This is a genomic window from uncultured Winogradskyella sp. (assembly GCF_947498345.1).
In the GTDB taxonomy this organism is placed as follows: domain Bacteria; phylum Bacteroidota; class Bacteroidia; order Flavobacteriales; family Flavobacteriaceae; genus Winogradskyella.
The window spans coordinates 1-57,671 of record NZ_CANMJY010000005.1 but is presented as its reverse complement, the minus strand read 5'-3'; the positions used below and the strand labels follow the sequence as shown (position 1 = coordinate 57,671).

Here is a 57,671-nt window from a genome sequence, read left to right as displayed (position 1 = left end):
TTTTCATCCATATCTCCTCTGTTCTCTAAATCAGAAGGAATACCATCTCCATCATCATCCTCTACTGTTACAGTAACAAACACAGTACCAGAATCTGCCTCGTAATCTTCAATAATATTTAGATTTGCAGGCGTAATAGGGTCACATAGTTCACCGACCTCAACAGCTCTATTGTAGGTTCTATATATAAATCTTATTGATGAGCCATTTATGGTTAGTTCTGTGGGCGTTGCATCTGGTGTAGGTTCAGTATATGGAAAATCTTGATTATTTGCTCTAGGTATAATTAAAGACAAAGATTCATCAGGATCTTCTCTTAAATCATAGATTAAAAAGGATTCTGTATTATTAGTACATAGGTCTAGTACTTGATCAAATTCTAGATCAACAGTAATAATATCACCATCGTCACAAGTGGTTAAGCATATAAAGCAAAAACATATAAATAAACGACGTATCATAGATTCAATTTTGAACAAAAATAATGGATTTGTAAAATTATAACGTTGCATTATCCAAATAATTTTATTTACAATATTTTTGCATTACTTATAAAGCTAAATTGTATATGAAGCAGGTTTATTTAGATAACGCAGCTACCACAGCCTTAAGGCCAGAAGTAATAAAACGAATGACAAGCGTTCTGGAAGATAACTATGGTAATGCATCATCCACACATGGTTTTGGTCGTGCTTCTAAAGCACTTTTAGAGCAATGTAGAAAAAATATTGCGAGTTACTTTAATGTTAGTGCTTCAGAAATTGTGTTCACTTCTGGTGGTACTGAAGCTGATAATTTGGCATTGCGAAGTGCTGTCAGAGATTTGGGTGTTACAGAAATTATTACGTCAAAAATTGAGCATCACGCGGTCTTGCATACTGCAGAACAGTTAAAGGAAGAATATAATATAAAGCTAAGCTTTGTCAATTTAGACAGCTGTGGTTTGTTAGATTACAAGCACTTAGATACCTTATTACAAAATACAAATAAAGCTATAGTAAGTTTAATGCATGTTAATAATGAGGTGGGTAATATTTTAGATATTGCTAAAGTTGCTAAATTATGTAAAAATAATGAGGCGTTGTTTCATTCTGATATGGTGCAATCTGTAGGGCATTTTAAGATAGATTTGCAAGACATTACTGTTGATTTTATGGCAGCTAGCGCACATAAATTTCACGGCCCAAAAGGGGTAGGGTTTTGTTATGTAAGAAAAGAATCTGGTTTGAAACCTTTAATTTTTGGTGGTGAGCAGGAGAGAGGTTACAGAGCAGGTACTGAAGCTGTCCATAACATTGTTGGTATGGATGAAGCACTTAAAATGGCATATAATAATATAAAGACCGAAAAAGCGTATGTGTCTGGATTAAAGATGTATTTCATTGAGCAATTAAAAACCATACAAAATATAAGCTTCAATGGTGGGTGCCATGACGCTGTAAACAGTACATATACTTTAGTCAATGTCTGCTTGCCTATAGCGCCCGAAAAAGCACCAATGCTACAATTTCAATTAGATTTAAAAGGGATAGCTTGCTCTAAAGGGAGTGCCTGTCAAAGTGGTAGCAATCAACAATCTCATGTGCTTTCTGCCATTCTCGATAATGAAGATTTGAAAAAACCTTCTGTACGTTTCTCCTTTAGCATTTTTAATACTAAAGAAGAATTAGACTATGTTGTAAATGTTTTGAAGGAATTTGTTAGTTCTTAACAATAATCTTTCCAGATTTTACAATATTAGTATTTGAAGTGACCTTGACGATATAAACAGCATCACTTAAATTATGTGTAGATAGCTCATATCGGTTAGAAATACCATCGTATTGACCATTTAACATTCTTTTACCTGCAACATCAAAAACCTCAATAGATTTTATATCTAATCCATTAGGGTTTAAAACAAAAAGTTGATGAATACTGTTGTTTTGATTTATGGTTAGTTTATCAACTTTAAAGTCATCAATGTTTAGTGTCTCACTAGGTGTAAAAACAATTTCGAAACGTTCTGTATAATTACCTGGCTCAATATTTATATGATAATTTTGATGCCTTAAATTCTGATAAGTATTATACTCGGCATCATAAAGATATATACCTTGATTATCTTCAAAATTCTGAATGTCATAAATACCAAAACTTATAGGTTGTTGTTCTTCGGTATCTATTATTAGTGGTATTCTCAGTTGAACATCAAATGCATTAGCCTGGATTACAAAATCTTCATTGTTTTGTGTCCAATAGGCATCAGAAGCTAATTCACTAGGTCTTTTAGCTTCTAAACCGTAGTCAAAACCTTCGGTAGCTGAATGGTGAAAATTAGCAAGTAATTCGCGTGAGTAAAGTTCATTAAAACTAACAATTACTCTAAATCGTTTGTAATCGTCGGGCACTATAAAGTTGCCATTTTCATCATATTGAGATTCTGATGTATTAGTAGTACTTAGATTCGGTTGACTAGATCTAAAAAAATCACTACTACTTAGATTACTTTCTTTTATGTAATCTCTATGACTATTTTCTAAATAAACAAGGGAACCAAGTGGAATACCTGTTTGACCTTCTACCATAAAACCTTGCCCTATTTGAATATAGCGCCTTGCAGTTCTCGATCCTGTGCCTGCTGGCGGTGTACTGGCAGGTGATCCGTTTGATAGATAAAAGATATATGTCGCTGGTACATAAGACTCTACAATATTATCTAAGCCATCAGGTTGAGTGCAAGTGTAAGAGGCATAACCACCAACGTAGGTATTTAAGAAATGTGATGTAGAATTAGCTGGATCTTGTTCCCAATAGTAGATAGCACCAGTAGTACCTGCCGGAGGAGCATCAACTTCATCTAAGCGAGAATTTTGAGGATCCCAAAGAAAATCTGCAGCGTCAAGAGCTGAAGGATATGGGTTTCCTATAAGCGTAAATTGTCCTGCAGCTATTTCATTTGTAATTGTACCGTTATTAGGTTTTCCTCTAAAATCATAAATTTGATTTACTGTAGAGCCAAATGCTCCCATTCCTTTCATTGTAAAACCTAATCCTGCTGTAATATCACTTACTTCGTTTAAAGGGTTCCACCCACTGTATTGATTTTCGGTAACGTAAGTATACAGCCATCTACTAGATATAATTAGAGAAGCAACAGCAGATGTCATATTTGGAGTACCATTTAGGCCAGCAGTAAAAGATGATGCACCACTATCTACAGGATTAGCAGTTATAAATAACGGATCATCAATTTGATCAGCCCTAAATGCATTATTAGTATTATTATTGGTTAGAATACCACCTACAGGTGAACACCAATAATTATATGCAAATTGGTTTACATCACTGTTTTGATAAATACTTAATTCACCAATACCTGAGTTACCTGTGGTACCAATTCCTTGAATTAATTGTGATTCGTTTCTTAAATATAATTTTGTAGATGCTTCTTCAAGGTTTACATCATCTTCAACAAATAGAATTTCGTCATTAACATAGATGTAAGCATTGTTTCTTACACTAAGTTGTGCAGAAGCTATACTAAAACATAGCATTAGGCATGCGATGAGGGAATATTTCATGCTCGATAATTTTTTAACTATAGCTTAGTAGGGTAACCTAAAGTGAATTAGATAGTTACAAATTTAAAAATTTTATTGGATGTAATGTAGTCATACAACGAGGATTTTGGTTGTTTCGCTAAAAAACCAAGCAAATTTCATCTTATATCTATTATAAACCTAAAATTTTGCAGACAACCTTAAGTTGAAAACACGAGGTGTTAAGAAATTAGGAATTGCAAATTGACGTTTGGTATATACATCTCTTACCCATGTGTTGGTAATACTGTTTTGGTTATTAAACATATTGTAGATTTCAAAACCAAGAGAGAGTTCTTTAAATTTCTTTTTCCAACGTGCATTATAGGTTTTTGTTGGATTGACCAACTCTAAAGAAATTCCTAAATCTGCTCGTCTATAATCGCGTAAACGTATTTGAAAATCGTAAGGATCTGCATAACTCGGTGAACCACCAGGTACACCAGTATTATACACCAAGTTAAGATACATTTTTAAATTGGGCATGTTAGGTACATAGTCCTGAAACAAAGCCCCAAACTTTAAACGTTGGTCTGTAGGTCTGGAAATGTAGCCTCTATTATCGATATTTTCTTCAGTTTTTAAGTACCCAAAACTAAACCACGATTCCGTACCTGGGATAAACTCTCCATTCAGTCGCATATCTAGTCCATATGCATAGGCCTTGGCATTATTCTTAGCTCTGTAGCGTATTCTTACATTTTCTAAAGTGTATGGATTAACATCGGTTAACCCTTTGTAGTATGCCTCGGTCACTAACTTAAATGGTCTTTCCCACATTTTAAAGCTGTATTCGTTACCTAATACAATGTGAAATGATTTTTGGGCTTTAACATTGGGTTGTACCACACCAGAAGAATCTCTTAACTCCCGGTAAAAAGGCGGTTGGTAATATAAGCCACCAGCAATTCTAAAAACCATATCCTTGTTCCAATCGGGTTTTATTGCAAACTGAGCTCTTGGGCTAAAAACGGTTTGGGTATTACTTTCAATATTTTCTCCACTAACAGTCCAATTGTGTGCTCTAACACCAATATTGTAAAACACCTCGTTGTCTCCCCATGTTGTACGCTTACTATACTGAGCAAAAGCTTGCATACGATCAATCTTTACTCTATTTAGTGCTCTAATATTTTCAAAAGCGGTTAATGGACCTTCAAAAGACTCGTATGGTTGAAGGTTAGGAATACTAAAGTTTGGAGGTCTAACAGAAAACCCAGCAGAGTCAATGATTTCATATTCCACTAAGCGATCTCTAATGTCTTCGTGAGTATATTTTACTGACCACTCAACTGTAGATTCTTCATCAATTTTATAATCTCCACGATGTTCAACATTAACAATAAAAGCATCCAGATCATTACGAGCGTGAGTTAATTGCGAACCAATACCTTCACTAAATTCTACTTCTCCTAAATCCTCATCACCTATGTTAGTATTGACTTCACCTAAACGATATTGGGCAAAAATGTCGAAATATTCTTGCTCTAGAGTATGATATGCAGAACCAATAAGTTTTAAAGTCAAATTTTCATTAACAAAGTAATTAGCTTTAAAGGCACCAAAATATGTTTGATATTGATCCTCTTCGTTACCTTCATAAAACACTAATAATGCTACGGGTTCTTGTAAAGTGCCAAAATTTGTTTGTCTGTTTTCTGGCTGAAAATTGTATTGATTTAGAGAAATGTTTCCAAGAAAATTTAAATGAAACTTATCTGAAAACCGATAGGTTAAATAGGTCTGAGCGTCAGCAAAAACAGGTTCTACATTACCTTCAGTTTCAAGATTATTTAAGATTAAACTATTATCTCTGTAGCGTACACCAGCAATACCAGAAAATTTTCCATCTTTAGAGATAGCTTCTGCAGCAACACTACCACCTAAAAAACTCAAATCAGTTCTTATTCCAAAAGCTACAGGATTTCTGTACGTTATATCCAATACCGAAGATAATTTATCTCCGTATTTAGCCTGAAAACCTCCAGCTGAAAAATCTACATTTTGTACTAGATCTGTATTAACAAAGCTTAACCCCTCCTGATTACCAGAACGTATTAAAAAAGGTCTGTAGACTTCAATTTCATTGACATATACTAAGTTTTCGTCAAAATTCCCACCACGTACAGAATATTGTGTGCTTAATTCATTAGAGATGTTTACACCTGGTAGGGTTTTTAAAATATTTTCTACACCAGGTTGAGCACCTTTGATATTTCTTAGTGTTGCAGGATCTACTGAAACAAGACCATCAATCCGTGTTCTGGTGTTATGATTAATAACAATGTCTGGTAATTGCTCAACTTCTACCAACATTACAGGATTAAATTCTAATTCTTGTCCATTTTTTAAATTAAATTTTTGAACTATACGGCTGTGTCCAACATGTGTAAACTCTATTGTTATTTCTGTATCTGAAGGAACTTTTAACTCATAGAATCCATTTGCGTTTGTTGAGGTACCTTCTCCAGAAACAATTTTAATGTTTACATTTTCGATAGGATTATTGGCTTCATCTAGGATTACACCTCTAATAATTGCAGATTGTGAAAAGGAAAGCATACTAAAAAGCAAGCCCAGCAAAAGAATAAAATGTAAGCGTTTCAAATAGTTAGGTTTTATTTTCTAAAAAATGTTGCTTCAAATGTAGAACTATTTCCAACATTATCGGTAACAATTATCTTTAATTCGTTCTTAGTATCCTTAACGATGTTATCGTTAAAATCGTGTACAAGCATTTTGGTTTTATAATCATATTCCATTAAAATCCATTTTCCGTTTACCGTGGCTCTGTATTTACTTATTCCAGATAGCTCGTCATCAATCTTTACTTTAAGGTATCTGTATTTACTCAACCATTTTTTGTTTTGAAAATTTATGGGTGTAATTGTTGGAGCTATAGTATCCATTGCTAAAATATAAGTGCCAAAGCGTTTACTGCCAGCACTTAGAATATTGCCTTTGTGCTTAGTATGCACATAGCTGGGTTTTTTATAATAACCATATAATCTAGCAATAAAAATTTTGCTCTGGTGCTCAGATTTATAATTACTTATATCGTAGTTAATATAAAAGTTTTTTTGAAGAGGAACTTTATCTTCATGAAGATGAAGTGTATCGGAGTTTACTTTAAAATCGATTAAAGCGTCTTCATATACTGTATTTTTATAAAAATCTACAGTAATGTTACCAGATTGAAGCGTGGTAGGCTGTTCACTATATACTAAGTACATTTCAGAAATGTCATTATCTATACTGTTTTCGAGTTTTGTTTTCTTCCCTTTTACAGGGATATTTACCCATGTTTCGTTGCCGTTAAAATCCCTAATTCTTATTTTATATACAGAAGCGGTACTATCTTCAATATTAATATAACCATTGTCGTAAGCATCTTTATATAAACTTAGTGGGTTGTTTTTCTCAACAAATAGTTTTTGAATTCTGGAGCGTTTGGTTTTAAAATATTCGTAATCAATCAAACGTTTTATGTGCTTAGACTCAGCAAAACTAAAGCGTTTAAAATCTATTTCAAGACTTTTATTGCCGTTAAAAAATGTTTGAATGTTACTTACACCATTATTATTAGGTGCTAAATCTTGTTTGTCGTAAGAGGTAATTCCAAACCCAATGTTGCCGTGAGCAGTAATTTTTTCAACCTCATAATCTCCGTTTTTTAGAGGTATTAAACGCAACGGTACACGTTTGTTTTTACCATTAATGATAGCATTTTCATCTTTAGGGTAAGCGTAAACCGCAGAAACAAAAGGTTGTTTGGTATCTTTTACGTTTATGCCAAAAAGCATAGGGTTCATTGGGCGCTCTTGATTATCTCGTATTTCGAAATGTAAATGCGGCCCACCAGAGCCACCAGTGTTCCCGGAGTAAGCTATAACTTCATTCGAATTAATTATAAGTTCTTCTGAACTAGGAAATACTTCAACCTCAAAACTTTCCTTTTCGTATTGACATTCTTTAATATACTTCTCTAGACGCTCAGAAAATTTTTGAAGATGTCCATAAACGGTCGTATAGCCATTAGGATGAGTAATATAAATGGCTTTGCCATAGCCATAATGCGAAATTTTAATTCTGCTCACGTACCCTTTAGCTGCCGAATATACTTTTAAACCTTGTTTTTGCTTGGTTTTTATATCTAGACCAGAATGAAAATGTGAAGAACGCAATTCGCCAAACGTACCAGAAAGTACCAATGTAATATCTAGGGGATTTCTAAAATAATCCTGTGGATATTCTGACTGAGTATACCCAGAGGTAGTAATTAAAAAGAATAATAAAAACTTTTTCATGAGTTGTGTGCTACAGCTAAAATATCAATTTGATTAAGATTTACAAATGTTAAATCTGTATTATTTTTCTTAACGTTTTAATTACGTAGCTATTATGAAGATTAAAAATAATTGTAAAAGAATTGTGTTTTTACATTAGGTGTGTTAACTTTGTTTCAATAGTATTGAATTACTTTAATGAGTAAAATAGAAGACATTGTTGATGCTTTAGAGAATAAAATCAGTAAGGTTTTGCACAAGCAAGAGGTCTTAAAACAGACCAACGACAAACTCTCTGAACAAATAAAACAACAACAAGAAGAACTTCTACGCCAACAAGAAGAAATAGCATCTTGGGCAGAAAAGTATGAAACGCTTAAAATAGCTAATTCAATGCTTGGTAGTGACGAAAATAAACGAGAAACGAAGCTCAAAATAAATGCACTTATTAGAGATATTGACCATTGTATAGGTCAACTCTCAGAATAAAGTTGTAAATTAGTAAGACTAAATGTCAGATCAATTAAAAATTAAACTTTCAATTGCTAATAGGGTTTATCCATTAACAATTAACCCTAAGCAAGAAGAAGGTCTAAGAAAAGCCACAAAAAAAATTGAGGCAATGATTGGGCAATTTGAGCAAAATTACTCTGTAAGAGATAAGCAAGATGTATTAGCCATGTGTGCTTTACAGTTTGCAGCTCAAGTAGAGCAAAAATCAATAGATAAAGAGTATGTGAATGAAGAAGTTCAGGAAAAGTTAGAAGCTTTAAACGAACTTTTAAAACAACATATATAAGCTCGTACGTTCTTTAAAATAAAAGGTTACTGCCTACATTAGTTTCATTTTTTGATAAACTCAACGTTAATTCTTTAAAAAGGGTGAGTTGAAGTTGTAAAACCGTGCTGTTAATACGTATGTATTTAGACAGATTTTTGATCAGCTTGTTAGCCCTAAACTTGTTTTTAAGGAGTTTATACAAAACCGAAAACTGATGTAGGCTTTTTTTATATACTAAACTAAATAACTAACATGGACACTAACACAATTTTATATATTGTTGGAGGAGTAGTATTAGGACTAATACTAGGCTATATAATTGCAAAATCATTAGAAAAAGGAAAGGCATCTAAGTTAATTGCTCATGCTGAGAGCGAATCTAAATCAATCTTAAAGCAGGCCAAAACAGATGCAGAAGCATTAAAGAAAGATAAAATACTTCAGGCAAAGGAAAAATTCATTGAGCTTAAAGCTGAGCACGAAAAAGTAATTCTTACCCGCGATAAGAAAATGGCAGAAGCTGAAAAACGAATTAGAGATAAAGAATCTCAAGTTTCTAATGAGCTTTCTAGAGCTAAGAAATCTAATCAATCTTTAGATAGTAAGATAAAGGATTACGATTTTAGACTTGAGTTTTTAGAGAAGAAAAAAGACGAATTAGAAAAAGCTCATAAAAGCCAAATAAAACAATTAGAAGTTATCTCGTCTTTATCTGCTGAAGAAGCTAAAGCGCAATTAGTAGAGTCTCTAAAAGAAGAAGCTAAAACTGATGCTATGGCTTTTATACAAGATAAAGTAGAAGAAGCAAAACTTACAGCACAACAAGAAGCTAAAAAAATTATCATTAATACAATTCAGCGCATAGGTACAGAAGAAGCCGTTGATAATTGTGTCTCTGTATTTAATATAGAATCTGATGATGTTAAGGGTAGAATTATTGGTAGAGAAGGTAGAAATATCAGAGCAATTGAATCTGCCACTGGTGTTGAAATTATTGTAGATGATACTCCTGAAGCTATTATACTATCTTGTTTTGATTCAGTTAGACGCGAGATTGCACGTTTATCACTTCATAAACTAGTTACAGATGGTAGAATCCATCCTGCGAGAATCGAAGAGGTGGTAAGAAAAACACAAAAACAAATTGAACAAGAGATTATAGAAGTTGGTAAGCGCACAGTTATCGATCTGGGTATTCATGGATTGCACCCGGAATTAATAAAAATGGTAGGTCGAATGAAGTACCGTTCGTCTTATGGACAAAACTTACTACAGCATTCTCGTGAAGTAGCCAAGCTTTGTGGTGTCATGGCTGCTGAATTAGGATTAAACCCTAAATTAGCCAAACGAGCAGGTTTATTACACGATATAGGTAAAGTGCCATCATCTGAAACAGATGTTGAAACACCACATGCTATTTTAGGAATGCAATGGGCCGAAAAGCATGGTGAAAAACCAGAAGTGTGTAATGCAATTGGTGCACACCATGATGAGATAGAAATGACAACATTGTTATCTCCAATCATTCAGGTTTGTGATGCTATTTCTGGAGCAAGACCAGGAGCCAGAAGGCAAGTTTTAGATTCTTATATACAACGTCTTAAAGATTTAGAAGATGTTGCTTTTGGCTTTACTGGTGTTAAGAAAGCCTATGCCATACAGGCGGGTAGAGAACTGCGTGTTATTGTAGAAAGTGAAAAAGTATCTGATGATAAAGCAGCAAGTTTATCGTTCGAAATTTCACAGAAAATTCAAACGGATATGACGTATCCAGGGCAGGTTAAAGTCACTGTGATTAGAGAAACTAGAGCAGTAAATATTGCGAAATAGTAAATATTATGATTAAAAAAGAAAAGCACTCTAATTAGAGTGCTTTTCTTTTTTAAAGGTTAAAGTAAAAGTTGTACCTTCATTGAGTATGCTGTTAACTTTAATTGTACCACCTAGAGCCTCGACTTGAGTTCTGGTAATATAAAGTCCAATACCTCTGGAATCTTTTCTGTCAGTCCCATGAAAGGTTTGGTACATTTCAAATAATTGATCTTTGAATTTGCGAGTATCTATACCAATACCATTATCAGTGACAACGATTTTTATAGTTTCGTTAGTATGAATAGAACTAATAACAACTTTTGAAGTTTTAATATGATCTGCATATTTTATTCCATTAGATATAAGGTTGTATAGTATACTCTCTAAATAAGCTTTATTGGTAAATAATGCATCTTTAGGTTTTAAGGCATTATATAGCTTTACGTGTGTATTAGAGCTCTCTATTCTGAGACTTTCTATAATATTACTAGTACATTCAAATAGATTTACATGTTCATTTAGTTGAGTGGTATTTGATTTAGATTTTATACTAATAATATCATCAAGATCCACTATGGTTTTTGTTAGTGATCCCGAAATTGTTTTTAAATGGTTTATAAGTTCTATTCGCTCTTCATTGTTATCAGCGTCGTCATAAAACTCGAGAAGATTTTTAAGATTACCAATATGTGTCTTTAAGTTGTGAGAGACTATATGCGTAAAGTTATGTAACCTTTTATTTTGGTTAGTAATAAGTTGAAGATTTTTTTTTAGTTGATTTTCAGTTTTTTTTCTGTTGGTAATATCGGTATGTGTTCCAATAATTCGAGTAGGTTTACCAGTATGATCTCTATTAATAACCTTACCTTGATCTAATATCCACTTGTAACTACCATCCTTGCATAAAATTCTATATTCATTTTCATAAATATCCTGATGTCCTTTTATATGTTGTTCAAATACATTGTAATAGGATGCTTTATCGTTTGGATGGACACGATTATCCCATTCTTCGGGTTTGTTTTCAAACTGTTCACTATTGTAACCAAGCAATTGTATAGATTCTTTGGAGTAGTAAATTTTATTCAAAGTAGTATTCCAATCCCATAAACCTACATTAGAAATTTGAAGACCTATTTTAAAAATATTTTCTTTTAAATTTTCGCTTAACTCATTTTTAGATATGCCTCTAAAACGAAATCCTGATAACTTCATTTTTTTGATTTCTAATTTAGACACTACAGCGATAAATATGTCACAAAAATCGTACAATCATTTTCTAGGATGAAATTTATTTAAAACATCACTTAGATGAGATCGGTCCACATGCATATATACTTCAGTCGTAGTAATGCTCTCATGTCCCAGCATCATTTGTATGGCTCTAAGGTCTGCGCCATTTTCTAATAAATGTGTTGCAAAAGAGTGTCTAAAGGTATGGGGAGATACTGTTTTTTTTAATCCTGACTTTTCAACAAGATTTTTAATAATCGTAAATATCATGGCGCGTGTTAGTTTTTTACCTTTATAATTAAGAAATAAGATATCCTTAGAATTAGGTTGTACCTCAATATGGTTTCTTATAGATTTCCATATGCTAATATATTTTTGTGTGGTATCACCAATAGGAACAAAGCGTTGCTTATTACCTTTACCAGTAACTTTTATAAAACCTTCGTCAAAAAACAGATCCGAAATTTTTAGTTCTATGAGCTCACTAACACGCAGGCCACAACTATACAAAGTTTCTATTATCGCTCTGTTACGCTCACCTAGATTCACACCATTGTATCTATAACTGAGATCTATTGTGCTTATTAGTAAATCAATATCAGCTACTGATAAAGTATCTGGCAGCTTTCTACCAATCTTAGGAGTTTCGATAAGGTCTAATGGATTATCCTTTCTGTAGTTTTCAAAAACAAGGTAATCAAAGAAATTGCGTAGCCCCGAAATCAATCTTGCCTGAGATCTAGGGTTTATAGACTTAGAAATGGTATAAATAAATTGTTTTATGATATTATTATCAATTTTTATAGGAGTGGTTTTTATGCTATGATCTTCGAGGTAGGTCATAAGTTTTTTTATATCATAACTGTAATTTTCTATGGAGTTGCTAGACAACCCACGCTCTATTTGGAGATAATGTCTATAATCAAGGATTGCTTGTGACCATTTCATGCTTAAAAATAGAAAATAATTGCCTTAAATTTCATTAATAAACTACGTATTTCACTGTAATTTTGCATTTTTTTGTTAATAACATTAAATTTAAAATATTGATTTTCAGTTACTTATAATTTTATGTTTACAAAATTGTTAATAACTGTGCTAAGAAACTTTATTATTTAAAAAAAAAGGCTTTAGTTTGTACTAATCAATTTTAAAACTTTAAAGATTATGAAAAAATTATTTTTAGCTGCTTTTGCAGTTTTTGCTTTTGCGAGTGTTAATGCTCAAGATAGCGACAATGGTGGAGGACAAACGTCTGAAGGTAAGTGGTTAATTGAAGCTAACACAGGTAATGCTATGTTAGGTACAACTGGTATCTACTTTGCATCTATTGATGGTAACTCCTCTTACAACATTGGTTTAGATGGTGGTTACTTCATCATGGACGATTTAGCTATCAAAGCAGGTTTAGGTTATGGTGGTGTTAGTCCAGATGAAGGAGATAACGTTAGTTCGTTTTCTTACAGACTAGGTGCTAAATATTATGTTAAGAGCATGATTCCTGTAACTGTAGATTTAACTGGTGCTTCAGGAGATGGTGCAGAGAACGGTGCAGGTGAGACTCCTTTATGGTTAGGTATCGGTGCTGGTTATGCATGGTTTGTAGCTGATAACGTATCGATTGAACCAGGATTAAGATACAACCTTTCTTTAAATGAAGATTTTACAGATGAAGGTGTATTCCAGTTTAATGTTGGTTTTGCATTACATTTCTAAAAAGAAAATTACTTTTTATAAAAATACCGAAGCCAACAGCTTCGGTTTTTTTATGCACTTGTTTTATTCAAAAACTCTAAATATAGATTTTAAATAAAACAAGGATTAGGTCTGTAAATCACATAAAATATCGATGAAATACATTAAATATTAACATATTATTTGTTTTATATATGTCATCTAAAACCTACATTTGCCGACCAAATTAAATTTTAAAATAAACTTAAAGATTATGAAAAAATTATTTTTAGCTGCTTTTGCAGTATTTGCTTTTGCGAGTGTTAATGCTCAAGATAGCGACAATGGTGGAGGGCAAACGTCTGAAGGTAAGTGGTTAATTGAAGCTAACACAGGTAATGCTATGTTAGGTACAACTGGTATCTACTTTGCATCTATTGATGGTAACTCCTCTTACAACATTGGTTTAGATGGTGGTTACTTCATCATGGACGATTTAGCTATCAAAGCAGGTTTAGGTTATGGTGGTGTTAGTCCTGATGAAGGAGATAACGTTAGTTCGTTTTCTTACAGACTAGGTGCTAAATATTATGTTAAGAGCATGATTCCTGTAACTGTAGATTTAACTGGTGCTTCAGGCGATGGTGCAGAGAACGGTGCAGGTGAGACTCCTTTATGGTTAGGTATCGGTGCTGGTTATGCATGGTTTGTAGCTGATAACGTATCGATTGAACCAGGATTAAGATACAACCTTTCTTTAAATGAAGATTTTACAGATGAAGGTGTATTCCAGTTTAATGTTGGTTTTGCATTACATTTCTAAAAAGAAAATTACTTTTTATAAAAATACCGAAGCCAACAGCTTCGGTTTTTTTATGCGCTTATTTTAATATCTTTACTTTATGAAGCAACTTATTATAATAAATGGCCCAAACCTTAACTTATTGGGTAAGCGCGAACCAGAAATGTATGGTAATGAAACGTTTGAAGATTATTTGAAAACACTTCAATCTAAATTTAAGGATATCAATATTGATTATTATCAATCTAATATAGAAGGTGAGCTAATCGATAAATTACAAGACATTGGTTTTAGTTATGATGGTATTATATTAAATGCAGCTGCTTATACACATACTTCAGTAGGAATTGGAGATGCTGTAAAGGCTATTAACACTCCGGTTGTAGAAGTACATATCTCTAATACGTTTTCTAGAGAGGAGTTTAGGCATCAATCCTATATTTCCCCTCATACTAAAGGCGTGATTCTTGGTTTTGGCTTATTGAGTTATGATTTAGCTATAGAAAGCTTTATATTGTAGAATGAGAAAGGTTGTATTCATTGTAGGGTTTTTATTTAGTATTTCTATAGTATTCGCTCAAGATTTTGGAATTAAAGGGGGTTTAAATTTTACGTTTTTTAAAGTTACGCAAGGAGATTTTGGTACAACACCAGATACCGAAGTGGGATTTTATGGAGGTGTTTTTGCGGACTTCAAAATAGATAATGGATTTCATATTCAACCAGAAGTATTATACAAAGGTGTAGGCGACTTAGAGTTCATCAACGCACCAATTTATTTAAAGTATGATATCTATGAGAGTTTTCATATTCTGGTAGGACCCAGTTTAAATTATTTCTTCGATATTTTTAGTAACAAGTTTAAAGTTAGGGCAGACGTGAGTCTAGATTACGATTTTAGTTCAGCATTAAGTATGCATATGAAATACACTATAGGTTTTGAAGAGTTATCTCCCAATATTATATTTCTAGGTTTAGGGTATAGATTATAATTTTAGATAATAAAAAAGCGATTCAAAAGACAATGAATCGCTTTTTATTTATTGTATGTAGAAAATTCTTTTCCTGTTAGAATAAGATTTACTATAAATGTATGACTTCATCATATGCATCGGCTACAGCTTCCATAACAGCTTCACTCATCGTTGGGTGAGGATGTACAGCCTTTAAGACTTCGTGCCCAGTAGTCTCTAACTTTCTACCTAGAACAGCCTCTGCAATCATGTCGGTTACACCAGCACCAATCATATGACAACCTAACCATTCACCATATTTAGCATCAAAAATTACTTTTACAAAACCATCTTTATTTCCACCTGCACTTGCTTTACCAGATGCAGAGAATGGAAACTTACCAATTCTTACATCTAAGCCTTGTTCTTTAGCTTGAGCTTCGGTTAAACCAACTGATGCAATTTCTGGAGAACAATACGTACAACCAGGAATATTTCCATAGTCTAAGGCTTCAACATGTTGTCCTGCGATTTTTTCTACACAAAGGATACCTTCGGCAGATGCTACGTGAGCTAATGCCTGACCTGGCGTAACATCTCCAATAGCATAATAACCAGGAATATTAGTCTGGTAATAGTCATTTACTAAAATTTTGTCTCTATCTACAGCAATACCTACATCTTCTAGCCCTATATTCTCAATATTAGATTTAATACCAACAGCAGATAAGACAATATCAGCTTCTAAAACTTCTTCTCCTTTTTTGGTTTTTACAGTAGCTTTTACACCTTCGCCAGACGTATCTACAGAAGTCACTTCGGCAGAGGTCATAATTTTTATGCCAGATTTTTTAAAGCTACGTTCTAATTGTTTAGAGACTTCATCATCTTCAACAGGCACAATCTTTGGCATATATTCTACAATAGTGACTTCAGTTCCCATAGAATTATAGAAATAGGCAAACTCTACACCAATAGCGCCAGAACCAACAACAATCATCTTTTTAGGTTGCTTCTCCAGAGTCATAGCTTGTCTATAACCAATTACTTTTTTACCATCTTGGGGCAAACTAGGTAATTCACGAGAACGTGCACCAGTAGCTATAATAATATGGTCTGCAGCATATTCTTTTCCATCAACATCAATTATTTTTCCAGGCTTTACTTTACCATAACCTTCAATAACGTCGATTTTATTTTTTTTCATTAAAAACTTAACACCATTACTCATTCCGTCAGCAACACCGCGACTACGCTTTACAACGGCATCAAAATCGTGTTCAGCATCCTTAACCTTTAAACCATAATCTTCGGCATGTTTTAGATATTCAAATACCTGAGCAGATTTTAAAAGTGCTTTAGTAGGTATACATCCCCAATTTAAACAAACTCCACCAAGACTTTCCTTTTCAACAACAGCTGTTTTGAATCCTAATTGAGAAGCTCTAATTGCAGTTACATAACCACCTGGACCACTTCCCAACACTATAATATCGTATTTACTCATAAGTAATTTTTTAGTTGAATTTTGAAGCACAAAAGTAATAAATTCCAAAAAGATAAATCCTAAATCCTAAAACTTTCATTACTAAATGATAGTATGAAATTTTGAATTTGGGTTTTTAATCCTTTAAGTTTTACACCACTTATATGTCTTCAGTGAAATGTTTCTTAGTTTTACTTTTAGAGAACTTATCTTTGTTATAGTCTTTTGACTTTCCTTTTGGTATAGATAAAGATTGCCAGTTATTCCCTTTAATAAGCTTACCCAATAGTACAATTTGACCAATATGGTATGCGTAATGCATCATTTGCCTGTTTACGGCTTCAGTAACTGAGTGACCTTGGTTTCTAATATATATAACACTTTCCAGATCAGTTGGTGATAGAGGTTTTATGGCGTTAAAAAGACATTGCCATCCTTGGTTCCAGGCACCAATGAGTTCTTCTTTTGAAGTAAAAGTATCTATAAATTCTTCATCACGTTTTCTCCATTCTTTTTCTCCATCTTCAGTTAAAAAATTTGTCCATCGACTTAACATATTACCAGTAATGTGTTTTACTATTATGGAAATAGAATTGGAGTCTTCATTAAACTCTTTTTTCAATTCTTCAAAAGCTAATTGATTAAAAGTATTATTTCCAAGATTTTTGTAATATTCAAATTGTTTTATGACACTTGTTAGATAAGAATTCTCCATGGCTTTGAATTATACCAATAAAATTAGTAATACAAAATCACTATAATCCATTTTGATTATTGATAAATTTTATATCACTATTATATAATTATTTATAATAGGTGTTACTCTTTAGCAGCAACAAACTTTAATGCCACTCCATTTATACAATGCCGTTTCCCTGTAGTGTCTTTTGGACCATCATTAAAAACATGTCCTAAATGTCCACCACAAGTAGCACAATGCTCCTCTGTGCGCGCATAACCAATATTATAATCTGTTGAGAATGCAACATTACCTTCAATCTCTTTATCAAAGCTTGGCCACCCTGTGCCAGAGTCAAATTTATGCTCGCTCTTAAACAATGGTGTATCACAACCTGCACAATGGTAAACCCCTTTTTTATAGTTTTTGTTTAAGGGACTTGTAAATGGACGTTCGGTACCAGCTTCACGCAAAACATAATATTGTTTCTCGGTAAGTTGGGCTTTCCATTCGGCTTTTGTTTTTGTTACTGCGAATTTTTCTTTTGTTTCGGTTTTTTGCGCTGAGCCACTACAGCTAAATAATAAACCAATTACGGCAAATAATACTATTTTTTTCATTGTATAAATATAAAACTTAATACTGCCTTTGTCGAATAAAGATACTTTGTATTACAAATTCGAGGTAGTTTATTTAAATGTTAATTTATTAGCGATATGGGCTTTTAAAGTCAATATATTTTGTTATTTTACAAATGATCGTAGAATAGGATTTATAAGACCTATTTTGTTATTAAATGATTGTTTTTTTCGGTCATGTCATTAATTACAAGTGCAAAAACAACTTAAATGAAAGTATTATTTTTCACAAGAGAATTTCCTCCTTATGTATATGGTGGTGCTGGTGTGCATGTTGAATATTTAGCAGGAGAACTTTCCAAATTATTAGAAATGGAAGTTAGAGCTTTTGGTGATCAGGATATTTCTGAAGAGAATTTAACAATAAAAGGTTTTCCTTTTGATAATCCAACCTTTAATGATGCTAATGCTAAATTAAAAGCTGTATTTAAAACACTAAGCACTGGTTTGAGTATGAATGTAGATGTAATTGATGCAGATGTTGTGCATTGTCATACTTGGTATTCTCATTTTGCAGGTGTATTAGCGAAGTTATGTTATGGTACTCCTTTAGTGGTTACAACACATTCTTTAGAACCTTTAAGACCATGGAAAAGAGAACAACTTGGGAGAGGCTACGATGCATCATCTTGGGTAGAAAAAATGGCTATAGAAATGGCAGATTGTCTTATAGCAGTTTCTAAAGAAACAAAAGATGATATCTTAAAGCATTTTAACGTTGATGAAAGTAAAATTGAAGTTGTATATAATGGTATTGATTTAAAAGAGTACGTTGTTGTTAAAGAAACTTCGGTGCTAGATACTTACAATATTGATAAAGCTAAACCGTATGTGTTATTTGTTGGTAGAATTACACGTCAAAAAGGAATTATTCACTTAGTAAATGCCATTAAGTATATAGATAAAAATACTCAAATAGTCTTGTGTGCTGGTGCACCAGATACTCCAGAAATTGCCAAAGAAATGGAAGATGCAGTTGCAGAAGCTTCAAAATCAAGAGATAACATTTTTTGGATTGATACCATGTTAGACAAGAAGGATGTTATTCAGCTATATTCTCATGCAGATGTGTTTTGTTGTCCATCTATTTACGAACCTTTCGGAATTATAAATATTGAGGCCATGGCATGCGAAACTGCTGTGGTAGCTAGTGCTGTAGGTGGTATAAAAGAAGTTGTTGTAGAAGGCGAAACAGGATTACTGATTAATTTAGAACAGCAAAAATCTGCACCATTCGAACCAGTAGATCCAGACAAATTTTCCCAGGATTTAGCTAAAGGAGTCAATGAATTAATTTCAAATAAAGAATTAAGGCGGTATATGTCAAGAAATGGACGAAAAAGGGTTGAAGACTTTTTTGATTGGGAGGCCATAGCAAAGCAAACAAAATCTATATATAAATCTTTAATAAAGAAGTAATGATTAACGACAAAGTTTTAAGTATAATTTTAGGTGGTGGTCAAGGTTCTAGACTTTACCCATTAACTGAGAGTAGATCTAAACCTGCAGTTCCTATAGCAGGAAAATATAGGTTAGTAGATATACCAATATCTAACTGTATCAACTCAAATATAAAGCGTATGTATGTCTTAACTCAGTTTAATTCTGCATCGTTAAATAAACATATAAAGAACACTTATCATTTTAGTTTTTTTAGTTCTGCTTTTGTAGATGTCTTGGCTGCAGAACAAACCATACATAGTGATGAATGGTTCCAAGGTACGGCAGATGCTGTAAGACAAAGTATGCATCACTTCTTGCAACACGATTTTGATTATACGCTTATATTATCTGGCGATCAATTATATCAAATGGACTTTAATAAGATGATTTTGGCACATGAGCAAAGTGGAGCAGAGATTTCAATTGCTACGCAACCTGTTAATGCAAAAGATGCAACATCTTTTGGTATTATGAAAACTGACGAGGACAACATTATAAAATCTTTTATAGAAAAACCAGACGCATCATTATTGCCAGAATGGGAGTCTAACGTAAGTAAAGCAATGCAAGATAGTGGTAGATTATATTTGGCATCCATGGGAATCTATATATTCAACAAAGATTTATTGGTTGAATTGATGAAAAAACCTGGAACTGTAGATTTTGGAAAAGAAATTATTCCTAGTGCTATTGGTAAACACAAAACGTTAAGTTATCAATTTGAAGGTTATTGGACAGATATAGGAAACATTGATTCGTTTTTTGAAGCCAATTTAGGATTAACAGATAGTATTCCTCAATTTAATTTGTATGATAATACTAAACGTATTTATACCAACGCAAGAATTTTGCCAACATCTAAAGTTTCTGGAACTCTTCTTGATAAGACTGTAATAGCAGAAGGTTGTCTTGTTCATGCAGCTAAGATTGAACGCTCTGTAATTGGCATCCGCTCTAGGATTGGATCTGAGTCAACTGTTATAAACTGTTATATGATGGGTAACGACTTTTACGAATCTTTAGAGGAAATAGAAGAGAAAAAAATTAAGATTTTTATGGGCATAGGAGAGCGCTGCTTTATTAAAAATGTCATCTTAGATAAAAATTGTAGAATTGGTGATGATGTACGTATCAATGGTGGTAAGCACCTTAAAGATATCGAAACTGATAGTTATTTTATAAAAGATGGCATCGTTGTAGTTAAAAAAGATGCTGTTATACCTTCAAGAACCATTATCCAATAATAAAATTAGCTACCATAAAAGCAGTAGTTTTCAATTTCAAACGTTGTAGTAGTTTATAGCTATAGAATATCTTTTATATATGGATTATCTATAGTAATTTCGCAACACAAATAACATTCAACCAACACTATGTATAACCAAAAGCGAGTAGTTATAGAAGCAGTTAGACCTCAAATTAACTGTGGTGAGTTTTTTATAAAACGTATTGTAAATGAGGTAGTAAATATAGACGCTAATGTCCTTATTGATGGTCATGATGTCATTGCGGCCTCTGTACTCTACAAACACGAAAAAGAACGAAAATGGAACGAGAACAGAATGTATCTTGTTGGTAATGATGAATGGAAAGCTTCATTTGTAGTAGACAAACAAGGGTTTTACACATATAAAGTAGAAGGTTGGGTAGACTATGCTTTGAATTGGCAACACGGTATTGAACGCAAAATAGAGGATAATCAATATGTAAAATCCGAGTTACTCGAAGGCATCACATATCTAAAGCCATTATTAAAAAAAGCGACATCCAGCGAAAAGAAATATTTACAAGAATGTATAGAAGCATTTAGTAATGACAAAGATTACGATTGGGCTATTAATGAGGCAAAAGGCATTAAGCTTCATGATATCTTCTATAAATATCCAGAAAAACATTTATCAAATCAAACTAAAGAACTACAAGTATATGTAGATCGAAAGAAAGCACTATTCAGTACTTGGTATGAGTTTTTTCCAAGATCATCATCCAAGTTAGAAGGACAACACGGCACCTTTAAAGATTGTGAACGTTTGTTACCAAGAGTTGCAGAAATGGGATTTGATACGTTGTATTTTCCTCCTGTGCATCCAATTGGTGAAGTAAACCGTAAAGGAAAGAATAATACAACTGACGCTAAAGAAGGAGATGTTGGTTCTGCATGGGGAATTGGATCACAATATGGTGGGCACAAGGACATACATCCACAATTAGGTACAGTTACAGATTTTAAGCGTTTAGTTAAAAAAGCTAAAGACTTAGGTATAGAGGTTGCTATGGATTATGCTTTACAGGCAGCACCAGACCATCCTTGGGTTAAAAATCACCCAGATTGGTTTAAGTGGCGACCAGATGGAACTGTACAATATGCTGAGAACCCACCGAAAAAATATCAGGATATACTACCGATTTATTGGGAAAGCAAAGATTATAAAAACCTTTGGAAAGAATGTTTAGATACTATGTTATATTGGGTGGATTGTGGTATAAGCATTTTTAGAGTAGATAACCCACATACTAAACCCTATTACTTTTGGAATTGGCTCATCTCAGAAGTAAAAAAGACACATCCAGATGTCATTTTCTTGGCAGAAGCATTTACTAGACCAAAAGTGATGCAACGTTTAGCAAAGGAAGGCTATTCACAATCTTATACTTATTTTACCTGGAGAAATACAAAGCAAGAATTCGTAGAATATATCACAGAACTAACGCAAACTGACCAAAGCGAATACATGCGACCTAATTTTTGGCCAAACACTCCAGATATTAACCCTTATCATCTACAGGGAGCTAACGAATCTAAATATCTGCAGCGTTACGCACTTGCAGCAACATTAAGTTCAAATATTGGTATTTATGGTCCTGTGTTTGAACAAATGATTGATGCTGCTATTCCGGGAAAAGAAGAATATTATATGTCCGAAAAATTTCAAGTGTGTCATTACGATTGGTTTAAAGAAAATAAATTAACGCTTTTAATTTCAAGAATCAATACTATTCGTCATAATAATGAAGCCTTGCAACAAACCAATAATATTAAGTTTTGTAATATTCATAACGATAATTTAATAGCCTTTTATAAATGGAATGCAAACAAAACTAATGAGTTATTAATAATAATCAGTTTAGACCATCATTATCCACAGCGCGATAATGTGCAACTTCCTATGCAAGAACTCGGATTGCAACATGGACAAGCCGTTACTGTTTCGGATTTAATTACAGGAAATAATTATGTTTGGGATGATGAGTGGAATTATGTGGAGTTGCATCCAACGCTTCCTTTTCATATCTTTAAGATAACAAAATAATATGGCTAAAAAACCGACAAAAACGACCACTTTACAATCACCTTATAATTTTAATAATAAGTGGGAAGAACTACTAGAAAACAAGGAGTTCATTAAAGTATTCTTGTCGGATGTATTAGAAGACTATATTGTTAGGCAACGTTGGTATGGTGGTAAAGCGAGCAAACTTAAGTACATAGAATTGGCCGAGTATTTTAGAATTCAGCAACACGGTGAAGTCTACTATGGTTTAATTTTGGAGGTTAATTTTGTAGAAGCTTTTTATCAACATTATTTTTTGCCAATAGCATTTGTCTCTGATGAAAACTTTGCAAAAGATGATAGAATTTTACCTATAAGCATTCAAAATCAAGAAGGCTTCATCATTGATGCCATTAATCTGGAAGCGTTCAGAAAAGTAGTGTTTGAACGTATTTTAACAGCCATACCAAAAGATAAAACACGTGTAAGCTATCACAAAAGCGATTTATTTAAAGACTGTAAATATCAAACATCGCGATTTATGGGCTTGGAACAGAGTAATACATCTATTGTTTATAATGAGCAATATGTTCTAAAATTCTTTAGACGAATTTATGCAGATCGTAACCCAGATTATGAAATGAGTCGTTTTCTTTCAGATAAGAAAGATTATAAAAATACACCAGCTTATTTAGGGAGTATACAGATAAAGGATAGCGATAATACTAATATTACTATTGGTTTAATGCAGCAAATGGTAGAAAACGAGGGTGATGCTTGGGACTATATGCTTAAGGAATTGCATAAAGTGTTTTCTAATCTGGAGTATAAAAACATAGCAATTTCAAAATTACCAAATACCGAAGATTTCGGAAGATTAGAAATAACAGATGTACCAGCACAGATTATAGATTGGGTAGGGCTCAATATTTTTCTCAAAATTCAAACTTTAGCAAAACGTACAGCTGAAATGCATATTGCATTAGGAAGCGAGTTTGAGGATACGGCTTTTACTCCGTCGCATTTTAATGGCGATTATGAAGTTTGGCTTAAAAACAGATTACTATATCAATTTCAAAATAGATTAAATACCATTGAGAATAGTTTACATAAGTTAGATGGTTTAGCATTAGAACTCGCTAACGAATTTTTAGAGAAGAAAAACCTAATACGAAAACGTTTTGTAGATTTTGATTGGACCAAGCTAAAAGGAGAACGTATTAGAGTACATGGGGATTATCATTTGGGTCAGGTTTTAGTAAAGGATGATGACTTTTATATATTAGATTTTGAAGGTGAGCCAGAAAGTACCATACGCGACCGTAAAGTTAAGCAACCACCTCTTAAAGATATTGCAGGCTTGTTCCGTTCGTTTCATTACGCAATTTATGCAACGATTTTTAACAATCTTGATTTGTATAAGCAAGAACAAGAAGAACTTTTCGAGGCAGGTGAAGTATTATACAGATATTTAAAATCCGTGTTTTTAGGTACTTATGTTTCCAATGTTCAAGAGGCAAACCTTAATATAGGTTATAATCAAGAGCGCATATTTTTATTAAAATATGCTATGCTCGAAAAAGCAATTTACGAATTAGGATATGAGCTTAATTCGCGCCCACGATGGGCTGTTATTCCGTTAAAAGGAATCTCTAATATTATTAACAGTTAATTTATGGCAGGAGTAATACCACATAGTCTCTTTACAGATTTTGATATCGATCTCTTTAAAGCAGGAAAACATTATCGTTTATATGAAAAGTTCGGATCTCACCTTATAACAATAGAAGGCAAAGAAGGTGTGTATTTTGCTGTTTGGGCTCCAAGTGCTAAGGCAGTTTCTGTAATTGGAGATTTTAATTTTTGGGTAGAAGGCACCCATCAGCTTAATGTACGATGGGATAGTAGTGGTATTTGGGAAGGTTTTATTCCTGGTGCTAAAAAAGGGGATACTTATAAATATAAAATACAAAGCAATCATGGAAATGCAAAGACTGAAAAAGCAGATCCTTATGCTAGGCGTTCAGAACATCCACCAAAAACAGCATCCATAATTTGGGAAGAATCCTATAAGTGGAAAGATAGTAAATGGATGAAAAAGCGTAAGAAGAATAATGCTTTAGATGCCCCATATTCTGTTTATGAAGTTCATTTAGGTTCTTGGAGAAAAAAGCAAGTAAAAGGACATAAAGACCGCTTTATGACTTATGAAGAAATGACAGATGAGCTCGTATCGTACGTTAAAGAAATGAATTTTACGCATGTAGAGTTAATGCCCATAATGGAATATCCTTACGACCCGTCTTGGGGCTATCAAGTTACAGGATACTTTGCACCAACATCGCGTTTTGGATTACCAGAAGAATTTAAATTATTAGTCGATAAATTACATCAAAATGATATTGGTATTATTCTCGATTGGGTACCATCACATTTTCCCGAAGATGCACATGGACTTGGTTTTTTTGATGGCTCTGCGCTCTATGAACATCCAGATAGAAAACGAGGCTATCATCCAGATTGGAAGAGTTTGATTTTTAACTATGGGCGTAACGAAGTAAAATCTTTTTTAATCAGTAATGCTATATATTGGTTAGATCAATATCATGCGGACGGACTAAGAGTAGATGCTGTAGCATCGATGTTATTTTTAGATTATAGTAGAGATGATGGTCAATGGGAGCCAAATATGTTTGGTGGTAGAGAAAATTTAGAAGCAATCGCATTTTTAAGAGAAATGAACGAGGCTGTTTATTCTAGCTTTCCAGATGTGCAAACTATAGCAGAAGAATCTACAGCATTCCCTATGGTTTCAAGACCGACATCTTTAGGTGGATTGGGTTTTGGTATGAAATGGATGATGGGTTGGATGCATGACACTCTAGAATACTTCGGTAAAGAACCAGTATACAGACGTTTTCATCAAAATGATTTAACGTTTTCAATGACTTATGCATTTACTGAAAACTTTATGTTACCCTTAAGTCATGATGAGGTTGTCTATGGTAAACGTTCTATTTTAGGTCGTATGCCAGGTGATGAATGGCAGCGTTTTGCCAATTTAAGATTGTTGTACAGTTATATGTTTACACATCCTGGAGGAAATCTGCTGTTCCAAGGATCAGAATTCGGTCAAAGTGGTGAATGGAATTTTGAAACTGGTCTGGATTGGCATTTGTTACAATATGAGCCTCATGTAGGTATTAAAGCCCTTGTAAAAGACTTAAACATCCTCTATAAAACAGAACCAGCACTTTACGAAAATCAATTTGTTTCTAATGGATTTGAATGGATAGACCATAATGATGCACAGAATTCTGTATATACATACATAAGAAAAGGAAAAAACGAAAAAGACGATTTAATTATTGCTTGTAATATGACTCCTGTGCCACAAGAGCATTATAAGTTAGGAATTGCAAGAAAAGGGAAGCTTAAAGAAATCTTTAATAGTGATGCCAAAGAATATTTTGGAAGTGCTAATTATGCTAATAAAATAAAAACTACTAAAGCTGACCCTTGGCATTTTAGGGATCATTCTATTGAAATTGATATTCCACCTCTGGGTATGGTTATTTTTAAATATTCAGAGTCTGTTAAGCGCAAATCTAATGGTACAGCTAAAGCGAAGAATAATGTAAAAACTAAAATATAGTTGGCACAATTTTTAAAGTAATATATAGCCTCAAAGGTTCTAAATCTAGTACGGTTTTATATTTTAACTCGTAGCAAATACCATATTATATTTTCCGAAAACGATGTAGTTAACAATTCGTGCTAATTAAAGTTTTAAAGACTTTTTTACCTGCGATTTTTTCCGTTTTTTTACAAGCAACTTTACATAAATGCAACTATGATTGTAAATACGGAACTAGAACACAAAGGCAACTTATTCCCCTCAAAAATTATAGATTTCAAAAAAGATGTAGATACTCTTTATTTTTCTACTGACAATGATGTTGTACTGCAATTAACTGTGGTTAGGGATAGTGTTTTACGCTTTAGATATACCACTATTGGTAGTTTTAGCAATGACTTTTCTTATGCGATTACTAAATATGCTAGTACAGGCTATAATAAACTAGAAATAGAAGAAACTAAGGACTATTATGAAATAACGACATCAAAACTGCGTTGTGAGATTTCTAAAGAAAGCCTTAGAGTTTCTATCTACGATGTTAAAGATGGAACCCTAATCAACCAAGACGAATCAGGTTTCCATTGGGAAGAAAACTATCAGCATGGAGGTAACATTGTGAAAATGAGCAAAGTCTCTAACGATGGGGAAAGCTACTATGGTCTTGGTGATAAGCCTAACCATTTAAGTTTAAGAGGAAAGCGTTATACCAATTGGGCTACAGATTCTTATGCTTATGGAAGAGAGACTGACCCTATCTATAAAGCCATACCTTTTTATACAGGTTTACATCATGGTAAGGCTTATGGTATATTTTTCGATAATACATTCCAAACCAGTTTCGACTTTGCAACCGAACGCCGTAATGTAACAAGCTTTTGGGCTCAGGGAGGAGAAATGAATTATTATTTTTTCTACGGGCCAAAAATGAGCCAGGTTGTAGAAAGTTATACAGATTTAACAGGGAAACCTCATTTATTACCACCATTATGGGCTTTAGGATTTCACCAATGTAAATGGAGCTATTATCCCGAAAGTAAGGTAAAAGATATAACGTCTACATTTAGAAAATTACAAATTCCTTGTGATGCTATTTATCTAGATATTGATTATATGGATGGTTTTCGATGCTTTACCTGGGACAAAAATCATTTTCCCGATCCTAAGCGTATGGTAAAAGAATTAGCCGCAGATGGTTTTAAAACTGTAGTCATCATTGATCCTGGAATAAAAATTGATAAAGACTATTCTATATTTAAGGAAGCATTGGATAAGGATTATTTCTGTAAACGTGCAGATGGGGATTATATGAAAGGAAAAGTTTGGCCTGGGGAATGTTATTTTCCAGACTTTACAAATCCCGAAGTAAGAGAATGGTGGTCTGGACTTTTTAAGGAGCTTATTGAAAAAATTGGTGTTAAAGGAGTTTGGAACGATATGAATGAGCCAGCAGTAATGGAAGTGCCAAATAAAACCTTTCCAGATGATGTGCGTCACGATTACGATGGTAACCCTTGTAGTCATAGAAAAGCACATAATATTTATGGTATGCAAATGGCTAGAGCTACATATCAAGGATTAAAAAAGTATTCTTATCCTAAGCGTCCATTTGTAATTACTCGTGCAGCTTATTCTGGAACACAACGTTATACTTCAACCTGGACAGGAGATAATGTTGCTACCTGGGAGCATTTGTGGATTGCTAATATACAGGCGCAACGTATGGCAATGTCAGGTTTTGGTTTTGTAGGAAGTGATATTGGTGGATTTGCAGAACAACCTCAAGGAGAATTATTTACACGTTGGATTCAGCTTGGAATTTTTCATCCGTTCTTTAGAGTACATTCCTCAGGAGATCATGGAGACCAAGAACCATGGGCTTTTGATGAAGATGTGACAGATATTGTTAGAAAATTTATTGAAATTCGATACCAGCTATTACCTTATTTATACACGGCTTTTTGGAACTATGTAGACCACGGTACACCACTCTTAAAATCTTTGGTATTGTTCGATCAAGACGATGTGCATACACATTACAGGACAGATGAATTTATTTTTGGTGAACAGATTTTAGCTTGTCCTGTTTTAGAACCTAATGCTAAAGGGAGACGTATGTATATACCTAATGGTAATTGGTATAACTTTTGGGATGACGAAGTCGTAAAAGGAGGCAAGGAAATGTGGGTAGATGCAGATATAGACAGTATGCCAATCTTTATTAAGGAAGGTGCTATAATTCCTAAGTATCCAGTACAACAATATGTAGGAGAGAAGGAGATAAAAGAAATTACCTTAGATGTTTACTACAAGAAGGGTAAGGAAGAGAGTGAATTATATAGCGATGCCAACGATGGTTATGATTATACAAAAGGACGTTATAGTCTAAGAAATTTCACACTCACTGGACGTACAAACGAACTAATCATTAATCAATATAAAGAGGGGAAATTTGTTACACCATACGAAACATTTAATATTCAACTTCATGGTTTACCTTTTGATATTGTAGAAGTTCAACTAGATAATGAAAAGATAGTGCATAAAAGCCTAAAAGTAAATGGCATAGAGTCTATTGTAGTAGATAAGAATTTTTCTGAGTTACATATTTTAGGAAAATAGTTAAAATCTTAGTGACTTGTAAATTATATTGGTGTCCTATAAATACGGACTGATTTTTGTATTTTAGTAATTATATAATTAAAACCATTTGCAATGAATATTAAAAAAGCGATACTAATCATAGGAGTTATTGTTGTAATTGTGTCTTGTGCAACGAACCCATTTACGGGTAAAAAAACAATGGCATTTGTTGGTAACGATCAATTGTTTCCTGCTTCCTTTGCTCAGTACAATCAAGTAATTACAGAAAGTAAAATAATAACAGGTACCAAAGACTCTGAGATGATTACACGAGTTGGTCAACGTATTGCGGTTGCTGCTGAACGTTGGTTAAACGCTAATGGTCATCAAGGTTATCTAGATGATTACAAATGGGAATATAAACTTATAGAATCCGAGCAAGTCAATGCTTGGTGTATGCCTGGCGGAAAGATTGCATTTTATACAGGAATTCTTCCAATAGCCCAAAACGAAACAGGTGTAGCTGCTATTATGGGACATGAAGTTGCCCACGCATTGGCCAACCATGGTCAACAACGTATGAGCTCTGGAATGTTGCAGCAAGCAGGTGGAGTAGCAGTAGCAGTAGCTACAGGAAACCAAAGCGCTGAGAAGCAGCAAATGTGGATGCAAGCCTATGGAATAGGAAGTAATGTAGCTGGAATGCTACCTTTTAGTAGAAGCCATGAAACGGAAGCAGATAAGATTGGATTATATCTTATGGCAGTAGCTGGTTATAACCCAGATGAGGCTGCAGAATTATGGAAACGTATGAAAGCTAACAGTGGAGGACAAGCACCACCAGAGTTTTTAAGCACTCACCCGAGTAATGACTCAAGAATTGCCAATTTACAGGCATTAGCACCAAAAGCAAAAGCCGAGGCTAAAAAATATGGTGTCACTTCATTTAGACCGATAAATTAATATTGAGTTAAATAATATTTAACTATTTTAGAAGCTGCTCAAATAGAGCAGCTTTTTTTATTATAATATTATGAGCGAACTTAAAAAAGGAAGTAAAAAACTTCTTAATGCCTGGGCATTTTATGATTGGGCAAATTCAGTATATACTTTAACAATTGCGTCGTCAATATTTCCTATATTCTATTCAGCACTATTTCTGTCAGAAGTAAAGAAAGTAACAGCTTTCGGGTACGAATTTAAAAGTACTGCACTTATCACTTTTGTAACAGCATTTACATTTTTAGTTGTTGCTACCCTATCTCCTATTTTATCGGGAATTGCAGATTATGTTGGAAACAAGAAAAGTTTTATGAAATTTTTCTGTTACATAGGATCTGTAGGTTGTATAGGTTTATACTGGTTTAGTTTAGATAGAATCCACTTAAGCTTATTGTTCTATTTTATGGGATTAATAGGTTATTGGGGAAGCTTAGTGTTTTATAATTCCTATTTACCAGATATTGCCTTTGAAGAACAACAAGATAGTATAAGTGCTAAAGGCTTTAGTATGGGATATGTAGGAAGCGTATTATTACTGATAATTAATTTGGCTATGGTTATGAGCCAAGAAAATGGGGAAGATAAGATGCAAATGATGCGTTATTCATTCATAACTGTAGGTGTCTGGTGGGCGCTATTTAGCCAATATACATTTTATATTTTACCCGAAGGAGCATCTTCTGAACATAAAGTAACCAAATCTGTAATATTCAACGGCTTTAAGGAGTTAAAAGGAGTATGGAATCAATTGAAAGAAAACCTTAGATTAAAACGTTATTTGTATGCGTTTTTTGTATTTAGTATGGCAGTTCAAACCATAATGTTGGTAGCTGTGTATTTTGGTGAAGAGGAAATTAGTTGGGGAAGTGATGAAGCCAAAACCACAGGTTTGATTGTTAGTATTTTGGTGATTCAAATAGTAGCTATTCTTGGGGCTGTTTTAACATCAAGAGCTTCATCTAAATTTGGAAATATTAAGACATTAATTGCTGTTAATTTTATTTGGATGGCATTGTGTTTTTATGCCTATTTTATGGAAACTCCCATGCAATTTTACATAGCGGCTTCATTAGTAGGTTTGGTAATGGGAGGTATTCAATCTTTAGCAAGATCTACATATTCTAAATTTTTACCAGAAACAGAAGATACCACCTCTTATTTTAGTTTTTATGATGTTGCAGAAAAAATAGGTATCGTAATTGGAATGCTCATTTATGGTTTTATTGATCAAATTACAGGAAGTATGCGTAATTCTATTCTGTTCTTGTTTATCTTCTTTTTGTTGGGGATTATTTTGCTCTTTAGAGTACCTAAAGAAGTATCTTAATTTATCTTGTTAATGAAGTCAATATCGTACAAATTTATTTAACATTAAACGTACTAATTGTTAAATATTCTTATATTGCAATCAACTAAATAATTTATAATGAAGAAGCTTTTTATATTTTCAATTTTATCTACAGTTTTATTTTCATCATGTACTAGTACTGTTGATTTAGCCATAGATAATCCAACGGATTCGTCAGTAGAAATTGTTGTAGATACACTTAGGGTATTGATTCCACCTAAAGAGGTCGTTTGGGTAGAAATGGGACCAGGTGAGCATCAATTGACTTTGCAAAATGATAGTATTATAAAGCATAACTTTACTGAGTCGGTTTATATGATAAATCCTTCTTTATCAGAATATTTAGTAACTGATGAATATTACGGCCCACCAGCATTTCAAAATAGTTATTTATCTTCTTTACCAAATAAAGAAATTACCTTTTTAGGTATTCCTATGGAAGGTAATTTTGATGTCGTTAGAGATGTTATAAACAAGGTAACCTGGGATTATGGACCAAGAGAGACTTTACCAGAAATGGTAGAGGTAGATGCCGACGAATCTTATACGACCTTAGTTAAGGTGTATGATTCTTATGAGTTTATGGATATGATGCAGAGTGCTTATGACGGTTATTCTGAAGAAGAATAAAAACAGTCTCAGTCTTATATTTTGAAAGCCTCACTCGGAACTCATATCACTTGGGATGTGTATAACTGTAATGCAGATACACTTTCGTTTATATCTACAGTTAAAAAGGTATTGCATGCTATAGTAGAAGAACTTCAACTTTCTAAAGTGAATGAATCTTTTAAACAATTTGAACCTATTGGAGTAACTGGATTTATTCTTTTAGAAGAAAGCCATGTGAGTATCCATACCTGGCCAGAGCATGAGTTTGCAGCTGTAGACATATTTTCTTGTAAGCCTTTTGACGCTAAAAAAATCCAAGATTTATTAATGGGATCCTTTGGGTCTGATAAAGTTGTAATAAAGCAAATCGAAAGAGGTGAAGCAATAGGAATAACTGTATAATTGGTTTTATCTGATTTTAACTCCAAAAGAACTTTCATTAATCCAAATCAGTTTCCATGTCTCGTCTGAGACATTATTTGATAAATATAAGTTTTGTTATCATAGTCTAATATATATGTGCCATATTTGTTTTTGGGACGTATTTCATTGCCACATTTACGACTACTTTTCCAAAAATGTTCCATGCTATATAGCCCATTTGCATTAAAAAACAACAATGTTCTTTTTTCGTAGTCGTATGCACGTCTGTATACGATTATTATAGATTCAGGTTCATTTATTCTGTAATTATAGGTCCAATAACCCAATAAATCTGAAGTGTTAATTTTGTGCTTTTGGCTAAAAGCAATTGAAATATTAAATAGTAGTAGAACTAAAACGGAACTTCTCATTGCAAACATCAAACAAGAATCATTCCAACCAGCTATTATCAATCAAATAATAAAATGTGACATAAACTCGCAGTCATCAGTAATAATCTGAGATTGCTGTGCTCTTAGATTGATAGCAGAGGCTCTTATTGTGTAGAACATACCTATTTGATAGCTGTAGTTTTCTAAATCTTTGTTTAAAGGGTAATACTTTTGGTAAATCATATCCTGGTTACCAAAATCACCATCAGACCTTGCTTCAGAGTTACCCATAGCTTCTATAGTTATGTTTTCACCTAGTCGTCCATAAACGGGCTTTTTTACATAGTTGTATAAACTCGGCAGCTTATCTAAATAAGTTTCTGCTAAAATTGAATTCGGAAAGTTCGTGGTAATATATGCTAAAAATTTCTTGTTTTGCCAAATGGCTGTATAAGCTGGGTTTAACACCACAACTTTATCATTAATAATCAATTCTGAAAGTGTTCTTGCCAACTCGGGCTCGTCATTAAACATCCAGTCCCAAGGTATCATTTTAAATAGCACATCAACGTCTTCATATTCATCACCAATTTGATGAAATACACCTTCATCAGAAAAGATGATGTTTTCAAGATTAGAATAAAAAGGTTTAAAACCTGCTTCGTAAGCAATATCTATGATACAATTTACATTTTCTTTGTCTTCTATATAACCAAAAGATGTACCTAGAAAAACGGGATTTTCTTTTCCTATTAAAGGTTTTAAGTTAGAAAGCGTGGTATTTATATCGTATTTAAGCGTATTAAAGCTTTGGGGATTTCCTTTTAGTTTTTCAAGCTGAAGCGGTTGCCATAATAAGGTTTCAGGAATTGTACTACACGTATCTGCATTGAATTCTATAATACGACCGTAATCGGATTTTAGTCCTCCATTAATATCAAATCGACCGTAAAGAAAAGGATGTTTATTCTTATTTCTCCAACTGTATTCAATACAAGCATGAAACGAAGCAGGAATGCCTAATTCGTCTAACCTATTTTCGTTAACGATTTTATCAGTAGCACGTTGAAATAGATAAAAAGCTTCATCCGAAATACGACGCAATTGTTCAACTTCAGATCTGTAAAGACCTAGAAGTTCTTCTGAAAAATAGTCTTCTTCTAAATACCAATGTAAACGATGTGGAACGTGTTTTTTCTTAAGGCGTTTAATTTCCTTAAAACGACTATCCTCCAAATGATCTAAACGACTTTCCGCTGCCATATCCTCTAGATGATCTTCCTGGTACATTAACACGACGCGATGTAGCAGAACTTTTTAAATCGTTTTTTAAACCCGTTGACTTGTTATAAGCCGAAGCGTTTTTGTAGTTGTTTTGGTTTGGAGTTACATTACGTAAGCTTCTATTAAAATAAGATGCTGCTAAAGAGTAATATAAAATACTTCTTAAACCAGAATGACGACTATAAGACGATTCATCATTCTTCATTTTTCTTAATGATAATGTATCTACTGTACCTTCAAGTGTGTGTACTATAGCTATAGACTTATCTTTTTCACCGATAAGGCGTTCATCTATAATTTTATAATCATTTCCTGGTTCAATTTCTTCAACTTCTGTAATAACACCTTGTGTAGATTCGTATACAGTATCTTGTTGTGCATCTTTAATTCTCGGGCTTCCATCTCCACCTCCGCAACTTTGTAATGTCAATGCAGCAGTAATCGCTGCAGTTAAAGTTATTTTTTTAGTTAAAGCAAGACCTGTTATAATTTTTTTATTCATCTTTGACCAGTTAATTTGTTCAAACATAATCAATTTTTAATGAATAAAAAAGCTCTAATTCCATTTGCTGTATTTATCGCAGGTTTATGCTCTATAATTTATGAATTACTTATAAGTACCACAGCAACTTACTTTTTAGGAGATGGAGTAAGACAGTTCTCTATAATTATTGGGGTTTACTTGTTCTCAATGGGGATTGGTGCTTTCTTATCAAAATTTTTAAAGAACAAACCACTAACGTTTTTTATTAATGTAGAATACCTTTTAGGATTTATTGGTGGCATATCGGTACCATTGCTTTACATGCTTTTTGTGTATGTATCTCCAATGGTATTACAGATAAGTTGTTTGGCAATAATTTTTGTCATTGGATTATTAACTGGGATGGAAGTGCCCTTGTTGACTTTTGCTCTAGAAGAGGGGAACATTAAGAATAATCTCTCTAATATTTTATCTCTGGATTATATTGGTGGTTTAATTGCTACACTTATTTTTCCATTTATAATACTACCTTTTGTTGGTTTATACTATTCCTCCTTAATGTTTGGTATTGTAAATATTGTTTTAGGCATACTGTTAAACTATACTTTGCTAAAAGATAAAAAACGCAATAGCATTTATGGCTTTTTGGCTATAATCGCTTTACTGACTTTAGTTTTGTTTGGTGGTAAATTACTAAAGGTTTGGGATCAGAAAATCTACAAACGACCAATTGTGCTCAATGAGCAGACTCCATATCAAAAAATTGTAATGACAAAGACGCAAGGAGATATTAGATTGTATCTTAATAGAGTGATACAGTTCTCTTCGGCTGATGAGCATCGATATCACGAATCTTTGGTGCATGTACCTTTAGCAATGCATAATAACCCAAAACGTGTATTAATATTAGGTGGTGGTGAAAACTTAGCGAGTAGGGAAGTGCTTAAGCACAATTCTGTGCAGCATATCGATGTGGTGGATATTGATAGTACAATGTTTTATTTAGCGAAACAAAATCAATATTTGAAAGAAATTAATGCTGCTGCTGCTATTAATGAAAAGGTGAATTTAATATCTGAAGATGCGTTTACATATCTTTTTAATAATACTGAGAAGTATGATGTTATTATTGCTGATTTACCAGACCCAACTAATCAGGCCATTGCCAGACTCTACAGTAAGCAATTTTTTTTAATGGCTAAGCGTAATTTAAAAAGAGATGGAGTCTTTGTTACACAGTCTGGTGAGATCTACTTCTCAAATACAGTTTTCAGTTGTATTAATAACACCTTAGAGGCAGTGTTTGAGGACGTACAACCATATCATGCTTATATACCGTCTTTTGGAGATTGGGGATTTATTATTGGGCGACATAGTGGTAATGATAGTGAGGTTGATTATAAAGCAATTCCTAAAGACTTAAAATATCTTAATGATAACCAAGTTGAACAAGCATTTATTTTCCCTAATGATATTACAATTGCAGATACTAAGGAGAATACGTTAGACAACCCGATAATTTTAGATTACTTCTTAGATGAATGGGCCAAATGGAAAGTAGATTTTGAGTCTGGAACGCAGTAATTTGTAATTAAAATTTGGTGTCAAGGATCAAAAAAAGGACAAGTAAATACTTGTCCTTTTCTAATTTTGGTTGATTTACCTACTAGTTACTCACGCTTCCAGATCCAGAAATCTTAGTATCTTTACTTGTTGGCTTACCAGAATAATTAACATCACCAGAGCCAGAAATTCTAGCTTTTAGCTCGCCATTGCAAACCACATCTGCAGTGCCAGAACCAGCAATTTTTGCGGTTACATTTACACTATCCAGATTTTTGCCGTCAAAGTCACCAGAACCAGCAATCTTTACAATTAAGTCTGTTGTAGAACCACTTAGTTGTACATCACCAGAACCTGCGATACTACTTTCTGTTGAATTTGAATTCACTTTGAGTTTAATGTCTCCAGAACCTGCTAATGATATATTAAATTTACCTGCTTTAATTGTACCAGAGTTTTCAATATCACCAGAACCCGCTAAGGAAACTGACTCGATAGACTCATAAGGTACAGTAACAACTATAGTTTTTGTAGGCTTTAGGTTAACACCATCCTTGGTCTTTACTACAAGTTTTCCACCTTTTACTTCTGTAATAATATACTCCATAAGGTTGGCATCACCTTCAATAGTAATATTACCTTCTTTACCTTGTACTAATTTAAAGTCCATTGAACCTGCTGCTTTTAAGCCATCATACGAACCTGTTGTTCTTGTAGTAGTAGTGATATTACCATCACCTTTAATTTTCTTTCCTTTTCCCCATTGCGCATATGTAGTGGTTGCACATAAAAGAAAAACTAGTACTGTAATTGATTTTAAAAGTTTCATTGTTTTAATTGTTTGGTTTTATGTTCGTTAATTGATTTTTTACTGTTTTTTAAAGCTAACACTCCCATGGCTGGAATTGATTTTAACCATATTCCCTGAATCTTTAGATCCATAGTAGCCTTTATATTTTTTGCTAGTATGATTAATTTCCTTATTGATAAAGTTAAACCCGTCAGAGTCTCTTAATGATCCATGACTAAAGTCTAAATCGAAATTAAAATTAAAAGCAGAATTATAGCCTATAGTCATACTCGTAAATTTAGAATCAATGACAATGTTATTTGCATTAGAAGCTATCTCTTCAATTTTTAAGGACCCATGGCTACCTCTTAATTTTAGATTTTTAAAAACATTACCAATTCTAGTAGTTAAGTGATTGCCCTTGCCTTCTAAATTATTAATATTATCAACTTTTAGAGAACCATGATTACAATCATATTCAATATTTTCTGCAAACTCTACTATTGATTTTGTATGATTAGCATTGATGTCTATTTTTTCAGCCTTTGCGATTGTAAAACCACTATGATTAGCTGAAACCTTACCTTCTTTAATATACTCAAAATAACAATTTCTTGAATGATTAAAGTTAATCACATTGTCATTAGACATTAATTCTTTAGTAGTGATTTTACCGTGGTCACATCTAATTTTACTAGAGCCTTCTAGTTTATCTAAATTAATTGATCCAAATTTATTATTAAGATTTACATTATTGGTCACTGGCATTTTTATAACGTAGTCAATCTCCATTTTTAGATTCATCTTTTTTCCCCAACTCCACCAGCTCTTTTTGTTTTTTTCAATTTGAGTAATGGCAGTTACCATATCATTAGTAGCTTCAAACTCAACATCAATACCGTCAATTCGTTCTTGCACTTTTTCGGCATTATTACCAGATACTTTAATAGAGATATCAAACTCAATACGTTTTTCACTCCAAGTTATAATGTTTAAGTTTCCGAAGGAATTATTTACCTTTAATGTTGCATTATTATTGACATTAAAAGATTTTTTGATTGTTTTCTCCTTTGTGGTTTTTACGATATTTATCTCTGTATTTGCTAGTGCAATAAATGGCACTAACAAAAAGAGTATGGATAATTTATATTGTATTTTTTGTATCATCGTTATTGTTTATTAGTTGTTTAATTTTTTCAATTTCTTCTATAACTATATTTAAAATGTCTATTCTATTTTGAAAGTTACTGATCATAGCATAAATAATACGTTGATCATTACCATTTTCAGTTAAATCGATTTTTAATTGATTATAATCTTGTTCTAAAGACGCAATTTGTTGAAGCGCATCAGTAACAATTTTTTCTGTAAGAGGTGAGCTTTCGTTGTTAAGTTTCCTAAGCTCATTTTCTATGGTTGCTGTAAAGAAATCTTGAGTTTCTGCCATTTCGGGCGATACACTCGCCAAATCCATAACTTCTGGCTGACTATTTACTTTAGTGATTACACTAAAACAAATTACCAGTGAAGCTGCAATAGCCAAAAATGGTTTCCAGTTAAAGCCAGATTTCTTTTCAGGTTGAATTATAGCAACGTCATTAGCGTTTAGCTTTTCTAAGAATCTATTTTTATGACCTTGGTCTGGTTCGTTAATATCAAACTCACCTTTGAGGTTGTCAAATAATTCGTCTATAGTATCTTTTTGCATAACTATGTTTTTAGGCTGTTTGCATTAGTTTTTTACGTAAACTTTCCTTTGCTCTAGAAATCAACGTTCTACAATTAGCATAGGAAATATCCATAATGTCACAGATTTCTTCATAATCGTAACCTTCTATGAGGTGTAAGGTCAAGCCCATACTATAGTTTGGTTTTAGGGTTTTCATTACACTTATAACTTGTTTCACTTTATTAGTGTCTTGGTTACGCTCTTCAATGCCGTTATCGTCTTCAACCTTATACATTATTGTGTCTAGAGGGACTTCGTTTTGTTTGGTGGTTTTGTTATAGTGTGCAATACTATTATTAACTACAATTCGTTTTAACCATGCACCAAATAATTTGATGTCCTCTAGTGTATTAAGTTTTGTAAATGCGGTCAAAAAAGACTCTTGCATTATGTCCTCAGCTTTAAAAGAATCTTTTACAATTCTTAAAGCTGTATTATACATGGCTCTGTTATATCTGTTATAAACCTCTAGTTGTGCACGTTGGTTTTTAGATTTACAGAGCAATAGTAACTGTTCGATATCTTGATTGGTTGATGTCAAAAAAACAATTGCTTTTGTATAAAGATGAAACGTTTTATTAAGTGTTACAGTTTAGGTAAAAAAACTTTTAAATTTTTCTAAAGGTAATGGCATAACAATTGAAATTATACTAGTGTGAATAACTTTGAATATCTTATAAACATTTGATATTCAGTATAAAGTTAAATATTAATACATTTAAACAAATGCTGTTTTGTGAGTTTTAATGACAGAATGGCTTAAAAATATTATGGCAAAACAAAAATTTTTAGGACTTGACAGTTTGTCATTTCAGGATTTTGATGAGAATTCAGAGTTAATTCCATTGATGACACCTGAGGATGAAGAGTTAATTAATAATGAGTCTTTACCAGACTCACTTCCTATTTTACCATTGAGAAATACGGTCTTATTTCCTGGTGTGGTAATACCCATCACAGCAGGTAGAGATACATCAATAAAATTAATTAATGATGCAAATAAGGGCGGAAAAGTTATTGGTGTGGTATCTCAAAAAGATGAAGCTGTTGAGAATCCAACCGCAAAGGATATATACAAAACAGGAACAGTAGCACGAATTTTAAAAGTGCTAAAAATGCCTGATGGGAATACCACAGTTATTATTCAGGGGAAAAAACGTTTTCAAGTTAATGAGGTAATTTCTGAAAAACCCTATTTAACAGCAACAATTTCAGATCTTTCTGAAGCAAAGCCTGCTGCAGACAATGAAGAGTTTAACGCTATTATAGATTCTATTAAGGATTTATCTCTCGAAATTATAAAGGAAAGTCCAAACATTCCTACCGAAGCAACATTTGCGATTAAAAATATAGAAAGTAATTCGTTTCTGGTGAATTTTGTATCATCTAACATGAACCTTAAAGTTGAGGAAAAGCAAGAACTACTTAAGATTAATGACCTTAAAGAACGTGCCCTTCAAACTTTAAAGTATATGAATCTTGAATATCAAAAGTTAGAACTAAAGAACGATATTCAAAATAAGGTTCAAAGCGATATGAATCAACAACAACGTGAATATTTCTTGCATCAGCAGATGAAAACCATTCAAGAAGAACTTGGAGGTGGGGTGTCTTCTGGCGAAGAAATTGAAGACATGAAAGCTCGTGCTAAGAAAAAACTTTGGGATGACAAGGTAAAGCGTCATTTTGATAAGGAATTAGCCAAAATGCAACGTATGAATCCGCAAGTTGCCGAATATTCGATTCAACGTAATTACTTAGACTTGTTTTTGGATTTACCGTGGAATGAGTTTAGCGATGATAAGTTCGATTTAAAACGCGCTATGAAAATCTTAGACCGCGATCATTTTGGTTTAGATGACGTAAAGAAACGTATTATAGAATATCTTGCTGTATTGAAACTTCGTAATGATATGAAATCTCCAATACTTTGCTTATACGGACCTCCTGGTGTGGGTAAAACATCACTTGGTAAATCTATAGCTGAAGCATTAGGTAGGGAATATGTGCGAATTTCTCTAGGTGGTTTACGTGATGAAGCTGAAATACGTGGACATAGAAAAACATATATTGGTGCCATGCCAGGGAGAATTATTCAAAGTTTAAAAAAGGCAGGAACTTCAAATCCGGTTTTTGTTTTAGATGAAATTGATAAATTGTCTACAGGAAATCAAGGGGATCCTTCGTCTGCAATGTTAGAAGTGTTAGATCCAGAGCAAAATAGTGAGTTCTATGACAACTTTTTAGAAATGGGTTATGATTTATCTAAGGTTATGTTTATCGCAACATCTAATAGCCTAAATACCATTCAGCCTGCATTACGTGATCGTATGGAAATCATTAATGTTACTGGTTATACCATTGAAGAGAAAGTTGAGATTGCTAAGCGTCATTTATTACCAAAGCAATTAAAAGAACATGGTTTAGATACTTCTAATCTTAAAATAGGAAAACCTCAGTTGGAAAAAATAGTTGAAGGTTATACAAGAGAATCTGGTGTTAGAGGTTTAGAAAAGCAAATTGCAAAAATGGTACGCTATGCTGCGAAAAATATTGCGATGGAAGAAGAGTACAATGTCAAGGTTTCTAATGATGATGTTATTGAAGTTTTAGGAAGTCCTCGATTAGAGCGCGATAAATACGAAAACAACAATGTTGCTGGAGTCGTAACTGGCTTAGCTTGGACTAGAGTAGGTGGTGATATTTTATTTATAGAATCTATACTATCAAAAGGTAAAGGAACCCTTTCTATTACTGGTAATCTTGGTAAAGTAATGAAGGAATCCGCAACTATTGCAATGGAATACATTAAAGCCAATGCCGATAAATTTAATATAAACCCTGAAGTATTCGATAAGTATAACGTACATATTCATGTACCAGAAGGAGCAACCCCAAAAGATGGCCCAAGTGCAGGTGTTACAATGCTAACGTCATTAGTATCCTTGTTTACACAACGTAAAGTAAAGAAAAGCTTGGCAATGACAGGTGAGATTACACTAAGAGGAAAGGTGTTGCCTGTTGGTGGAATTAAAGAGAAAATTTTAGCAGCTAAACGTGCTCGTATTAAAGAGATCTTGCTTTGCGAAGATAATAAACGTGATATTGATGAAATTAAACCTGAATATTTAAAAGGGCTAACCTTTCATTATGTTAAGGATATGAGTGATGTTTTAGATATTGCCATAACGAATCAAAAAGTAAAGAATGCGAAGAAACTTTAAGTTAATATTATCATTTGTTATCGTTTTATTAGCTGGAGCACTTGCTTTTGGTCAAGATGATAAAGTAGAATATAAGGATGTAGTTTTGGATGGGAAACCCGCAAAATTAAATGTAGCTACTGGCGAAATTACTTTTGTCAACACAAAGGATAAAAAACCTGTTAAGTTTAGTGATTATGTTGCAAAATCAGAAGAAGCTAAAATAGAAGCAACTTCAAATCCTAAAACCGATTATTATACTGTTGTAGATGGTGAAACACTTTTAGAAATTGCCAATCGTTATAATACTACTTTGACAGAGCTTAAACGCGTTAATAATTTAGAAACTACTTTAGTCAGTAAAGGCCAACGATTGCGAGTACGTAATTTTGATGTTATTAATACCGAACCCAAAGTTCTAACTGAGCCAGTCCAATCTGAAATACATCCCGAGTTTCATATTGTAGAACGCGGTGAAACACTATATAGTTTAGCGAAACGCTATGTGTTAACAGTTAATGAATTGAAACAGCAAAATGGTTTAATGTCTAATACCATTAAGATTGGACAGAAGCTTTACCTTTTAAAGGCAGATTTAGATGAAGAACATAGTGATTTATCCATCTGGACAGTATCTAAAGGGGATACCTTATATAGTATTGCTAAAAAAAATGCAACTACAGTCGAGCAGATTAAAGACCTAAATGGGTTAACGAGCAATCTCATTAAAATTGGGCAAAAACTGCAATTGAAATAGAAAAGGACTTCTTACAAAAAATAAAAAAATCATATCCTCGTTTTAAGATAGATTTAGTTATTTTGCAAAACCTATGATTAAGAGGATTACCAACTTATGTTTCTTGCTGTTGGCGCTACCATTGTTTGCACAATTGGGTGGTGAGTCTACATATCAATTCCTTAATTTGGTCTCATCTCCTAGACAAGCAGCTCTTGGCGGTAAAATCATAACTAATTTCGATTACGACGTTACAGAAGCATTATATAACCCGGCTTCGATTAATTGGCAAATGCATAATCAATTAGCTGTTAACGCATCAAGTTATTTAGGAGGTATTACATATGGCACTGCGGCATATGCTTATACCTGGGATAGGCATATACAAACATTTCACTTTGGTGTAACCTATATTAATTATGGTACGTTTGATGGTTATGATGTTAATGGTAATGCTACAGGAAGCTTTACAGGTAATGAAGCAGCAATTTCTGCAGGCTATAATTACAATATTCCATTTACAGATTTTTATATTGGTGCTAATGTAAAGGTGATTACCTCTTTATTAGAACAGTATAATTCTATTGGTGGTGCTGTAGATATAGGTGTGATGTATATTAATGAAAAATTAGATTTTCATGCAGCATTGACGGTAAGAAATATAGGTACGCAATTCACAACTTATGCTGGGCAAAACGAACCCTTACCTTTTGAAGTTAATTTTGGGATGTCGCAAACCCTAGAAAATGTACCAATCCGTTGGCATTTAACTCTGGAAAATTTGCAAGAATGGCCAATTGGAGTATCCAATCCGGCAAGAGCAACGACAGATTTAGACGGAAATCAAACTCAGGAAAAGGTTAGTTTTTTTAATAATGCACTTCGTCATCTAATTTTAGGTGCCGAATTGTGGCCAGAGCGAGGATTTAATCTTAGAGTGGGTTATAATTTTAGGCGTGCCGAAGAGTTAAGAATTGAAGATCAGCGCAATTTTTCAGGAATTTCTGCTGGCATTTCTATACGATTAAACAAATTACGTTTTAGTTATACGCATGCCAGATATACAAGTGCATCTAATACCAGCTTTTTTGGACTTCAAATAGATTTAGATAGTAGAAGGAGACGATAGTTGTATTGTAAAAAAATGTATATTTTGTACTGTAAACCTTAGTACAATTAAAAGCTTCAACCTAATAAAATATGAGTTTAAATAATTAGTATGAGCAAAATAGTTATCGCTATAGACGGATTTTCCTCAACAGGAAAAAGTACTATTGCCAAACAGTTGGCAAAACAACTTAATTATATCTATGTAGATACTGGTGCCATGTATAGGGCTGTGACTTACTTTGCATTAGAAAAAGACTTAATTGGTGAGGGTTTCTTTCATTCTGAAGCGTTAATCAACATACTTGATGAAATTCGTATTACATTCAAGTTTAATGAAGCATTGGGTTTTGCTGAGGTTTATCTCAATGGAAAAAATATTGAAAAAGATATCAGAACTCTTAAAGTGTCGCAGTATGTTAGTCCAGTCGCTACAATTTCAGAAATACGTCAAAAACTGGTTGAGCAACAGCAGCTTATGGGAAAAGATAAAGGTATTGTAATGGATGGTAGAGATATTGGCACGGTTGTATTTCCGGATGCTGAACTAAAAGTATTTATGACAGCATCAGCAGAAACCAGAGCGCAAAGACGTTATAAAGAATTACTTGAGCGTGGACATAATTTAAGCTATGACGATGTTTTAGAAAATGTTACAACCAGAGATAGAATTGATTCTACGCGAGAAGATTCTCCATTAGTAAAGGCAGAGGACGCTATTGAGATCGATAACTCAGATTTAACGATTGAGTCTCAGCTAGATAGTTTATTAAAATTAGTAAAAGCCTTAGTATAAAAAAAGCGACCAAAAGGTCGCTTTTTTGTTTTCTAAATCTTTTTATTAAAGATTAGGAATAATTAATTCCTGATCAGGATAGATTAAATCCGGATTCTTTAAAATATCTGTATTAGCTGCAAAGATATCTTTATACTTCATTGCATCACCGTAATAGTGCTTAGCTATCTTTCCTAAAGTTTCACCTGAAGCTACAGTATGTCTTGCGTAAACCGATTCATCTGCTACTTTTATATCAGCCATAATATCTGAAGGGTTGTCACCACCAGCTGCTTTAATAGCATCCCATAATAAGTTTTTTTCATATTGTGTTGCAGCAGTACCACTTACTTTAAGTACACCATTCTCTTCGCTAACATCTCCATTTTGAATGTTTAATTTTTCGCCTAAGTCTAATACGCCTTGGTATTTAGCTCTAACCATAATTGTTTAAATTTTAAGTATTAATAGTATTGTAAATATACCAAATTATATGCCAGTATTTAACATTTTAGCACCATTTTGTATACCACATTTATAGGACACTCTTTTATTTAAAAAGTCACATATTTATTGTTTGGTTTTCAGGATTATATGTAGTATTTTTGCAAACCTTTTTAGCGAAGTATTGAAAGTAGAAAAGGAATAAACAAATTTTAATTAATAACTTCTGTAAGTTTTTCGCTAAACTTTCTAAAGCTGCAGAATACAAATTTTTATTCAGCACATGTCTGAAAAAGAAACAAAAAACGCTGAGGTTGAAGCAACTGAAGCAACTACAGTTGAAGCTCCAGTAGTCTCTGAAGCTCAAGCAAATCCAGAAAAATTCTTAAAAGAGTTCGATTGGCACAATTACGAAGAAGGAATTGAGCAAGTAGCGGATAAAAAATTAGAAGAATTTGAAAAGTTAGTATCTGAAAATTTCGTAGACACTTTAGATGATGAAGTTGTAGAAGGTGAAGTTATTCATATTACTGATAGAGATGCTATTATAGACATCAATGCAAAATCTGAAGGTGTAATCTCTCTTAATGAGTTCCGTTACAATCCAGATTTAAAAGTTGGTGATAAAGTAGAAGTATTAATTGATGTACGCGAAGACGCAACAGGTCAGTTAGTATTATCTCATAGAAAAGCTCGTGTTATCAAAGCATGGGATCGCGTAAACAATGCACATGATACTGGCGAAATTGTAAACGGTTTTGTAAAATGCAGAACTAAAGGTGGTATGATCGTTGACGTATTTGGTATAGAAGCATTCTTGCCAGGTTCTCAAATCGATGTAAAACCAATTAGAGATTACGATCAGTACGTTAATAAAACTATGGAATTTAAAGTGGTAAAGATTAACCACGAATTCAAAAATATAGTAGTTTCTCACAAAGCACTTATCGAGGCTGATATTGAGGAGCAAAAGAAAGAAATCATTGGTCAACTAGAAAAAGGACAAGTCTTAGAAGGTACTGTGAAGAACATTACTTCTTATGGTGTGTTTATCGATCTTGGTGGTGTAGATGGCTTAGTTCATATTACAGATTTATCATGGTCTCGTATCAATCATCCAAATGAAATTGTTGAATTAGACCAAAAGCTTAATGTAGTAATCCTAGATTTTGATGAAAACAAATCGAGAATTCAATTAGGTCTTAAGCAATTATCTAAGCATCCTTGGGAAGCTTTAGGTGAAGAGGTTAAAGTTGGTGATAAAGTAAAAGGTAAAGTAGTTGTAATTGCTGATTACGGTGCATTTGTTGAAGTAGAAGAAGGTGTGGAAGGCTTAGTTCACGTTAGTGAAATGTCATGGTCAACGCACTTGCGTTCTGCTCAAGATTTTGTATCTGTTGGTGATGAGATCGAAGCTCAAATCTTAACTTTAGATAGAGAAGACCGCAAAATGTCTCTTGGTATTAAGCAATTAACACCAGATCCATGGACAGATATTACCTCTAAATATCCTGTTGGTTCTAAGCATACAGGTATTGTACGTAACTTTACAAACTTTGGTGTATTTGTTGAATTAGAAGAAGGTATCGATGGGTTAATTTATATCTCAGATTTATCTTGGACTAAGAAAATTAAGCATCCATCTGAGTTCTGTAACGTAGGTGATAAGTTAGACGTGGTTGTATTAGAGTTAGACGTAGAAGGGCGTAAATTATCTTTAGGACACAAACAAACTACCGAAAACCCTTGGGATAAGTACGAAACTGAGTTTGCTCTTGGTACGTCTCACACAGCTGCTATTACTGAAATAGTAGACAAAGGTGCAACGATAGAGTTTAATGAAGATATTACGGCTTTTATTCCACAACGTCACTTAGAAAAAGAAGATGGTTCTAAACTTAAGAAAGGTGAAGAAGCAGAATTCAAAATCATTGAGTTCAACAAGGAATTTAAGAGAGTGGTAGCATCTCATACTGCAGTATTTAGAGAAGAGGAAGCTAAAATCGTTAAGCAAGCTGTGAAAAAAGCAGAAGCACAAGCGGCAGAAGCTAAGCCTACTTTAGGTGATGCAAACGATGCTTTACAAGCACTTAAAGATAAAATGGACGGGAAAAAATAACTTCTCGAGTTTTAATCATAAAATAAAAGCCTTTCATTCTTGAAGGGCTTTTTTGTTTCTCATTTTTTAATTAATAAAAATGCTGAATTGTTTTTGCTTACTTTTATAGAAAAGAGAATTACTATGAAAAAGACTATACTATTTTTCACATTTTTATTCCTAACAGGAAAGTCATTTGCTCAAGAAGCTAACTTTGTACCTAATGAAGTATTGGTTCAGTTAGAAAAGGGAGTTGACATGACGCGTATTATTGGAGAATTAAGTGATGTACCAATCATAGATGTTAAGCAGGTTTCTAAGTTGTTGAATATTTGGCAAGTACGTTTGTCATCTTCATCTATTTCAGAAGATAATGCCATTTTACGTTTCTATCAGAATAAAGATATACTTGTTGCTCAGAAAAATCATAAAGTAAAGACTAGAGCTACGGTACCAGATGATGTGTTCTTTGGACAACAATGGCAATACTTTCAATTCAACGATCGTGATATTGATGTTGATGAAGCATGGGATGTGACTACTGGAGGTACCACTTTGAATGGAAATATAATTGTTACAGCTGTTTTAGATGACGGTCATGATACTAACCATGAAGATTTTGAAGACAATATTTGGATAAACGAAGCAGAAATTTCTAATAATGGAGTTGATGACGACCAAAACGGTTATGTAGATGATTATCTAGGTTGGAGTACAGTAACTAATGATGATGATATTTTTGGAGGAGGACATGGCACTCCAGTGGCAGGAATAATAGGGGCAAAAGGTAATAATGGGATTGGTGTATCTGGTGTTAATTGGGATGTAAAAGTAATGATCATTAAAAATGATTTTAATACTAATGAGGCTAAAGTCATTGAGGCATATAGTTATGCCTTAGATGCTAGAATTTTATATAATCAGACCAATGGAGCTGAAGGAGCTTTTATTGTATCTACTAATGCTTCTTGGGGAACTGATTTTGGAAATCCAGATAATGCACCTTTGTGGTGTTCTTTATATGATACGCTTGGTCAGAATGGTATTTTAAGTTGTGGGGCAACAATTAATGGAGATTATGATGTAGATGTTGTTGGTGATTTGCCAACTGCTTGTACTAGTGAATATCTAATTTCTGTGACTAATACTGATATCAATGATGTAAAAGTAACTCAGGCTGGTTATGGTCAAGAGTCTATTGATCTTGGTGCTCCAGGTGCTGGTGCTTTTACTACAGCGTTCAATAATAGTTATCAGGGATTTGGAGGGACATCAGGGGCAACACCACACGTTACAGGTACTATTGCTTTATTATATTCTGCTCCTTGTCAACAATTAGCTGATTTAGCAGATTCTAATCCAGAAATTGCTGCTGCTATAGTCAGAGATTTAATACTTGATAATGTAGACCCTAATCTTTCATTAGATGGTATTACTTCTACAGGTGGTCGCCTTAATGTCCACAATGCAATGCAGTCTCTTATGAATAATTGCGATTCGCTGTTGAATATTAATGAATTTAAGAAAGAAACGAATACTATTAATGTGTATCCTAATCCATCAAATGATTTTGTTAATATTTCAAATACTTATAACAATACTTTAGAAAGTATTCATATTTATACTTTAGATGGAAGATTAGTAAAAATAGTGGATACTATAAAAGGTAACACTATAAATATTAACGATTTGTCTAATGGAGCCTATATATTTAAAATTAAGTTTAAAGGCAGTGTTACATCTTACAATAAAATGATCATTAAGAAATAATAATTATGATTTGAGATGTGTTATAATAGATTTTCAAATAGTTTTCATAGTTTTTTACATAATTATTTTATGTCTTTGTCACTTTACCAGAAAAACATTGTAATCCACAATTTTTCATTTAACTTTGCCAATCAATAACGTTAGCATACTACATGAGTCAAAAAGTATTACTTAACTCTAAGGAAGTCAACATTACACTACATCGATTGGCTTGCCAACTTATTGAAAATCACGATGATTTTTCTGAAACAGTATTAATTGGTATACAACCAAGAGGAAAGTTTTTAGCAGATCGTTTAGCTGAACTTTTAACGACTGAATACAAGATTAAGAACATACAACTTGGTCATTTAGATATTACGTTTTTTAGAGATGATTTTAGACGTGGAGAAAAACCACTAGAAGCTAATACTACAGAAATAGATTTTATAGTAGAAGACAAAAATGTGGTTTTTATTGACGATGTGCTTTATACAGGTCGCAGTATACGATCTGCACTAACAGCAATTCAATCGTTTGGAAGACCAAATAATATAGAATTATTAACATTAATAGATAGGCGCTTTAGTCGTCATTTACCAATACAACCTAATTATAAAGGACGGCAAGTTGATGCCATTGATCATCAGAAAGTAAAGGTTAACTGGATAGAGAATGAAGGAGAAGATGCCGTCTATTTAATTGATAAATAAGAAAGCTAAAAACATGAGTGAATTGAGTGTTAATCACTTACTGGGAATTAAATATCTTACAAAACAAGATATAGAATTGATTTTTGAGACTGCAGATCAGTTTAAAGAGGTTATTAACAGACCGATTAAAAAAGTCCCTTCACTTAGAGATATTACGATTGCCAATTTGTTTTTCGAAAATTCTACACGTACAAAATTATCGTTTGAGTTGGCAGAAAAGAGACTTTCGGCAGATGTAATTAATTTTTCAGCTTCGCAATCATCAGTTAAGAAAGGAGAAACTTTAATAGATACCGTTAATAATATCTTATCTATGAAAGTCGATATGGTCGTAATGCGACATCCTAATCCTGGTGCTGGCGTGTTTTTATCAAAACATGTTGATGCAAGTATTATAAATGCTGGAGATGGAGCTCATGAGCATCCTACCCAAGCCTTATTAGATTCATATTCAATACGAGAAAAGTTAGGAAGTGTTAAAGGAAAAAATGTTGTAATTGTTGGAGATATTTTGCACAGTAGAGTAGCGCTTTCAAACATTTATGCATTGCAGTTACAAGGAGCTAACGTTATGGTTTGTGGCCCTAAGACTTTGCTTCCAAAATACATAAAAGACCTTGGCGTAAAAGTTGAGACTAACCTCAGAAAAGCTCTAGAATGGTGCGATGTAGCGAATATGCTTAGAGTTCAGAATGAACGTATGGAGATAAGTTATTTTCCAACCACAAGAGAGTATACACAGCAGTTTGGTGTAAATAAAGAATTGTTAGACAGCTTAAACAAAGATATTGTAATTATGCACCCTGGACCAATAAATCGTGGTGTTGAGATTACGAGTGATGTGGCTGATTCTAAACAGGCGATAATTTTAGATCAGGTAGAAAATGGTGTAGCTGTAAGGATGGCTGTTATTTACTTGTTAGCTGCCAAAATAAAACAATAAGTTATGATTGTAGATAGAGACGGTAATGTTACCATAATAGCACAAGAAAAGGCATCAGTTAAAACCTTGGTGAATAATATTGAGCAATCTTACGAAAAATACAAAAACTATCATCTTATAGTGAGATTATCTAGCCTTGAAAAAATTTCACTAGAGGATATTATTGAATTTTTACGCTTAAGCAATATCCATAGAAGAGATAAAAAATCTTTTGTTATCGTTACAGATCAAACAGATTTAGACCAAATGCCTGATGAGCTGGTTGTTGTACCCACATTACAAGAAGCTTACGATATTATTGAAATGGAAGATATTGAACGTGATCTAGGGTTTTAGTATATGAAATTGACAATTCTCGGCTGTCACAGCGCAACACCACGTACCAATACCAATCCAACAGCTCAGGTTTTAGAAATTAAAAACCATATGTTTCTTATAGATTGCGGAGAAGGTACGCAGGTAGAATTAAGACGAAATAAAGTTAAGTTTTCCAGGATTAAGCACATCTTCATTTCCCACCTTCACGGAGATCATTATTTTGGATTAGTAGGTTTGGTTAGCACTTTTCGTTTATTGACAAGAGAAACCGAACTTCATATCTATGGTCCAAAGGGGTTAAAAGATGTTATTACACTTCAGATGAAACTCTCAGATTCTTGGACAAATTTTCCTTTAATCTTTCATGAATTGACTTCAAAAACATCTGAGTTAATTTTTGAAGATGATAAGGTTGAGATTCACACCATTCCTTTAAATCATCGTATTTACACTAATGGCTTTCTATTTAAAGAAAAAGAAAACGAAAGGAAAATAGATATTAATGCCGTGCTAAATGCCAATATCAATGTTGCCTATTACAGAAAGTTAAAACAAGGAGCAGATGTAAAAAATGAAGAAGGTGTTTTAATCAAAAACGAAACGGTTACTAAAGAACCTTCAGCACCAAAGAGCTATGCCTTTTGCAGCGATACGGTTTATGATGAGCGTATTATTCCTATTATTAAAAACACAACCGTTTTGTATCATGAATCCACATTTTTAGATAAAAATGAAAGTCTATGTGAGCGTACAAAGCATAGTACAGCAAGACAAGCAGCGATCATTGCTAAAAAAGCTAATGTCGAAACCCTAATTTTGGGTCATTTTTCTACACGATATAATGGCCATGAAGCGTTTGAATTAGAAGCTAAAGAAGAATTCGATAATGTGCTATTGGCTAAAGACGGAAAACTATTTGAGTTTTAATTAAACTCATTGAGTAGTTGTACCCAATTAATAGCTTCACCAAGACTATGAGCTCTTTTTAAAGGTATAGAAGCCATTTGCTTTTCAATATTTGCATTTATATAGGTAGAGTCTCTATAGCTTACAATAGAAGCAGCTATTAAGATACTATCATCTTTATCAAAATACGACCAAAGCACAGGATCAATAGAATAAGCATTAACACGGTTAGCAATATATGCCAGAGTTTTATGAGTACCGTAATAGGATCTCAGTGAGGTTAATAAGATATTTAGTTTATCCCAATTAAAGTGCACCCCTTCATTTATTTCCATTATAAAAAAATCATCGCACAAATAATAAGAGCAAAAATCTAAAACTACTTTATTGTAACTTAATGATTTTGAAAAAGGGGAATCTTCAAAGTGCATGCTTAGAGTAAAAATTAGTTAGGGATTCAAATCTACACTTTTTTTGACAGAAACAAAATATTGGATTAACTTCGTAAAACTATGGAGAAAGATCTAAGCAACTATAGAAAGTCTTACGAAAAAGGAGAGCTTTTATTAAATAATGTACCAGAGAATCCAATTGAGTTGTTTCGTGATTGGTTTATGGAGGTCGATATGCATTATGATATAGAAGAAGCTAATGCTATGACTGTTTCTACCATTGGTCTAGATGGATATCCAAAGAGTAGGGTAGTACTACTAAAAAAATATACATACGAGGGCTTTATATTTTACACTAACTACAATAGTGAAAAAGGAAAGGCCATTAAGGCCAACCCTAATGTATGCTTGTCTTTTTTCTGGCATTCGGCTGAACGACAAATTATTATCAAAGGAAAGGCAGAAATGATTGCTGAAAACCTAAGTGATGGATATTTTGAATCACGTCCTCGAGGCAGTCAGTTAAGTGCATTAGCATCTAATCAAAGTGATGTAGTTACCAGAGTAGAATTAGAGGACAAACTTAACACTTTAGAAACTCAGTATGAAGGTAAGACTATAGAGCGACCAAAACATTGGGGAGGATTTATAGTAAAGCCCGTAGAATTAGAATTTTGGCAAGGCAGACTCAACAGACTTCACGATAGAATTCGCTATCAGTTACAAGAAGACTACAACTGGAATATAGAGCGATTAGCTCCCTAACTACTATTATTTTATAGTATCGATTAAAAGTATTTTTTATTCGGTGTAATTCAATTTTTCACTTCTAAAACATGTATTTCATCGATGTTTTACATAAAAACACGATAAAACGCATGTATTTCGTCGAATTTATAGATAATTTCTTTTTTTTTAATAAGTAGGTACTTAGATTAGTAATCCCAAACCTAAATAACCTACTTATGAAAGTTACTAAGCTATTGCCATTTATGGCTATCGTTGCCCTCTTAGGCTTTACATCTTGCTCAACAGATAGTGCTGCTGAGGATAAAATCGATGCTATTGAAGTACCAGTTGCACCACAAGCTAAATTGATTGAAATTGAAATCATGGAGCTTATCAATGCGCATAGAATTAACATGGGTTTAAATGCATTAAGTGATCATGGTACAGTTAAGGCTGTTGCATTCACACATACAGATTATATGGTAGAAGTAGATAACGTATCTCACGATAACTTCTTTCAAAGAAAGCAAAGCCTACAGGTAAATGCCAATGCTAATATCGTTTCAGAGAATGTAGCTTATGGTTTTAATTCTGCAGAATCCGTAGTAAATGCTTGGTTAAATAGTCCAAGCCATAAAGATAATATTGAAGGCGATTATACAGATTTTGATATATCAGCCGAACAAAACAATGAAGGTAAGTGGTACTTTACTAATATCTTCATTAAGCGTTAAACCGCAATAAAAGTTGATTAATAGCCAGAAAAGCCATAACAATATAAGTTATGGCTTTTTTTAGTTTATAGCTTGATGTTCTAACCATTTAAGAGGATCAGATAAAGAATTACAGTTAAATTATAAATGTATAACGCGTCTTCTTTGATTATTGATAGTTTTGTTTGAGGCATGTAATAGCAAGGGCTTAATTAACATTATACCACCTTGCTTAATTTCGCAGATTTTTTCATTTTTAAGATTTCAGTCTTTTGTGCCTTTTCTTATAATTCCTTTTAAATGAGACTTAGGCATTACTTTTAAAGCACCATTGTCTTTTGTAGTGTTATCTAAATGTATTCTCAATGCAATTGATTATTGACGCTATTTCATTGTTAGTATATAGACCATCAATAATAGAATAACCAAGTCTATTTAAATCTGAAATATTTTTTTCATAATTCATTGGAATAATAAAAGTAGTGCTTGTTATTGATATCAAGATTATTTAATTATTATAAAATTAAAAAGCAAGCCCATAAGAGCTTGCTTTTACTTAAGTAATTTTGAAGGTGAAATTATTCGTTTACAATATAGAAGTAAGAGCGTCTGTTTAATTGGTGCTCATCTTCTGTACATTTTACACGGTTAGCACATTTATTCAATAATTGTGTTTCTCCATAACCGATGGCGCTTTCTATTCTACTGGCATCAATACCTCTAGAAATGATATAGTCTCTGGTAGATTTTGCACGCCTGTCTGAAAGCTTCATGTTGTATCTATCACGACCTCTACTGTCTGTATGTGATTCGATTTTAATAACCATATTTGGATGTTTGCGCATAACATCTACAATGTTTTCAAGTTCGTACTGTGCATCAGTTCTAATATTAGACTTGTCAAAATCAAAGAAAATTGGGTTAATAACAATTTGATTATCAATAATAAGTGGTTCTAGCTCTAAGTCTACAGTATTTATGTTTTCATTATCATCAGTAGTAGTAACTGGTTTTTGGTTGTCTTTGTAATCAGGTTTGTTTCCAATTATAGTATATGTTTTATTACAATCTACCGTAAATGTATATTCACCACCATCTTTCGTTAATACTTCCTCAAGTACTTTTCCTGTTTCGTCAATCAACCTTACGGTGACACCAGTAAGAATAATATTGGTTTTACTATCTCTTGCAACTCCAGTAATTTCTTGCTTGCACTGTTGTGCGTTAAAACTATAAATATCATCACTTCCCTTACCGTTTGGTCGGTTTGATGAAAAATAACCTTTGTTAGTATCGGAGTTTACAAAAAAGGCAAAGTCATCATAACCACTGTTATAAGGTGCTCCCATATTCTCAGGTTCTGTACGAATGCCTTTTAGAATATCGGATTTAAAAATATCCAAAAGCCCCAAGTTTAAATGGCCATCTGAAGAAAAGTAAAGCGTACTATCTTTAGCTACATAAGGAAACATTTCTCGTCCTTCGGTATTTACTTTTTCACCAAGATTTTCTGGTTCACCATAAGAACCATCATCATTAATAGCTACTGAATAAATATCGGATTGGCCCAAACCTCCATCGCGGTCAGAAACAAAATAAAGTGTTTTGTTATCTGGACTTAAACTAGGATGCCCTGTTGAAAATATATCATCATTAAATGGTAACTCTACTATGTTAGTCCATTTACCATCTTCTAGTGATGCTTTATAGATTTTAAGGTGAGTTGTACCTTTTTTATCGTATTTCAGTCGATTACGTTTGTTAACATTATCTCTTGTAAAATATAGGGTTTTACCATCATTGGTTACAGTAACTGAAGCTTCATGATATTCTGTATTAATATCATCTGATAAGAGTTCTGTAACTGAGCCATAACTAACAACACCATCATCATCTTTTAAGGTTACCTGGTATAAATCCAAAAATGGTTCCTTGTTCCAGTTATAGACTTTACCTTTATCTTCTCTTGCAGAAGCAAAGTAAAGTGTATTATCTGAAATGTACGATCCAAAATCTGAATTTTCAGAATTAAAAGCAAGGTTGTCAATTCTTACAACGACTTCATTTTTTGAAGTCAATTTAGCGTATAAATCGACTTCATCTGGATTGTAGCCTTTTAATCTACTGTCACCTTGTTGCGCGGCACTTAACTCTTTAAACCATTTGTCGGCTTCTTCATAATTACCAATACTACGTAGCGACTGAATATATTTATATAAATATTCAGCATCTATATTTTTGTGCTCTTTCAAAGCTTCTGCATACCAATATGCAGCCTTTTCAGAATTGGAATTATTATAATAAGCATCTCCAAGACGTGTGAGTACATGTGCGCTTTTGTCACCATTTTCAAAAGCTTTTTCATAGAGTTCAATGGACTTAATATAACCATAATTCTTAAAAAACTTATCTGCTAACTTCGTTTGTGCATATGATAACGAACAGCTTAAAGTAAGGATAAGAGCTAATAATCTTGTCTTCATAGTGCGTTTATTTTAGAAGTATCTTGGCGATTTTATACGTTTACTCTTAAAGACTTCGAACATCAGTAATACTTCATGCGTACCACTTGTGTAAGCTCTTATGTCTGAAATAGGATATTCGTAAGCATAACCAATTCGTAATTGTTTTGATATCTGAAAATCAGCAATACCGCCAATTGCAGCAGCAGATTCGTTTATTCTATAACCACCACCTATCCAAAACGTTTCATTAAATAAGAAATTTGCTGAAATATCAAAAGATAAAGGTGCTCCGTTTGTTGCTTTTAATAAAACTGATGGCTTTAGTTTTGTCGTGCTACTTAAATCAAACACATACCCACCTGTGATATAATAACTGATGCGTTCTAAAGCGACATAATCTAATGTACCTTGTCTTCCGTTATTATAATCTGTATTTAGAATTCTTGGCGCTGATAAGCCAATATACCAAAGCTGCGAATGCCAATATAAACCAGCTCCAATATTTGGGCTCCATCGATTAGAAACATCATTAAAAAATGGGTCATTTACAACAGAAGGATCATTCAGTAGCTCTTCGTCCAAATTGTAATGGGTAAACCCACCTTTAACACCAAACGCTAATTTTGAATTTACTCCAGTTTGTATAGTATAAGAAAAGTCTCCGTAGATATAGGAAAAGTTCTCATATCCTAATTTATCGTTAATAAATGAAAGCCCTAAACCTATCTTTTCATTTCTTAGTGGTGTATGAACAGATAAGGTTTGAGTTTCTGGCCCACCTTCTAATCCAACCCATTGGCTCCTGTGTAAACCAACGGCACTGAATGTTTCTCTACTACCTGCATAAGCAGGATTAATAGAGATGGTGTTGAACATGTACTGCGTAAATTGAGGCAACTGCTGTGCAAAGGCAGTAGATACACTCAACAAAAGTAAAGCAATACTTAAAGTTTTTGATAGCTTCATCGGTTAAGTTTATTTGTTCGTTGCTACGTAGATTGGACCAGCAAATGGTTTCAATCCACTATTTCTTAAATTAATTATATAATAGTAAGTTCCTGTTGGGACTTTTCCTGAACTTCCTACAGAAGATCCATGAGCATCCCCATTCCAATCATTTTGATAATTGTTGTTTTTATAAATCTCAGCTCCCCAACGATTGAATATCTGTAACTCTATTACAAAACCACAATCTTCAACACCACTAATGGTAAAGAACTCATTATAAGCATCTCCATTTGCGGTAACCGTTTTAGAGATTATCACATCTTCTTCACCACATGGTAGTACGACACAATCATCGTCAATGGTTACATTTACTTCAACTTCAGTAGGACATGGGCCATCAGTTATTGCATACATAAATGTATATATACCAACATCAACTGTAGATGGATCAAATAGACTTCCATTAATCGTAGCATCACCAGAAACGACACTCCAGGTTCCATTCATATCAAAATCACCAGATAATAAATCGAATAAGTCAAATTCTACATCAAGTACACAGCGATTACTGTCAAATGTATTAATGATATTACTTAGCTCAACTGAAACCGTTTGAGTGAACTCAGAGAAGTTATCGCATTCATCTGTAACCATCCATGTTCTTATAATTTCATAATCTTCAAAATCATTCTGTTGTGTAGAAACTTCTTCAAAAACAACTTCTATATTATTAGAACATTCGTCTTGGAAAACTAAATTTGGTACTGCAGGAATATCATCGCAAGCTGCTGTTATATTTTCGTCAAATGGTGTCACTAACGTTGGCGCAGTAGTATCTTGAACTATAATAATCTGTTCTAAAGATGTTATGTTACCACACTCATCTGTAAGTGTCCATGTACGTGTTATTGTAGACTCATTAGCACAACTACCAGCTTCTGTCATATCAGTATATATTGCCTCAAGACCAGTAGAACAGTTGTCTGCCTCGTCATTGACATCACC

53 protein-coding genes and 1 other RNA gene (1 of these 54 running past the window's edge) are annotated in these 57,671 nt (G+C 33.2%); 32 read left to right on the top strand and 22 right to left on the bottom strand.

The features are described from left to right. A protein-coding gene (locus Q0912_RS08010; RefSeq protein WP_299113839.1) for a hypothetical protein crosses the window boundary here: on the bottom strand, positions 1-461 show its 5' portion. The gene continues 481 nt to the left of window position 1, outside the view; only the first 461 of its 942 coding nucleotides appear in the window; it begins with the start codon at positions 459-461; its stop codon lies off the left edge, out of view. Between the two features lie 107 nt (positions 462-568). Between Q0912_RS08010 and Q0912_RS08005 the strand changes: the two genes are divergently transcribed. Next, on the top strand, positions 569-1,711 hold the full coding sequence (locus Q0912_RS08005; protein ID WP_299113837.1) for a cysteine desulfurase family protein: 1,143 nt from the start codon (positions 569-571) through the stop codon (positions 1,709-1,711). Here the strand turns inward: Q0912_RS08005 and Q0912_RS08000 are convergent. From Q0912_RS08000 to Q0912_RS07990, 3 genes are all read right to left on the bottom strand, one after another. Beyond that, on the bottom strand, positions 1,701-3,563 hold the full coding sequence (locus Q0912_RS08000) for a T9SS type A sorting domain-containing protein (RefSeq protein ID WP_299113835.1): 1,863 nt from the start codon (positions 3,561-3,563) through the stop codon (positions 1,701-1,703). The genes Q0912_RS08005 and Q0912_RS08000 overlap by 11 nt on opposite strands. Positions 3,564-3,722: 159 nt before the next feature. After that, complete coding sequence (locus Q0912_RS07995) at positions 3,723-6,143, bottom strand: carboxypeptidase-like regulatory domain-containing protein (RefSeq protein WP_299114241.1); 2,421 nt, start codon at positions 6,141-6,143, stop codon at positions 3,723-3,725. Between the two features lie 56 nt (positions 6,144-6,199). Further along, a complete protein-coding gene (locus Q0912_RS07990; protein ID WP_299113833.1) occupies positions 6,200-7,888 on the bottom strand; it encodes a M23 family metallopeptidase in 1,689 nt (562 codons plus the stop codon). A 177-nt stretch (positions 7,889-8,065) separates the two neighbouring features. On the opposite strand from Q0912_RS07990, the gene Q0912_RS07985 reads away from it, so the two are divergent. From Q0912_RS07985 to rny, 4 genes are all read left to right on the top strand, one after another. Beyond that, entirely contained in the window at positions 8,066-8,356 is a 291-nt protein-coding gene (locus tag Q0912_RS07985; protein ID WP_299113831.1) for a hypothetical protein, read from the top strand. Positions 8,357-8,378: 22 nt separating this feature from the next. Next, the gene (locus Q0912_RS07980; protein WP_299113829.1) at positions 8,379-8,666 is read left to right on the top strand and encodes a cell division protein ZapA; all 288 of its coding nucleotides are present in this window, start codon (positions 8,379-8,381) and stop codon (positions 8,664-8,666) included. Positions 8,667-8,724: 58 nt separating this feature from the next. Further along, a non-coding RNA gene (ssrS, locus tag Q0912_RS07975) (6S RNA) lies at positions 8,725-8,844 on the top strand. A 56-nt stretch (positions 8,845-8,900) separates the two neighbouring features. Then, positions 8,901-10,478: a ribonuclease Y gene (gene rny / locus Q0912_RS07970; RefSeq protein WP_299113827.1), complete on the top strand. Its 1,578-nt coding sequence runs from the start codon at positions 8,901-8,903 to the stop codon at positions 10,476-10,478. A 30-nt stretch (positions 10,479-10,508) separates the two neighbouring features. On the opposite strand, the gene Q0912_RS07965 is transcribed toward rny, so the two are convergent. Together Q0912_RS07965 and xerA are read right to left on the bottom strand one after the other, a co-directional pair. Beyond that, entirely contained in the window at positions 10,509-11,675 is a 1,167-nt protein-coding gene (locus tag Q0912_RS07965; RefSeq protein WP_299113825.1) for a PAS domain-containing sensor histidine kinase, read from the bottom strand. A 57-nt stretch (positions 11,676-11,732) separates the two neighbouring features. After that, a complete protein-coding gene (gene xerA / locus Q0912_RS07960) occupies positions 11,733-12,641 on the bottom strand; it encodes a site-specific tyrosine recombinase/integron integrase (RefSeq protein ID WP_299113824.1) in 909 nt (302 codons plus the stop codon). A gap of 219 nt (positions 12,642-12,860) precedes the next feature. Between xerA and Q0912_RS07955 the strand changes: the two genes are divergently transcribed. The 4 genes from Q0912_RS07955 (at position 12,861) to Q0912_RS07940 (ending at position 15,161) form a co-directional block, all read left to right on the top strand. Then, complete coding sequence (locus tag Q0912_RS07955; protein ID WP_299113823.1) at positions 12,861-13,409, top strand: outer membrane beta-barrel protein; 549 nt, start codon at positions 12,861-12,863, stop codon at positions 13,407-13,409. Between the two features lie 232 nt (positions 13,410-13,641). Then, positions 13,642-14,190, top strand: a complete 549-nt coding sequence (locus tag Q0912_RS07950; protein WP_299113823.1) for an outer membrane beta-barrel protein — start codon at positions 13,642-13,644, stop codon at positions 14,188-14,190. A gap of 79 nt (positions 14,191-14,269) precedes the next feature. Continuing rightward, a complete protein-coding gene (aroQ, locus tag Q0912_RS07945; RefSeq protein ID WP_299113822.1) occupies positions 14,270-14,689 on the top strand; it encodes a type II 3-dehydroquinate dehydratase in 420 nt (139 codons plus the stop codon). A 1-nt stretch (position 14,690) separates the two neighbouring features. Further along, positions 14,691-15,161 (top strand): hypothetical protein, encoded by a 471-nt coding sequence (locus tag Q0912_RS07940; protein WP_299113820.1) that lies wholly within the window; start codon positions 14,691-14,693, stop codon positions 15,159-15,161. A 91-nt stretch (positions 15,162-15,252) separates the two neighbouring features. Here Q0912_RS07940 and lpdA read toward each other — a convergent pair whose 3' ends face one another. The 3 genes from lpdA to msrB all read right to left on the bottom strand — a co-directional run bounded on the left by lpdA (position 15,253) and on the right by msrB (position 17,907). Beyond that, positions 15,253-16,629, bottom strand: a complete 1,377-nt coding sequence (gene lpdA / locus Q0912_RS07935; protein WP_299113818.1) for a dihydrolipoyl dehydrogenase — start codon at positions 16,627-16,629, stop codon at positions 15,253-15,255. 139 nt (positions 16,630-16,768) lie between these two features. Beyond that, complete coding sequence (locus tag Q0912_RS07930; protein WP_299113816.1) at positions 16,769-17,323, bottom strand: DinB family protein; 555 nt, start codon at positions 17,321-17,323, stop codon at positions 16,769-16,771. A 104-nt stretch (positions 17,324-17,427) separates the two neighbouring features. After that, positions 17,428-17,907, bottom strand: coding sequence for a peptide-methionine (R)-S-oxide reductase MsrB (gene msrB / locus Q0912_RS07925; RefSeq protein WP_299113814.1), 480 nt, complete (start codon positions 17,905-17,907; stop codon positions 17,428-17,430). Between the two features lie 228 nt (positions 17,908-18,135). On the opposite strand from msrB, the gene glgA reads away from it, so the two are divergent. The 10 genes from glgA to speD all read left to right on the top strand — a co-directional run bounded on the left by glgA (position 18,136) and on the right by speD (position 32,224). Beyond that, positions 18,136-19,344 (top strand): glycogen synthase, encoded by a 1,209-nt coding sequence (glgA, locus tag Q0912_RS07920; protein ID WP_299113812.1) that lies wholly within the window; start codon positions 18,136-18,138, stop codon positions 19,342-19,344. Next, positions 19,344-20,612, top strand: coding sequence for a glucose-1-phosphate adenylyltransferase (locus Q0912_RS07915; protein WP_299113810.1), 1,269 nt, complete (start codon positions 19,344-19,346; stop codon positions 20,610-20,612). Before glgA ends, Q0912_RS07915 begins: the two co-directional genes overlap by 1 nt. 129 nt (positions 20,613-20,741) lie before the next feature. After that, on the top strand, positions 20,742-22,679 hold the full coding sequence (locus Q0912_RS07910) for an alpha-1,4-glucan--maltose-1-phosphate maltosyltransferase (RefSeq protein ID WP_299113808.1): 1,938 nt from the start codon (positions 20,742-20,744) through the stop codon (positions 22,677-22,679). 1 nt (position 22,680) lies between these two features. Continuing rightward, complete coding sequence (locus Q0912_RS07905) at positions 22,681-24,312, top strand: trehalose synthase (RefSeq protein WP_299113806.1); 1,632 nt, start codon at positions 22,681-22,683, stop codon at positions 24,310-24,312. Between the two features lie 3 nt (positions 24,313-24,315). Next, positions 24,316-26,295: a 1,4-alpha-glucan branching protein GlgB gene (gene glgB, locus Q0912_RS07900; RefSeq protein ID WP_299113804.1), complete on the top strand. Its 1,980-nt coding sequence runs from the start codon at positions 24,316-24,318 to the stop codon at positions 26,293-26,295. 198 nt (positions 26,296-26,493) lie between these two features. After that, complete coding sequence (locus Q0912_RS07895) at positions 26,494-28,899, top strand: glycoside hydrolase family 31 protein (RefSeq protein WP_299113802.1); 2,406 nt, start codon at positions 26,494-26,496, stop codon at positions 28,897-28,899. Between the two features lie 93 nt (positions 28,900-28,992). Then, on the top strand, positions 28,993-29,823 hold the full coding sequence (locus tag Q0912_RS07890; RefSeq protein WP_299113800.1) for a M48 family metallopeptidase: 831 nt from the start codon (positions 28,993-28,995) through the stop codon (positions 29,821-29,823). A gap of 70 nt (positions 29,824-29,893) precedes the next feature. Further along, the gene (locus Q0912_RS07885; RefSeq protein WP_299113799.1) at positions 29,894-31,189 is read left to right on the top strand and encodes an MFS transporter; all 1,296 of its coding nucleotides are present in this window, start codon (positions 29,894-29,896) and stop codon (positions 31,187-31,189) included. Between the two features lie 99 nt (positions 31,190-31,288). Further along, a complete protein-coding gene (locus Q0912_RS07880; protein WP_299113798.1) occupies positions 31,289-31,840 on the top strand; it encodes a hypothetical protein in 552 nt (183 codons plus the stop codon). Positions 31,841-31,861: 21 nt separating this feature from the next. Next, positions 31,862-32,224, top strand: a complete 363-nt coding sequence (gene speD / locus Q0912_RS07875) for an adenosylmethionine decarboxylase (protein WP_299113796.1) — start codon at positions 31,862-31,864, stop codon at positions 32,222-32,224. Positions 32,225-32,271: 47 nt separating this feature from the next. Here the strand turns inward: speD and Q0912_RS07870 are convergent, their stop codons facing one another. Genes Q0912_RS07870 through Q0912_RS07860 form a run of 3 tightly spaced genes read right to left on the bottom strand, consistent with a single transcriptional unit; the run spans position 32,272 to position 34,363 of the window. Next, entirely contained in the window at positions 32,272-32,616 is a 345-nt protein-coding gene (locus Q0912_RS07870; protein ID WP_299113794.1) for a hypothetical protein, read from the bottom strand. Between the two features lie 42 nt (positions 32,617-32,658). Beyond that, entirely contained in the window at positions 32,659-33,840 is a 1,182-nt protein-coding gene (locus Q0912_RS07865; protein ID WP_299113792.1) for a glutathionylspermidine synthase family protein, read from the bottom strand. Continuing rightward, a complete protein-coding gene (locus Q0912_RS07860; RefSeq protein ID WP_299113790.1) occupies positions 33,803-34,363 on the bottom strand; it encodes a hypothetical protein in 561 nt (186 codons plus the stop codon). The genes Q0912_RS07865 and Q0912_RS07860 overlap by 38 nt, the downstream gene beginning before the upstream one ends. Positions 34,364-34,402: 39 nt before the next feature. On the opposite strand from Q0912_RS07860, the gene Q0912_RS07855 reads away from it, so the two are divergent. Further along, positions 34,403-35,929 (top strand): polyamine aminopropyltransferase, encoded by a 1,527-nt coding sequence (locus tag Q0912_RS07855; protein ID WP_299113788.1) that lies wholly within the window; start codon positions 34,403-34,405, stop codon positions 35,927-35,929. Positions 35,930-36,011: 82 nt separating this feature from the next. Here Q0912_RS07855 and Q0912_RS07850 read toward each other — a convergent pair whose 3' ends face one another. From Q0912_RS07850 to Q0912_RS07835, 4 genes are read right to left on the bottom strand one after another with little or no spacing between them, the layout of a single operon-like run. Further along, positions 36,012-36,737: a head GIN domain-containing protein gene (locus Q0912_RS07850; protein WP_299113786.1), complete on the bottom strand. Its 726-nt coding sequence runs from the start codon at positions 36,735-36,737 to the stop codon at positions 36,012-36,014. Positions 36,738-36,776: 39 nt separating this feature from the next. Beyond that, positions 36,777-37,865 (bottom strand): hypothetical protein, encoded by a 1,089-nt coding sequence (locus Q0912_RS07845; RefSeq protein ID WP_299113784.1) that lies wholly within the window; start codon positions 37,863-37,865, stop codon positions 36,777-36,779. After that, the gene (locus Q0912_RS07840) at positions 37,843-38,406 is read right to left on the bottom strand and encodes a hypothetical protein (RefSeq protein WP_299113782.1); all 564 of its coding nucleotides are present in this window, start codon (positions 38,404-38,406) and stop codon (positions 37,843-37,845) included. The genes Q0912_RS07845 and Q0912_RS07840 overlap by 23 nt, the downstream gene beginning before the upstream one ends. Positions 38,407-38,416: 10 nt before the next feature. Then, the gene (locus Q0912_RS07835) at positions 38,417-38,968 is read right to left on the bottom strand and encodes an RNA polymerase sigma factor (RefSeq protein ID WP_299113780.1); all 552 of its coding nucleotides are present in this window, start codon (positions 38,966-38,968) and stop codon (positions 38,417-38,419) included. 229 nt (positions 38,969-39,197) lie between these two features. Here Q0912_RS07835 and lon point away from each other — a divergent pair, with 229 nt between their 5' ends. From lon to cmk, 4 genes are all read left to right on the top strand, one after another. Then, positions 39,198-41,651, top strand: coding sequence for an endopeptidase La (lon, locus tag Q0912_RS07830; RefSeq protein ID WP_299113778.1), 2,454 nt, complete (start codon positions 39,198-39,200; stop codon positions 41,649-41,651). Then, complete coding sequence (locus Q0912_RS07825) at positions 41,635-42,387, top strand: LysM peptidoglycan-binding domain-containing protein (protein ID WP_299113776.1); 753 nt, start codon at positions 41,635-41,637, stop codon at positions 42,385-42,387. Before lon ends, Q0912_RS07825 begins: the two co-directional genes overlap by 17 nt. Before the next feature lie 73 nt (positions 42,388-42,460). Further along, entirely contained in the window at positions 42,461-43,495 is a 1,035-nt protein-coding gene (gene porQ / locus Q0912_RS07820; RefSeq protein WP_299113774.1) for a type IX secretion system protein PorQ, read from the top strand. A 90-nt stretch (positions 43,496-43,585) separates the two neighbouring features. Next, a complete protein-coding gene (gene cmk, locus Q0912_RS07815; RefSeq protein WP_299113772.1) occupies positions 43,586-44,269 on the top strand; it encodes a (d)CMP kinase in 684 nt (227 codons plus the stop codon). Between the two features lie 45 nt (positions 44,270-44,314). Here the strand turns inward: cmk and Q0912_RS07810 are convergent, their stop codons facing one another. Further along, positions 44,315-44,692 carry a LysM peptidoglycan-binding domain-containing protein gene (locus Q0912_RS07810; protein ID WP_299113770.1) on the bottom strand — a complete coding sequence of 126 codons (378 nt, stop codon included), beginning with the start codon at positions 44,690-44,692 and terminating at the stop codon, positions 44,315-44,317. Positions 44,693-44,975: 283 nt separating this feature from the next. Between Q0912_RS07810 and rpsA the strand changes: the two genes are divergently transcribed. The 6 genes from rpsA (at position 44,976) to Q0912_RS07780 (ending at position 51,440) form a co-directional block, all read left to right on the top strand. After that, the gene (gene rpsA / locus Q0912_RS07805) at positions 44,976-46,811 is read left to right on the top strand and encodes a 30S ribosomal protein S1 (protein ID WP_299113768.1); all 1,836 of its coding nucleotides are present in this window, start codon (positions 44,976-44,978) and stop codon (positions 46,809-46,811) included. Between the two features lie 123 nt (positions 46,812-46,934). Beyond that, entirely contained in the window at positions 46,935-48,560 is a 1,626-nt protein-coding gene (locus tag Q0912_RS07800; protein ID WP_299113766.1) for a S8 family peptidase, read from the top strand. Positions 48,561-48,712: 152 nt separating this feature from the next. Next, positions 48,713-49,252, top strand: a complete 540-nt coding sequence (gene pyrR, locus Q0912_RS07795; RefSeq protein ID WP_299113764.1) for a bifunctional pyr operon transcriptional regulator/uracil phosphoribosyltransferase PyrR — start codon at positions 48,713-48,715, stop codon at positions 49,250-49,252. Positions 49,253-49,265: 13 nt separating this feature from the next. Continuing rightward, positions 49,266-50,195, top strand: coding sequence for an aspartate carbamoyltransferase catalytic subunit (locus Q0912_RS07790; RefSeq protein WP_299113762.1), 930 nt, complete (start codon positions 49,266-49,268; stop codon positions 50,193-50,195). 3 nt (positions 50,196-50,198) lie between these two features. Then, complete coding sequence (locus tag Q0912_RS07785; RefSeq protein ID WP_299113759.1) at positions 50,199-50,531, top strand: ribonuclease Z; 333 nt, start codon at positions 50,199-50,201, stop codon at positions 50,529-50,531. A gap of 3 nt (positions 50,532-50,534) precedes the next feature. Beyond that, positions 50,535-51,440: a ribonuclease Z gene (locus tag Q0912_RS07780; protein WP_299113757.1), complete on the top strand. Its 906-nt coding sequence runs from the start codon at positions 50,535-50,537 to the stop codon at positions 51,438-51,440. Here Q0912_RS07780 and Q0912_RS07775 read toward each other — a convergent pair. Next, positions 51,437-51,850, bottom strand: a complete 414-nt coding sequence (locus Q0912_RS07775) for a hypothetical protein (protein WP_299113755.1) — start codon at positions 51,848-51,850, stop codon at positions 51,437-51,439. The genes Q0912_RS07780 and Q0912_RS07775 overlap by 4 nt on opposite strands. 81 nt (positions 51,851-51,931) lie before the next feature. Here Q0912_RS07775 and pdxH point away from each other — a divergent pair, with 81 nt between their 5' ends. Together pdxH and Q0912_RS07765 are read left to right on the top strand one after the other, a co-directional pair. Then, on the top strand, positions 51,932-52,576 hold the full coding sequence (gene pdxH / locus Q0912_RS07770; protein WP_299113753.1) for a pyridoxamine 5'-phosphate oxidase: 645 nt from the start codon (positions 51,932-51,934) through the stop codon (positions 52,574-52,576). A gap of 200 nt (positions 52,577-52,776) precedes the next feature. Further along, positions 52,777-53,274 (top strand): CAP domain-containing protein, encoded by a 498-nt coding sequence (locus Q0912_RS07765; RefSeq protein WP_299113751.1) that lies wholly within the window; start codon positions 52,777-52,779, stop codon positions 53,272-53,274. Positions 53,275-53,517: 243 nt separating this feature from the next. Here the strand turns inward: Q0912_RS07765 and Q0912_RS07760 are convergent, their stop codons facing one another. The 4 genes from Q0912_RS07760 to Q0912_RS07745 all read right to left on the bottom strand — a co-directional run. Further along, positions 53,518-53,619 carry a phytanoyl-CoA dioxygenase family protein gene (locus Q0912_RS07760; protein WP_299113749.1) on the bottom strand — a complete coding sequence of 34 codons (102 nt, stop codon included), beginning with the start codon at positions 53,617-53,619 and terminating at the stop codon, positions 53,518-53,520. A gap of 212 nt (positions 53,620-53,831) precedes the next feature. Further along, positions 53,832-55,736: an OmpA family protein gene (locus Q0912_RS07755; protein ID WP_299113747.1), complete on the bottom strand. Its 1,905-nt coding sequence runs from the start codon at positions 55,734-55,736 to the stop codon at positions 53,832-53,834. Between the two features lie 12 nt (positions 55,737-55,748). Continuing rightward, positions 55,749-56,684, bottom strand: a complete 936-nt coding sequence (locus Q0912_RS07750; protein ID WP_299113745.1) for a type IX secretion system membrane protein PorP/SprF — start codon at positions 56,682-56,684, stop codon at positions 55,749-55,751. Between the two features lie 9 nt (positions 56,685-56,693). Beyond that, a partial coding sequence (locus Q0912_RS07745; RefSeq protein ID WP_299113743.1) for a gliding motility-associated C-terminal domain-containing protein occupies positions 56,694-57,671 on the bottom strand: 978 nt, incomplete at its 5' end.

Excerpts from the sequence above, each read along its gene's own strand:
- msrB (WP_299113814.1), bottom strand. The coding sequence starts at position 17,907 with ATGAAAAAAATAGTATTATTTGCCGTAATTGGTTTATTATTTAGCTGT.
- Q0912_RS07895 (WP_299113802.1), top strand. The coding sequence starts at position 26,494 with ATGATTGTAAATACGGAACTAGAACACAAAGGCAACTTATTCCCCTCA.
- rpsA (WP_299113768.1), top strand. The coding sequence starts at position 44,976 with ATGTCTGAAAAAGAAACAAAAAACGCTGAGGTTGAAGCAACTGAAGCA.
- Q0912_RS07790 (WP_299113762.1), top strand. The coding sequence starts at position 49,266 with ATGAGTGAATTGAGTGTTAATCACTTACTGGGAATTAAATATCTTACA.
- Q0912_RS07865 (WP_299113792.1), bottom strand. The coding sequence starts at position 33,840 with ATGGCAGCGGAAAGTCGTTTAGATCATTTGGAGGATAGTCGTTTTAAG.
- Q0912_RS07845 (WP_299113784.1), bottom strand. The coding sequence starts at position 37,865 with ATGATACAAAAAATACAATATAAATTATCCATACTCTTTTTGTTAGTG.
- Q0912_RS07850 (WP_299113786.1), bottom strand. The coding sequence starts at position 36,737 with ATGAAACTTTTAAAATCAATTACAGTACTAGTTTTTCTTTTATGTGCA.
- Q0912_RS07870 (WP_299113794.1), bottom strand. The coding sequence starts at position 32,616 with ATGAGAAGTTCCGTTTTAGTTCTACTACTATTTAATATTTCAATTGCT.
- Q0912_RS07750 (WP_299113745.1), bottom strand. The coding sequence starts at position 56,684 with ATGAAGCTATCAAAAACTTTAAGTATTGCTTTACTTTTGTTGAGTGTA.
- xerA (WP_299113824.1), bottom strand. The coding sequence starts at position 12,641 with ATGAAATGGTCACAAGCAATCCTTGATTATAGACATTATCTCCAAATA.
- Q0912_RS07995 (WP_299114241.1), bottom strand. The coding sequence starts at position 6,143 with ATGCTTTCCTTTTCACAATCTGCAATTATTAGAGGTGTAATCCTAGAT.
- Q0912_RS07985 (WP_299113831.1), top strand. The coding sequence starts at position 8,066 with ATGAGTAAAATAGAAGACATTGTTGATGCTTTAGAGAATAAAATCAGT.
- Q0912_RS07915 (WP_299113810.1), top strand. The coding sequence starts at position 19,344 with ATGATTAACGACAAAGTTTTAAGTATAATTTTAGGTGGTGGTCAAGGT.
- Q0912_RS07950 (WP_299113823.1), top strand. The coding sequence starts at position 13,642 with ATGAAAAAATTATTTTTAGCTGCTTTTGCAGTATTTGCTTTTGCGAGT.
- rny (WP_299113827.1), top strand. The coding sequence starts at position 8,901 with ATGGACACTAACACAATTTTATATATTGTTGGAGGAGTAGTATTAGGA.
- Q0912_RS07825 (WP_299113776.1), top strand. The coding sequence starts at position 41,635 with ATGCGAAGAAACTTTAAGTTAATATTATCATTTGTTATCGTTTTATTA.
- Q0912_RS07940 (WP_299113820.1), top strand. The coding sequence starts at position 14,691 with ATGAGAAAGGTTGTATTCATTGTAGGGTTTTTATTTAGTATTTCTATA.
- Q0912_RS07910 (WP_299113808.1), top strand. The coding sequence starts at position 20,742 with ATGTATAACCAAAAGCGAGTAGTTATAGAAGCAGTTAGACCTCAAATT.
- Q0912_RS07905 (WP_299113806.1), top strand. The coding sequence starts at position 22,681 with ATGGCTAAAAAACCGACAAAAACGACCACTTTACAATCACCTTATAAT.
- Q0912_RS07965 (WP_299113825.1), bottom strand. The coding sequence starts at position 11,675 with ATGAAGTTATCAGGATTTCGTTTTAGAGGCATATCTAAAAATGAGTTA.
- Q0912_RS07775 (WP_299113755.1), bottom strand. The coding sequence starts at position 51,850 with ATGCACTTTGAAGATTCCCCTTTTTCAAAATCATTAAGTTACAATAAA.
- Q0912_RS07860 (WP_299113790.1), bottom strand. The coding sequence starts at position 34,363 with ATGAATAAAAAAATTATAACAGGTCTTGCTTTAACTAAAAAAATAACT.
- Q0912_RS07890 (WP_299113800.1), top strand. The coding sequence starts at position 28,993 with ATGAATATTAAAAAAGCGATACTAATCATAGGAGTTATTGTTGTAATT.
- Q0912_RS07765 (WP_299113751.1), top strand. The coding sequence starts at position 52,777 with ATGAAAGTTACTAAGCTATTGCCATTTATGGCTATCGTTGCCCTCTTA.
- Q0912_RS07880 (WP_299113798.1), top strand. The coding sequence starts at position 31,289 with ATGAAGAAGCTTTTTATATTTTCAATTTTATCTACAGTTTTATTTTCA.
- Q0912_RS07980 (WP_299113829.1), top strand. The coding sequence starts at position 8,379 with ATGTCAGATCAATTAAAAATTAAACTTTCAATTGCTAATAGGGTTTAT.
- cmk (WP_299113772.1), top strand. The coding sequence starts at position 43,586 with ATGAGCAAAATAGTTATCGCTATAGACGGATTTTCCTCAACAGGAAAA.
- Q0912_RS07990 (WP_299113833.1), bottom strand. The coding sequence starts at position 7,888 with ATGAAAAAGTTTTTATTATTCTTTTTAATTACTACCTCTGGGTATACT.
- Q0912_RS07930 (WP_299113816.1), bottom strand. The coding sequence starts at position 17,323 with ATGGAGAATTCTTATCTAACAAGTGTCATAAAACAATTTGAATATTAC.
- aroQ (WP_299113822.1), top strand. The coding sequence starts at position 14,270 with ATGAAGCAACTTATTATAATAAATGGCCCAAACCTTAACTTATTGGGT.
- Q0912_RS07885 (WP_299113799.1), top strand. The coding sequence starts at position 29,894 with ATGAGCGAACTTAAAAAAGGAAGTAAAAAACTTCTTAATGCCTGGGCA.
- Q0912_RS07780 (WP_299113757.1), top strand. The coding sequence starts at position 50,535 with ATGAAATTGACAATTCTCGGCTGTCACAGCGCAACACCACGTACCAAT.
- pyrR (WP_299113764.1), top strand. The coding sequence starts at position 48,713 with ATGAGTCAAAAAGTATTACTTAACTCTAAGGAAGTCAACATTACACTA.
- Q0912_RS08000 (WP_299113835.1), bottom strand. The coding sequence starts at position 3,563 with ATGAAATATTCCCTCATCGCATGCCTAATGCTATGTTTTAGTATAGCT.
- Q0912_RS07810 (WP_299113770.1), bottom strand. The coding sequence starts at position 44,692 with ATGGTTAGAGCTAAATACCAAGGCGTATTAGACTTAGGCGAAAAATTA.
- Q0912_RS07785 (WP_299113759.1), top strand. The coding sequence starts at position 50,199 with ATGATTGTAGATAGAGACGGTAATGTTACCATAATAGCACAAGAAAAG.
- glgA (WP_299113812.1), top strand. The coding sequence starts at position 18,136 with ATGAAAGTATTATTTTTCACAAGAGAATTTCCTCCTTATGTATATGGT.
- lon (WP_299113778.1), top strand. The coding sequence starts at position 39,198 with ATGGCAAAACAAAAATTTTTAGGACTTGACAGTTTGTCATTTCAGGAT.
- lpdA (WP_299113818.1), bottom strand. The coding sequence starts at position 16,629 with ATGAGTAAATACGATATTATAGTGTTGGGAAGTGGTCCAGGTGGTTAT.
- porQ (WP_299113774.1), top strand. The coding sequence starts at position 42,461 with ATGATTAAGAGGATTACCAACTTATGTTTCTTGCTGTTGGCGCTACCA.
- Q0912_RS07955 (WP_299113823.1), top strand. The coding sequence starts at position 12,861 with ATGAAAAAATTATTTTTAGCTGCTTTTGCAGTTTTTGCTTTTGCGAGT.
- Q0912_RS07855 (WP_299113788.1), top strand. The coding sequence starts at position 34,403 with ATGAATAAAAAAGCTCTAATTCCATTTGCTGTATTTATCGCAGGTTTA.
- Q0912_RS08005 (WP_299113837.1), top strand. The coding sequence starts at position 569 with ATGAAGCAGGTTTATTTAGATAACGCAGCTACCACAGCCTTAAGGCCA.
- Q0912_RS07800 (WP_299113766.1), top strand. The coding sequence starts at position 46,935 with ATGAAAAAGACTATACTATTTTTCACATTTTTATTCCTAACAGGAAAG.
- pdxH (WP_299113753.1), top strand. The coding sequence starts at position 51,932 with ATGGAGAAAGATCTAAGCAACTATAGAAAGTCTTACGAAAAAGGAGAG.
- glgB (WP_299113804.1), top strand. The coding sequence starts at position 24,316 with ATGGCAGGAGTAATACCACATAGTCTCTTTACAGATTTTGATATCGAT.
- Q0912_RS07755 (WP_299113747.1), bottom strand. The coding sequence starts at position 55,736 with ATGAAGACAAGATTATTAGCTCTTATCCTTACTTTAAGCTGTTCGTTA.
- Q0912_RS07840 (WP_299113782.1), bottom strand. The coding sequence starts at position 38,406 with ATGCAAAAAGATACTATAGACGAATTATTTGACAACCTCAAAGGTGAG.